Below are 57,671 nucleotides of genomic sequence, written 5' to 3' on the forward strand. Positions count from 1 at the left end.
TATACGCCACCCATCAAGGCAAAGGCTTTGTTCGTTTGCTTAAAGATTCACGTATTGAGTTACGTCGAGTCACTTGGCCTACTAAACAGGAAACTGTAACAACGTCATGGCATGTATTGATTGTTGTTGTAGTCACTTCAATTGTATTGTGGTGTTTTGACTATTTGTTAGGCTGGGCAATCAAGTTAATTATCGGGTAAAAGAGCTATGAAACGTTGGTACATTATTCATGCCTACTCAGGTTATGAAAAACAAGTGATGCGTTCGCTTAATGATCGAATCCAGCGTAGCGCTGTTGCCGATAGCTTTGGTGAAGTCCTTGTTCCTACCGAAGAAGTGGTAGAAATGAAGGATGGTAAGAAACGTAAGTCAGAGCGTAAGTTCTTTCCAGGCTATGTATTGGTTGAAATGGAAATGAACGATGAAACTTGGCACATTGTTAAAGAGTGTCCAAAAGTTTTAGGTTTTATTGGTGGTACAGCAGAAAAGCCTGCCCCAATTACGCAAAAAGAAGCTGACGCGATTCTTGCACGTGTACGCAATACTGGTGAAGCACCTCGTCCGAAGACGATGTTTGAACCAGGCGAAGAATTACTTGTGATTGATGGTCCATTCACCGACTTTAAAGGCGTGGTGGAAGAAGTTCAATACGAGAAGTCACGTTTAACGTTGACAATTAATGTATTTAATCGACCTACTCAGGTTGAGCTGGAATTTCGTCAAGTCGAAAAATCCGTTTAAGTTTGAGTGGTTGGAAAACGCCCGATTTATGATGAATCGGGCATTGTTGTTGTAACGGTATCGTTACTTAAAATATTGGGGAGCCTAGCGGCGTTTGTACCCAGAGGTAATTTGAAATGGCTAAGAAGATTGACGGCTATATCAAGCTGCAAGTTCCAGCTGGTAAAGCGAATCCATCTCCACCAATTGGTCCTGCATTAGGTCAACGTGGTGTTAACATCATGGCATTCTGTAAAGAATTCAATGCTGCTACACAAAAAGTTGAACCGGGTTTGCCAATTCCTGTAGTGATCACTGTGTACAACGACAAGTCGTTCACATTCATCATGAAAACTCCTCCTGCTGCAATTCTTCTTAAGAAAGCTGCAGGCATTCAAAAGGGTTCAGCTGTACCTAACAAAAACAAAGTTGGTAAGTTGACTCGTGCTCAATTAGAAGAAATCGCGACTACTAAAGAACCAGATTTAACTGGTGCTGATTTAGAAGCACGTGTGCGTACCATTGCTGGTTCTGCACGTTCTATGGGCTTGGATGTGGAGCTATAAGACATGGCAAAGTTAACTAAACGTCAAAAAGCCATTGCTGCTGCTGTAGAAGCAAACAAAGTTTACACTTTGGAAGAAGCAGTTGAAGTTCTAAACAACCTTCCTGCTGCTAAATTCAAAGAATCTTTGGATGTTGCGGTAAACCTAGGTGTTGACCCACGTAAATCTGATCAGGTTGTTCGTGGTGCGACTACACTTCCTGCAGGTACTGGTAAAACTGTACGTGTAGCTGTTTTCGCTCAAGGTGCTGCTGCAGAAGCTGCTAAAGCTGAAGGCGCAGACGTAGTTGGTTTCGACGACTTAGCTGAAAGCATTCAAGCGGGTAACCTTGACTTTGACGTTGTGATTGCAGCTCCGGATGCAATGCGCGTAGTAGGTAAGTTGGGTACGATTCTTGGTCCACGTGGCTTAATGCCAAACCCTAAAGTGGGTACTGTAACTCCTGACGTTGCGACTGCAGTTAAAAATGCAAAAGCAGGTCAAGCGCGTTACCGTGTAGACAAAGCGGGTATTATCCACGCTGCGATTGGTCAAGTTGGCTTTACTGCTGAAGCAGTTCGTTCAAACGTTGAAACCTTAGTTGCTGACTTGAAAAAGTTAAAGCCTGCAACTTCTAAAGGCGTATACATCAAAAAGATCACTTTGAGCTCTACTATGGGTCCTGGTCTTGTTATTGATGTACAGAACGTTTCTAACTAAGTCTGACTTAGAAAGAATTTTAAAGTCCTGAAAAGTCTCCTTCTCCCTCTGGGAGAAGGTCGGGATGAGGGTTAACCCTCTCCCTAACCCTCTCCTAGCAGGAGAGGGGGACATTCAGGCGGACTTTGAATTGGTAAATGAGAATTTATCAGCGTCAAAGACCTCAGGCGAGAGTAGTTTTATGCTGCTTTCTTAATCTTCCAGCCTGGGTAGACGCGGTGGTGTGATTTATTCCTCCTCCGCGTGTAAGTTCAGCAATGAATTTACGAATTGGGAGTGTGCTTCACGTAAGCACATAAATCACCGTTAGGAGGTTTTACAATGGCTCTTCTTATCGAAGACAAAAAACAGATCGTAGCAGAAGTTAACGAAGTTGCTTCTAAAGCGTTCTCTGCTGTTGTTGCTGACTATCAAGGTATGAGCGTTGAGCAATTAACGGCTCTACGTGTTGAAGCGCGTAAATTAGGTGTTACTACACGTGTTGTACGTAATACTTTGGCTAAACGTGCTTTTCAAGATACGCAATTCACGATCTTGAACGACAACCTTGTTGGCCCAACAATTTTAGCTTTCTCAACTTCTGAAGACGACATGGGTGCAGCTGCACGCTTGTTCGAAGAATTCGCTAAAACGAATAAAGCATTTGAACTTAAAGCTGCTGCATTTGACGGCAAACTTTATCAAGGTGCTGAAGTTAGCGTAATTGCGAATCTTCCGAACCAAGAAAAAGCGCTTACTATGCTTGCAAACGTTCTTCAAGCTCCTATTTCGAAATTGGGTCGCCTTATTACTGCGCTCAAAGAGAAAAACGAGTCAGAAGCTGCATAAGCTTAAATTTATTTCCACACCATTCAATTTCCATTTGGAGTTATTCTCATGGCTTTAACTAACGAAGAAATCTTAAACGCAGTTGCTGAAAAAACTGTTCTTGAACTTGTTGAACTTATCTCTGCTTTTGAAGAGAAATTCAATGTATCAGCTGCTGCTGTTGCTGTTGCTGCTGCTCCAGGCGCTGGCGCTGCTGCTGCAGAAGAGCAATCTGAATTCAACGTTGAGTTGACTTCTTTCGGTGCGAACAAAGTTGCTGTAATTAAAGCAGTTCGTGAAGCTACTGGCCTTGGTCTTAAAGAAGCTAAAGACATCGTTGAAGGCGCTCCTTCAGTGATCAAAGAAGCTGTTTCTAAAGAAGAAGGTGAAGAGCTTAAGAAGAAACTTGAAGAAGCTGGTGCTACAGTTACACTTAAGTAATCTTAAGGGGAGTCGATTTTTTTATAATCGACTCCAAAAAATGGCTGATGGCTCTTGGGTCATCAGCCTTTTTGCGTTACAATTATCGGCTCGATTTTTGTTTGAATGATGGGAAAACCATCGAAAACAATATAAATCAATAAAATCAAACGCTTACCAATATTTTTCCACATTTAAAAATATTGTTAAGCGTTTTAATACCACTAAAAATTGCAGCATTTGTAAAGAGTGGTGGCCATATCGGCCTGCGTAATTCCTTCTAAACCCGTTCTGCAGGCGGGTTTAGTTTACTTTCCGAGGACTCCAGATGGCATACTCATATACCGAAAAGAAACGGATCCGTAAGAATTTTGGTAAATTGCCCCAAGTAATGGATGCACCGTACTTGCTTTCGATTCAAGTCGACTCGTACCGTACTTTCCTTCAAGATGGCAAAACTCCAAAAAGCCGCGAAGATATCGGTCTCCAAGCCGCATTTCGTTCAGTTTTTCCTATAGAAAGTTATTCTGGCAATGCTGCTTTAGAATTTGTTGAGTATAGTCTTGGTAAGCCAGAGTTTGATGTACGTGAGTGTATTCTTCGCGGCTCAACTTATGCGGCACCAATGCGCGTAAAAATTCGTTTGATCATTAAAGATCGTGAAACGAAATCAATCAAAGATGTGCGTGAGCAAGAAGTCTACATGGGCGAAATGCCATTGATGACGGATAACGGTACCTTTGTGATTAACGGTACTGAGCGTGTAATTGTTTCTCAATTACACCGTTCACCAGGCGTGTTCTTTGACCATGATAAAGGTAAGACCCACTCGAGCGGTAAAGTGTTGTATTCAGCACGCATTATTCCTTACCGTGGCTCATGGTTAGACTTTGAATTCGATGCCAAAGACCTCGTTTATGTGCGTATTGACCGTCGTCGTAAATTGCTTGCGACTGTAGTGTTGCGTGCATTGGGCTATAGCAATGAACAAATCCTAGACTTGTTCTTTGAGAAAGTACCTGTCTATTTAGACATGGGTAGCTACCAAATTGACCTTGTCCCAGAACGCTTACGTGGCGAAATGGCACAATTTGACATCACTGATACTGACGGCAAAGTGATTGTTGAGCAAGGTAAACGCATTAATGCGCGTCACGTACGTCAAATGGAAGCAGCTGGTCTTGAGAAGCTTTCAGTTCCTGATGAGTACTTGTACGAACGTATTACTGCAGAAGACATCCAGCTAAAAGATGGCGATGTGATTGCTGCAAACACCTTGTTAAGCCATGAAATCATGGTGAAACTTGCAGAAGGTGGTGTTAAACAATTTAACATCCTATTCACCAATGACATCGACCGTGGTTCGTTCATTGCGGACACCTTACGTGCAGATACAACTGTTGGTCGTGAAGATGCTTTGGTAGAAATCTACAAAGTGATGCGTCCAGGTGAGCCACCGACGAAAGAAGCCGCTGAAAATCTGTTCAATAACTTGTTCTTCTCTTCTGAGCGTTATGATTTATCGCCAGTAGGTCGTATGAAGTTCAACCGTCGTTTGGGTCGTCCTTACGAAGTGGGTACAGATCAGAAATCACGTGAAGTTGAAGGTATTTTGTCTAACGAAGACATTACCGATGTACTTAAAACATTGATCGAAATCCGTAACGGTAAAGGTGAAGTCGACGATATCGACCACTTGGGTAACCGTCGCGTACGTTCAGTGGGCGAGATGACTGAAAACCAATTCCGTGTTGGTTTGGTACGTGTTGAGCGTGCTGTAAAAGAGCGTTTGTCACAAGCTGAAACAGACAACCTGTCTCCGCAAGATTTAATCAATGCGAAGCCAGTGGCTGCTGCAATCAAAGAATTCTTTGGTTCAAGCCAATTGTCTCAGTTCATGGACCAAAACAACCCGTTGTCTGAAATTACCCACAAGCGTCGCGTATCTGCGCTTGGTCCAGGTGGTTTGACACGTGAACGTGCAGGCTTTGAGGTACGTGACGTACACCAAACTCACTATGGTCGTGTGTGTCCAATTGAAACGCCTGAAGGTCCAAACATTGGTTTGATCAACTCGCTTTCTGTTTATGCAAAATGTAATAATTTTGGCTTCTTGGAAACGCCATACCGTAAAGTGGTTGATGGTCGTGTAACCGATGAGGTTGAGTATTTATCTGCAATTGAAGAAGTGGGCACGATCATTGCGCAAGCGGACTCAAGCGTAGACCAAGATGGCAATTTAACAGAAGAATTCGTATCTGTACGTCACCAAGGTGACTTCGTGCGTATGCCGCCAGAGCGCGTGACGCACATGGACGTTTCTGCACAGCAGGTTGTATCTGTAGCAGCATCACTGATTCCATTCCTTGAGCACGATGACGCCAACCGTGCCTTGATGGGATCGAACATGCAACGTCAGGCTGTTCCGACGCTTATCGCTGATAAACCACTTGTGGGTACAGGGATGGAAGCGAACGTAGCACATGACTCAGGTGTATGTGTGATTGCAAACCGTGGTGGTCGTATTGAATATGTCGATGCTTCACGTGTAGTCATTCGTGTGAACGAAGAAGAAATGATCGCGGGTGAAGCAGGTGTAGATATCTACAACCTGATCAAATACACACGTTCAAACCAAAACACTTGTATTAACCAAAAAGTTTTGGTGAAGATGGGTGATAAGGTAGGTCGTGGTGATGTATTGGCTGACGGTCCATCTACAGATGGCGGTGAGCTTGCACTCGGTCAGAACATGCGTGTCGCGTTCATGACTTGGAATGGCTATAACTACGAAGACTCGATCTTGCTTTCTGAGCGTGTACTTCAAGAAGACCGTTTAACTTCGATTCACATTCAAGAATTGTCATGTGTTGCACGTGATACCAAATTGGGTGCGGAAGAAATCACAGCTGATATTCCAAACGTGGGCGAAGCTGCACTGTCTAAACTAGACGAGTCTGGTATCGTTTACATTGGTGCTGAAGTGACTGCAGGCGACATTCTTGTTGGTAAAGTAACGCCTAAGGGTGAAACTCAGTTAACGCCTGAAGAAAAATTGCTTCGTGCAATCTTCGGTGAAAAAGCCGCAGATGTGAAAGATTCATCATTGCGCGTTCCATCAGGTACTAAAGGTACTGTGATTGACGTTCAAGTCTTTACCCGTGATGGTCTAGAAAAAGACGAACGTGCACAAGCGATTGAAAAAGCACAACTTGATGCATACCGCAAAGACTTGAAAGAAGAATACAAAATCTTTGAAGAAGCAGCGCGTGAACGTATTATCCGCTTATTAAAAGGTCAAGAGTCTAACGGTGGCGGTACAACCAAACGTGGCGACAAGCTTTCTGAAGATATGTTGTCAGGCTTGGCTTTAGTGGATTTACTTGAAATTCAACCAAGTGATGAAGCGATTGCTGAACGCTTAACGCAAATTCAAACCTTCTTGAAAGAGAAGAGCTTTGAAATTGATGAGAAATTTGCTGAGAAGAAACGTAAACTTTCTACAGGCGATGAGCTCACTACAGGCGTGTTGAAAGTTGTTAAAGTTTATCTTGCTGTTAAGCGTCGCATCCAACCGGGTGACAAGATGGCGGGTCGTCACGGTAACAAAGGTGTTGTATCAAACATCTTGCCTGTAGAAGACATGCCGCACGATGCTAACGGTGTACCAGTAGATATCGTATTGAACCCACTAGGCGTACCATCGCGTATGAACGTGGGTCAGATTCTTGAAACACACTTGGGTATGGCAGCCAAAGGTTTGGGTGAGCAAATTGATAAAATGCTCAAACAACAACGTGAAATTGCTGAACTACGTGAGTTCCTAGACAAGATTTATAACAAAGTTGGTGGCGAGCAAGAAGATCTTGACAGCTTAACTGATGATGAAATCTTGGTATTGGCTGGCAACTTACGTGCAGGTGTTCCGTTGGCTACTCCAGTATTTGATGGTGCTGAAGAAGGTCAAATCAAAGAATTGCTTGAACTTGCTGAATTACCACGTTCTGGTCAGACCGTATTGTATGATGGACGTACAGGCGAGAAATTCGACCGTCCTGTGACTGTAGGTTATATGTACATGCTCAAACTCAACCACTTGGTGGATGACAAGATGCACGCACGTTCTACAGGTTCTTACTCACTTGTAACGCAACAGCCGTTAGGTGGTAAGGCACAATTCGGTGGTCAGCGTTTCGGTGAGATGGAAGTCTGGGCACTTGAAGCATACGGTGCTGCTTATACGCTGCAAGAAATGCTCACTGTGAAGTCGGATGACGTTGAAGGTCGTACCCGCATCTATAAGAACATTGTAGATGGCAACCATTATATGGATCCGGGCATGCCTGAATCATTTAACGTATTGACCAAAGAGATCCGTTCTTTAGGTATCAACATTGAACTGAAAAATGGTGACTAAGTAACCATTGCATCCCCCTTGCGAAGCCAAGCTTCTCACCGTTTTAAATGGGCAAGGGTGGATGATTCAGTTAAAAAACAATATTTGTGACCCAGTTGGGCTGTGAAAACCAAGCGCCCAGCACACGGAGAAAAAAATTGAAAGACTTGCTCGATATCATGCGCAAAAAGACGGATTCAGACGGTCATGCTCCAGTAGAGTTTGATCGCATCCGTATTGGTCTTGCGTCACCAGAAATGATTAAGTCATGGTCTCACGGTGAAGTTAAAAAGCCAGAAACCATTAACTATCGTACGTTCAAACCAGAACGTGATGGTTTATTCTGTGCCAAAATTTTTGGTCCAGTAAAAGATTACGAATGCTTGTGTGGTAAATACAAGCGTATGAAATACAAAGGCGTCATTTGTGAAAAATGTGGCGTAGAAGTAACGACTGCAAAAGTTCGTCGTGAGCGTATGGGTCACATCGAACTAGCTTCTCCAGTTGCACACATTTGGTTCTTGAAATCATTACCAAGCCGTATTGGTTTATTACTTGATATGACTTTACGTGATATCGAGCGCGTATTGTATTTCGAATCTTATGTGGTTACTGACCCAGGTATGACGCCATTTGAGAAATATCAACTTCTCAATGACGAAGAATACTTCAATGCTCTAGAAGAGCATGGTGATGAATTCACTGCGAAAATGGGTGCTGAAGCAGTTCAAGACTTGTTAAAAGACATCGATCTTGAAGCTGAAATTGCTCGTTTACGTGAAGAAATTCCACAAACAACTTCAGAAACTAAGCTGAAAAAAGCCTCTAAGCGTTTGAAGTTGATGGAAGCGTTCAAAGAGTCGAACAACAAGCCTGAATGGATGGTGATGAATGTACTGCCTGTACTTCCACCAGATCTTCGCCCGTTGGTTCCACTTGAAGGTGGTCGTTTTGCGACTTCTGACTTGAACGATCTTTATCGTCGTGTGATTAACCGTAACAACCGTTTGAAGCGTCTTCTTGACCTTGCAGCGCCAGACATCATCGTACGTAACGAAAAACGTATGTTACAAGAGTCTGTTGATGCCTTGTTAGATAACGGTCGTCGTGGTCGTGCAATCACAGGTTCAAACAAGCGTCCGCTTAAATCTTTGGCAGATATGATCAAAGGTAAGCAAGGTCGTTTCCGTCAAAACTTACTTGGTAAGCGTGTTGACTATTCAGGTCGTTCGGTGATTACCGTTGGTCCAAACCTACGTTTACACCAGTGTGGTCTTCCGAAGAAAATGGCACTTGAACTGTTCAAGCCATTCATCTTTGCAAAATTACAAGCTTCAGGTCAAGCAACCACCATTAAAGCTGCGAAGAAAATGGTTGAGCGTGAAACGCCAGAAGTTTGGGACGTTCTTGCATCTGTCATTCGTCAACACCCAGTGATGTTGAACCGTGCGCCTACACTTCACCGTTTAGGTCTTCAAGCATTTGAACCGATCCTGATTGAAGGTAAAGCCATCCGTTTACACCCACTCGTTTGTGCTGCGTTCAACGCTGACTTCGACGGTGACCAAATGGCGGTACACGTACCATTAACACTTGAAGCGCAATTAGAAGCGCGTGCGTTAATGATGTCGACCAACAACATCTTGTCTCCTGCGAACGGTGAGCCAATCATCGTACCATCTCAGGACGTTGTCTTGGGCTTGTATTACATCACGCGTGATGCAATCAATGCCAAAGGTGAAGACATGGTGTTTGCAGATACGCACGAAGTAAACCGTGCACTTGCAACGGGTCAAGTTGACTTACACGCTCGCGTAAAAGCACGTGTACACCAAACCGTAATCAATGAAAATGGTGAGCGTGAGCAACAAACTATTGTTGTAGATACGACACCAGGTCGCTGCTTGCTTTGGGAAGTTGTGCCTGAAGGTTTAAGCTTCGAGCAAATTAACCTAGAGATGAACAAAAAGAACATCTCAAAGTTAATCAACTCTTGCTACCGTAAATTAGGTCTAAAAGACACGGTTATTTTTGCAGACCAATTGATGTACTTGGGCTTCCGTCAAGCGACACGTTCAGGTGTTTCTGTGGGTATGGAAGACATGGTTATTCCACCACAAAAACAAGCAATTATTGAAAAAGCAGAAACTGAAGTTCGTGAAATTGAACAACAGTTCGAGCAAGGCTTCGTAACTGCGGGTGAGCGTTATAACAAAGTGGTCGATATTTGGGCACGTACCAACGACCAAGTTGCTAAAGCGATGATGGACAACTTGTCATTTACCACTGTTAAAAACAAACAGGGTGAAGACGAGAAGCAAAAATCATTCAACTCGATCTACATGATGTCGGATTCAGGTGCGCGTGGTAGTGCGGCACAGATTCGTCAGTTGGCGGGTATGCGTGGTTTGATGGCGAAACCAGATGGTTCGATCATTGAAACGCCAATTAAAGCGAACTTCCGTGAAGGTTTGACGGTACTTCAGTACTTCATTTCAACTCACGGTGCGCGTAAAGGTTTGGCCGATACCGCATTGAAAACAGCGAACTCAGGTTACTTGACACGTCGTTTGGTTGACGTTGCACAAGACTTGGTAATTACTGAGCCAGATTGCGGTACTTATGGCGGTTTAGTGATGACACCATTCATTCAAGGTGGTGATGTCATTGAAAACCTTGGTACGCGTGTATTAGGTCGTGTAACTGCAGAAGATGTGAAGAAAGCGGGTTCAGACGAAGTTATTCTGCCACGTAACACACTCATTGATGAAAAACTTGCTAACTTCTTAGAAGAGCAAGGTGTCGATGAAGTAAAAGTACGTTCAGTGGTATCTTGTGAATCGACCTTTGGTGTATGTGCGAAGTGTTATGGTCGTGACCTAGCACGTGGTCACTTGGTGAATCCAGGTGAATCGGTGGGTGTAATGGCTGCTCAATCGATTGGTGAGCCAGGTACACAGTTAACCATGCGTACATTCCACGTGGGTGGTGCGGCAAGCCGAACTTCTGCAGCCAATAGCGTACAAGTGCGTAACAAAGGTTCAGTACGTTTCCATAACGTGAAAACTGTACAACACGCTAAAGGTCACTTGGTATCTGTTTCACGTTCAGGTGAAATTGGTATTGCCGATGAGTTAGGTCGTGAGCGTGAGCGTTATAAACTGCCATACGGTGCGTCAATCTTGCTCAAAGATGGCGAAGCGGTAGAAGCTGGCGGTATTGTGGCGACTTGGGATCCACACACGCATCCACTTGTGACCGAAGTTGCGGGTAAAATCCGTTTCAGCCAAATTGCTGATGGCGTGACTGCAACCTCGAAAACTGATGATGCAACAGGTATGACCACAGTTGAAATCTTGCCAGTGACTTCACGTCCTGCGTCAGGTAAAGACTTACGTCCTGCTGTGGTATTAGACACTGTGGATGGTGGCGAACAGTTCTACTTCTTGCCACAGAACACGATTCTTTCTGTCCGTGATGGCGAAAATATCGGTGTGGGTGACGTTATTGGTCGTGTACCACAAGAATCTTCACGTACTCGTGATATTACCGGTGGTTTACCACGCGTTGCAGACTTATTTGAAGCACGTAAACCAAAAGAGCATGCGATTCTTGCAGAAGTGTCAGGTATCGTGAGCTTTGGTAAAGAAACCAAAGGTAAGAACCGTTTAGTGATTACACCAGATGATGGCTCTGAGATTTACGAAGAGTTGATTCCAAAATGGCGTAACATCAACGTGTTTGAAGGTGAGCATGTGAACCGTGGTGAAACCATTTCTGATGGTCCACAAAACCCACATGACATCTTACGCTTGAAAGGTGAAGTGGCATTAACCAACTACATCGTGAACGAAGTTCAAGACGTTTACCGCTTACAAGGTGTAAAAATTAACGATAAGCACATTGAAGTCATCGTGCGTCAAATGTTGCGTAAAGTTGAAATCACTGATGGTGGCGATACGAGCTTCATCAAAGGCGAACAAGTGGATTACATTCGCGTGGTACAAGAAAACCAAGCTGTACTTGCACAAAACAAGTTCCCAGCGAAGTTTGAACGTCAATTGATGGGTATCACCAAAGCATCGCTTTCAACAGACTCGTTCATTTCTGCTGCATCGTTCCAGGAAACTACACGTGTGTTAACTGAAGCGGCTGTAACAGGTAAAGAAGATGATTTACGTGGCTTGAAAGAGAACGTTGTTGTGGGTCGTTTGATCCCAGCAGGTACGGGTCTTGCTTACCACTTAGAGCGTCGTCGTCAAGAAGCTGAAGCTGCTGAATTGGCATTAGTGAATGATTTCTCTGATGTAGATCAAGCATTAAGCCAAGCATTTAGCGATGAATTTAACGATCTCTAATTCGTTTTAAAGCATCATTTAAAGACGCCTTTCGAGGCGTCTTTTTTTTGCCAACGTTTTAGTTGCATATTTTGCTTTAATAAAGCCGCAATATTGCATATAGTGAATTAAGAACAATTTAAAAATATCAAGAAAACTAAGGGGATAGCTTATGCAATTTAGAGGACTGACACTGTGTTTATCGACAATGCTACTGAGTGTGTCTGTTTCGGCTGCACCAATGCCAAACAGCATTGTGGTGAAAGACAAAGCCATTGTGCCTATTCTAAAAACTGAAGTGATTCGTACAGTGACAGGTGAAAAGCCTATACGCCATGTAGAAGCCACGATTTTTGAAGTGAGCAATCAGGGTAAAGATATTGTGGCAAAGGAAGTTGTTTTTGATGATGATCAAGCACAGTTTTCAGAGAAACAATTGGGTATTCCTGTGATTCAAAAAGGTGGGGTGATTGTACCAACCTCAAAAATTGAGTTGAATAAAACCCTAAAGCAGGATGGTAAAGTCATTTCTGAAGTGAAAACGATTGATGCAGAAGGCATGGAATATAAGCAGGGGCAGGCGCCAATTCATCGCACATTAAAACTGGATCGGGTCAAAACGCCTGAAAGCAAAGAAACAGTTTCTCATGCTGTGTTTACTGAAGATGGTAAAACCACACGTGATGTGGTGGTACTTGAAGAAGAGGGTACAGAATCCTTTATGATGCCTTAAGCATTTTACAGAAATACTCATATCTTACTGTGCTTGGTAACAGATTTTTCAAAGTTGATGCCGCAAGATGCACTACACTTAAAATCAACAACAGCGGGGAGACATCGCGATGAAAAAAGTATTTAGCGTATTGGCAGTTGCAACTGTATCGACCATGTTAATGGCGGGTTGTGAGAGCATGAGTTCAAATGACCAACGTATTGGTGCAGCAGCATTAGGCGGTGCCGTTGGTGGCGCAGCGGGTAACAGCGTAGGTGGTAGTGTTGGTGCAGCAGCAGGCGCAGGTGCAGGTGCAGCAGTTGGAAGTAAAACCCAAGATGGTTCTAACCGTAACGCAACCTATAGTGGAATTGGCGGTGCGATTGGTTCAATTTTAGGTAAAGAAGTGATAGGTGGTAATGCAGGCGCTGCAATCGGTGGTGCTGTTGGTGGTGGTGCTGGTGCAGCCATCGAGCAAAAGCGTTAATCTGAATACGAACAGCCATGCCATCCTACTGAAGTATTTATATTTCAGTACATCCAACGCAGAGTCTTATGATTCTGCGTTTTTTATGCGCTAGCTGAAAAATTAATGCGTTTGGATAAATTGATTGACTGCTTGAGTATAAGCATTATTTTGTCCCAATGACTTGTTGATTTCAGCATGTGAAAGTCGGACAGGCAATAACTGGGTTTGAGTTCCGAATTTCTGTGCTTGTTGAATAAATTGTCGAGCTTGAGTACAGGGTTGATCTGCACGGATGGTTGAGCACACCGCGAGAAATGCAGGTAAAGCTTGATGTAGCTGAGCTATCGGAGAAAGGGCTTTCCAGTTGGAAGGTTGATCACCAAAGGCTTGATCATAAAAACGTGCATGACGTGTTTGCATTATCTTTTCTATATCATAAGTCGCGCTATCTAAAGCAACTGTAGCACGCCAAGGCTGTGGCTGGGGTGCCAGCCAATGGGGGCGAACGGTTAATAGACTGACCAGGTGTGCGCCCGCAGAATGTCCCATCAGCACCAAGCGTTTTGAGTCAGCATGCCAATGCGGTGCCTGATTTTGGATATAAATAAGCGCTTGGGCGATATCCTGAGTTTGCTGCTGTACGGTCACATCCGGAACTAATCTATAGTTGATAGACACAAAAATCCAGTTTTGCTTGGTCCAGTAACTCAGCTTATTTTTGACCACAGCAGCATGATTTTTATCACCCATTTTCCAAGCACCGCCATGGACCATCATCATGAGCGGGGCTGGTGTTTGATCTGTGAGTACTTTGGCAGGGAAATAGACATCCATCACTTGTTGAGGATGAGATCCATAAGCCACATTTTTCAAAGTCTGCACTTTGGTAAATGTATTCGGCTCCAAAGCATGGAGCGATGTCGATGAATAGAAACAAAGTAGGGAAAAGATTGGCACAAGATTTTTTTTCATTTTAATAATCCTTTAATTTTAAATATTATCAATGTTTATAATTTTTATGATCCACTGATGTATCAACAGTAATACGTTAATTGATTCATACCTGCTTAAAAAGAGTAGAGAAGTTTGTCGGTGACATTGATCTTTTTGTCTTTTGATTAAAATAATATTACCAACAATGCAGAATCATTAGATTCTGCGTTTTTATGTGAGCTAAAAATTACGTTGCTACGGCTTTGGGCTTTTTACGTCGGATATATAACGTTTTATGCACTTCTGCAATTCGTACACCTGATTCATCGACAATATTGAGCGTATATTGACGTGTCAGAGGCGCATAGTCTTCTGCGATCTGTTTGATTTCCTCGACTTCAGCGGCACTCAGGCGAATATCGGCATACACCGTACTGCGTCCTGGGGCGAGGAAATGAATCGTTGCCGCTTTATCCCAAACAATATATGTTGAACCCAAGTGATGCATCAGAATGAGCATATAGAAAGGATCGACCATGGAATAGAGGCTGCCGCCAAAATGTACGCCGACAATATTTTGATTTTTGCGGGTGAGTGGCATTTTGACACGGACATGGTGGTTGGCTAAATCGATTTGATCAATTTCAATACCTGCACCGCGATAGGGTGCATAACGATTTAAAAAATATTTAGAAATAAGTGGAATACTTTGTAGTTTTTTAAGCAGATTCATATGATTTTAACTATATCTTTCAAGTCTGGATGCCTTATATTAGTCTAAAATTTAGGCATCAATATGGCATGTTTTGTTATGCTGAGTGCAACAAAGGTGAATAAAAATAAAAAAGATGTTTATGCAAGCGCAAACGCTATGGGTTGAAACCTCTGATCGTCAACAGCTCTATGTCAAAACTTGGGGGGAAAAAACGGCACCTGCATTGATTTTGCTGCATGGCTATCCAGATAACCAAGAAGTCTGGAAACGCGTGATTGCCGTGTTGGTACAAGATTTTTATGTGGTGAGTTACGATGTACGTGGTGCGGGACAATCCTCCATTCCCAAATCCATTCGTGCCTATAGCTTGGCTCAATTGGCTGCAGATTTAATGGCTGTTGCTAATGCCGTTTTGGGGCAGCGTGCATTTCACTTGGCAGCTCATGACTGGGGTTCAATTCAGTCTTGGGAAGCTGTAACTGATCCAGATTTAAAAGGACGAATTTTATCTTACAGTACTATTTCAGGCCCATGTTTGGATCATGCAGCGTTTTGGATGCGTAAGCAGTTTTCTGAAAATAAAATTAAATTTTTCAAACAAATGCGTAAATCTTGGTATATTGCTGCTTTCCAACTTCCTGCACTTGCGCCTGCAGTTTGGCAGTTCTTTCAACCAAAGCAGTGGCGTCAGGTAGTGATGCGTTTAGAACGTGATCAAGATATTCCGGTCAATCCTAATATCAGTAAAGATGGGCGATATGGCGTCAATTTATATCGCGCTAATTTTATGCCACGTTTATTGAAGCCGCGGCAGCGTTACGCAATTTGCCCTGTGCAGGCTATTGTCTTGAAATATGATCAATTTGTAGGTGCTGAATTGATTGATGAAATGTCGCATTGGGTAGATGATTTTCAACGTGTGGAGTTGGCTGCTAATCACTGGGCGATTCTTAGTCAGCCGCAAGCGGTTGCTACTGCCATCCGTGATTTTGCTTTAGGTCATGCAAATTCACATGCTGCAGCAATTTAAATCAGAAACGCTTGTCGGAGTTGAATGTTTGGTCAACTCCAATCTGCATAATCTCTGATAAAATAGCTTCTTTTTTGAATTTTCATCTCTTATGTTCGCAATTCTTGCTGCCATTGCAATCATGTTCGGATTGTCGTTGGCTCGTGTGCCTGTGGTTTTTGCCTTGGTTATTGGTGCAGTTTCAGGTGGTTTACTGGCTGGTTTAGGCTTACAAGGCACTTTAGATGCGTTTAATAATGGCTTAGGTGGTGGCGCTAAAATTGCCCTTGCTTACGGTATTTTAGGTGCATTTGCTTTGGCTTTGGCACGTTCAGGTTTGCCTGACTTATTGGCCTACAAACTGATTCGCACTTTAACAGGTAGCAGTAATACTAAGGTACAGAACCGCGTTAAATATCTGATTTATTTTACTGTGGCTTTGGCAGCGGTCTTCTCACAAAACTTAATCCCTGTACATATTGCATTTATTCCTGTATTGATTCCACCTTTATTAAGTGTTTTCAATCATTTAAACCTAGACCGTCGTGCAGTGGTTTGTTTGCTGACTTTTGGTTTGGTTGCCACTTATATGTTTGTTCCTGTGGGTTTCGGTGCAATCTTTCTGAATGATATTTTGGCGCACAATATCAACACCTTTGGTGCTCCGTATGGTTTTGCCATTCAAAATGAAGATATTCCTGCTGCCATGTTTATTCCTGTGTTTGGGATGTTTATTGGTCTATTGTTTGCGTTATTTGTGAGCTATCGTAAGCCTCGACATTATCAAGATGTGCAAATAGAGCGTACCCAAAGCATTTCGAGTGAGCTCAATGCAAATACCACCGCGCCAACCCTACAAGCGCCTCAGATTGCAAAATTTACCTTGTGGATGGCAGTGTTTGCGATTATTGCAACCTTGGCGGTGCAATTGTATTCAGATTCGATGATTCTGGCAGGTTTGGTGGGTGTTGCCATTTTAAGCTGTGCGGGAATTTTCAAATGGAAAGAAGCAGATGATGTGATCATTACAGGTATGCGTATGATGGCACTCATCGGCTTTATTATGATTGCTGCACAAGGTTTCGCTTCAGTGATTGAAGCGACTAATCAAGTGCCTGCTTTGGTAGAAGCGTCGGTGGAATGGATTGGCAATAGCAAAGCTTTGGCTGCATTTTTAATGTTATTGATTGGTTTGTTAATCACCTTGGGGATTGGCTCATCTTTCTCTACCGTGCCTATTTTAGCAATTATTTATGTGCCTTTATGTTTGCAGTTCGGTTTTAGTCCTGCAGCGACCATTGCAATTATTGGCACAGCAGCAGCCTTGGGAGATGCGGGTTCTCCAGCATCGGATTCAACATTAGGGCCAACTTCGGGCTTAAATATGGATGGGCAGCACGACCACATGAAGGACAGTGTAGTACCGACTTTTATTCACTTTAATATCCCATTGATCATTTTTGGTTGGATTGCTGCGATGGTGCTGTAAATCATCACCAAAATGTGTAAGCGCACGTGTTCAGAATAGGTTGGGCACGTTGCAGCATCGTGCTAAAACGACAAGAAGAATCTTTCTCAAATTCATCCTTGCATCTGCCGATTGAATCTCAATACACGATTTAAAATCTTCAAACAGAATGATTCATTTTCGTTGTAATTAACTTCTAATATTAGAATGAAGATGATTTTAATTCTCTTTATTTAATTTAAATAATTTTTATTGGTTTTTTGTTTTTTGAAAATATAAAAACCGAGTGAATTAATCTATTTAAAATAAATTTGTTTTAATTTTTAAATAAATATAAGATGTATTTTAAATAAACCTTTTAATATATTTTTTAAATAAAATTGAGTAATATAGTCGGGAAATAATAATATAAACTCTATTAATTAACTCGGGTTTTAAAACCAAGTAATTTAGTCTATTTAAAATAAATTTATATAATAATGAATAGCTTATAAAATAATTTAAATATTGTGTTTAATATGTGTTGCATATTAATAGTGGTCGTGTTTAATATTAATTAAGCGTTAAGATTTTTATTCTAAAGGTGGTTTTGAAATGTTAAAGCAAGTTGCTCTAATAGCATTAATGGGAATATCTGCTTCTGCTATGGCAGGTCAATGGCAAGTTAAAGTTGGTGGCTCGGTTATTTCTCCAACTCAAGATACAGATATTCTAAATGGCGCAGTGAATGTAGAAGCTGATCATGAATATGCATTTACACCATCGGTAGAATATTTCTTTAATGACAATATCTCTGCAGAACTATTGTTGGCTACACCAATTAGTCATGATGTACTCGTGAATGGTGAAAATGGTGCGAAGATTAAGCATTTGCCGCCAACGTTAACTGCTAAATACCACTTTAAAAATTCAACTGGTTTTACACCATACATTGGTGTAGGTGGTACGGCATTTGTTGCTTGGGATGAAGAAGGTGTTGTTAAAGATGTAAAAGAAGACTTTGGTTTTGCAGGTCAAATCGGTTTTAACTTCCAACCTGCCGATGCGAAAAATTGGGGTGTATTCTTTGATGCACGTTATGCACAATTAAGTCCTGAAGTTACGTTAACTGATGATACTGCTGCAGCATTAGGAATTAAAAAGTTTGATTTAGACATCGACCCAATGGTGTACACCATCGGTTATAGCTACAAATTCTAATTATAAAATGTAGCTCTTTATAATAATAAAAATCAGCGCAACCCCATCTTTAGGGTGGGGTTTTTTTTATTGCAAAAAATAACAAATGTAGTGAACGAAAAAATTGAGAGCATATGCCATGTTCATTTACAGTCTGAAAGATAAAGTAAAGAACAATAAATAAGGAATTCATTCATGTCGATCAAATATGGTTGGTTAGTGTGTCTTGGTTTAATGCTGAGTGTCGCGGGGCATGCGGCGAGTTTTTCTTGTGAGAAAGCCAGAACACCAACAGAACATGCCATTTGTGAACATCGTGCGGTCAATGATGCCGATGTGAAAATGGCAACCACCTATCGTATTGTTAGCCGTTTGGTCGCTATGGGGACGCGTTCACAAATTCGTGATGAACAATTTCGTTGGTTAGAATTGCGTGATCGTTGTGGCGCTTCCGTCGATTGTTTAACCCAAGTGTATAATTTGCGTCAGCAGAAATTAGAGGATCATTTAAATCAGGTCTATCAACGTGCACCTTTTTAAATTTTTCTGGGTTTAGGCTTGAAAAATTAGGCAATCACTCCAATTCATAAACACATCCAACAATAACCATGTTTATGAATTTAAGGAGTGATGAATGAGCGAGCACAGCCAAAAACACAGTTTCCAAGCCGAAGTGGCGCAGTTATTACATTTGGTGACCCATTCTCTTTATTCCAACCCTGAAATTTTCTTGCGTGAACTGATTTCTAACGCATCGGATGCCTGCGACAAATTACGTTTTGAAGGCATCAACCATCCTGAATATTATGAAAATGATCCAGATTTACGTGTGCGTATCCGCTTAGATCAAGACAAGAAAACCCTGACCATTTCAGACAATGGCATTGGTTTAAGTCAGCAGGATGCGATTGAGCATTTGGGTACCATTGCCAAATCGGGCACCAAAGACTTTATGTCAAAATTGACGGGCGATCAAAAAGCCGATGCGCAATTGATTGGTCAATTTGGTGTGGGTTTCTATTCAGGTTTTATCGTGGCAGATAAAATTACTGTGGAATCACGCCGTGCAGGATTGGCTGCAGATGAAGCCGTGCGTTGGAGCAGTGCGGGTACTGGCGAGTTTGATGTCGAGCAAATTCACAAAGCAGAACGGGGTACCGATATTATTCTGCACTTGCGTGAAGATGCGCTGGATTATTTAGAAAGCTACAAAGTTAAGCAGATCATCAATAAATACTCTGATCACATCAGTTTGCCAATTCAAATGCAGAAAGAAGTATGGCAGCAAGAAGAAGCAGCTGAAGGTGAAACACCGAAAGCAGGTCAGTATGTGAAAACTGATGAGTGGGAAGCAATTAACTCGGCCAGTGCGTTGTGGACGCGCAATAAAAACGAAATTAGTGCAGAACAGTACATTGAGTTTTATAAAAACCTTAGCCACGATTTTGACGCACCATTGGCATGGGCGCATAACCGTGTTGAAGGCAGTACTGAATACACTCAGTTGTTGTATGTGCCAAGTAAAGCACCGCACAACATTTTTACTCGTGAAGCCAAAGCGGGGATTAAATTGTATGTGAAGCGCGTATTTATTATGGATGAGGCAGACAACCTGATCCCGAACTATCTACGTTTTGTACAAGGTGTGGTGGATAGCGCCGATTTGCCATTGAACGTGAGCCGTGAGTTATTGCAAGAAAGCCGTGATGTGAAAACCATCCGCGAAGGCAATACCCGTCGTGTGTTGACCATGTTGGACAATTTAGCCAAGTCTGAAGATGAAAAAGACCAAGAAAAATTTAAGCAATTCTATCAAGAATTTGGTTCAGTTTTAAAAGAAGGCTTAGGCGAAGACTTTGGCAACCGTGAACGTATCCTGAAATTATTACGCTACGCTACTTCAAGTAATGATGACATCAGTACCTCATTGGCGGACTATAAAGCGCGAATGAAAGAAGGTCAGAAAGCCATTTACTACGTTACGGCAGACAACTTGAACGCAGCAAAGCATTCTCCACAGTTGGAGTTGTTTAAGAAAAAAGGCATTGAAGTGTTGTTGATGGCAGAACGCGTAGACGAGTGGGCGATGAACTTTGTGCAGGAGTTTGATGGCACGCGAATGCAAAACGTATCTAAAGGTGCGGTTGATTTAGGCGATCTACAAGATGCTGAAGAGAAGAAAGCTTTAGACGCGGCTGCAGAACAATTTAAACCTGTGGTTGAGCAATTGTCTGCATCTTTAAGCGGTAAAACCAAAGAAGTGCGTGTGACTACACGTTTGGTTGATTCCCCTGCTTGTTTGGTAACAGGTGAAGGTGAACTGTCACCACAATTGATTCGTATGTTGAAGGATGCAGGGCAAGCTGTACCTGATATGAAGCCAATTTTGGAAATCAACCCAGAGCATCCTTTGGTGAAAAAATTACAGGACTCCAATCAATTTGATGATTTGGCGCATGTGATTTTTGATCAAGCTGTGATTGCTGAAGGTGGCTTGCCTGAAGACCCAGCGGAATATGTGAAACGTATTAATAGCTTACTGTTAAAGTAAGTCTGCTTTCGCATGAACATGATCGATGATGCGTTGTACAAATAATGCATCGTCATCTTGCAAGATCATCTTGCAAAAAAACCAAGTCCTGTTCGCAAGACTTGGTTTTTTAATTTGGCTTGATTGTAGATGTTACCTGTTTAGAAAATGGCTTCTAAACGCACTAAAGCACCGAGATAATGATTACGATCTGCGCGATCATCATTTAAATAATTGACATCGCCCTGAATAAAGAACCATTCACGTAAAAATGGTTGACGCCAAGAGACAAATGGCCCCCAACGATTTAAACGTAAGTCATCATCGTGATAATAACCGCCTGTATAAATGCCATAGTTAAAGCGGTTGCCTGCAAAGAATTGATGTTGTCTAAAGGTGTAGTTGTCCCAAACCAAATCATCATCTTGTTCATCGGCATAGGTCAGGCTAAATTGATTGGACAAGAAAGCCTGATTGGGGCGTGCGTGCGTGAGCTCCAAGTTGGTTCTGAGATAATTTTCACTGTCGATGCCATAACGATAAATTTGTTCGGCATGAAAAGAGAAATCATTTTCCAAAGTCCAGTCTTTAGAGGCTTTTAAACGCAGATAAATATCATCGCCAGAACGTACCCCTAAATCGACATCTGTTTCAAAAGGTAGACGCTCGGCAAAGTTCGACCAACGTAATGCCAGAGAACTGTTGTCTTCACGGCTACGTTTGCTGTCTACAGTTTTGTCTGCATCATGCGCTGGGTTTTCGTTGGTAATGGCGACGTTATTTTGCAATTCGTTATCGAGCGAGTCATCACCAAAGACCACACTGAGTTTATTTTCAAGCGTAGGCAGTTTGATTTTCCCGCGAATACGAGGTTTGACTTCATATTCATTATGCTTATCCCAACTGCTATCGACCAAAACCCGCAAAGTGGCTGAGGCAGGCTGTTCAGGACTTGGTTCACCAAACCAGTTATCCAGTTTATGTGCTGTTTTATCTGCCCAGTTGCGAATATTTTTTTGACGTTGATCGAACCAAGTTAAATGTTCCGTTTCTGCGGTGGCAGGTACAATGGGTTCATTGGATTGTTCGGGTAACACCGTCGGTGTGGCATCAATCCAACGTGGAATCGTGTAATAAAAACTGCTTTTATCTACTGCACTTGGCGGAGCGACAGGCAATTCATAAGGTGGCAGTGACGTATGGGCTTGATCCACTGCTTGAGTTGATTCTTGTGCAAAAGTGATGCCTGCGACCCCACTTAAGAGACAGCTTAATATAAAAGGCGATGTGTGCTTTATTCTTGACATTATTTACTGATCTTTAAGCCATTTTTGTTAGTGTTGAAAATCTATGAGATAAAAGCAAGACTTGGCTACAAAATCATAATATAAACGGCAGTTTTTAGGCAGAAACCTCTTTTTCTTGATACATTTGAAGTGCTTGGCATAACTGCAAAGCATCAATCGGTTGCTGTAATTGGGAGATGACTTTTTGAATCATTTGCCAACTAATACCTTGTTGTCGATCTAATAAAATGTGCGGTACAGCTTGTTCAGTACGGGACAGTTGTAAGCGCTTTTGACCATGAATCACACGAATTTTTTGTCGTTCTTTCAGTAAAATCAAAGGGGTATGACTCTGTGCTTCACTTTCTTCAAACTGAATAAACTTAGTAGTTTGAATGTGCTGTATTGGAATGAAAGGAAAATAATGCTCTTGCTGCCACACGATTTGAGCATCATGACTATAGCATTGAAAAAGCTGATCGAAATCAAATAAATGTTCTTGTAATTTTTCCCAAGAAATTTCACGTATTGCTGCAATTTCATGTTCAAACTGTTGGCAAAAGTTTTGAGTCAAACGAATCGCTTGCATTTGATCTAATGCGCCAAGCAGTACCACATATTTAATAAAGCGTCCTTGCGTATTGGTTTGTTCTGCCAAATATACCGCACGCGCCAACACCTGTTGCTGATCTTCTTCGGGATCAGACAAATGCACCAATACATCGGCATATTGCGTGACTTCTGGCGCTTCAGGCAAAAAGACCCGATACAACTGTGCTGACTCATTTTGGCTAAGATTGAGCGCAGAAATGGGGCAACTATATTGGCTTAACAATAGATTATAAGCTGGGTTGACGCTTGGTTTTTGCGTGCCAGCCGTCATCTGGGCAGTATCTATTGTCGTTGCATCAGGCTGAGTTATATCCAATGTTGCATTGGAAATGATCGTTTGGTCTGCTGTCGGTTCAATTGTAAGTTCATCTTTAGCCACGTCCAAAACTTGAGTATCAGACGAGGCAACTTCTTCTGTAGCGATGTGGTCTCTAATAAAGTCAAATTGAATTGGCGGATCTGCAGCTTTATTTTCTTCTGGGTCTACAGTGGCAAAAATTGGTTGAGTTTGTGCTGCTTCTATCGTTACAGTTTGAGCAGCTTCTAGCACAGCAGCTTGCTTGAGTTCTGCATCGGTTTGAAGGCAGTGATATTGTTGCTGCTGTTCCAACATCCAGCGATAGACCTGCTCTAAATCTTGAAACTCACTTAGTAAAGCAGTGCGGTCAGCAGCAGGAATTAACCAAATTTGCCAACCTGCTCTCGGTTGATACAAAATCGCCCAACCTGCTTCAGGCTGTTGATAAAGTACTGTTTCAAGTGCTTCAAGTTGTGTAAATAAGCCACGAAAAGATTGTGCATATAAACTTTGTTCTGCAAAAGTTACCGCAGTTTGAATTGGATTTTGTGAGGCTTTAAATGTGAGCAACTGTTTTTGAAAAATCGGTTTATCGCACAGCATAAAAATTTCTTTAATGCGTGCTTTGGCTTTGGCTGTTTCATACAGACTGAGTCTTTTATGCGTTAAAGCATCAATCAAGTCGTGTAATTCTTTAATCAACAGTGATTTTTCTAGTGTATTCATTGATGCATACTTAAATATGTTGTTGTGCTTTTTCCAAATAATCTGCCAAGACAATATTCAGAGCCAATTCAATCAATTTATATTCTGCCGATTGTGGTTGAGGATAGTGTTTGGCTAATTCTATTAAATGGTTGACCTCAATCGCTTGAGGTGGAATTTTTCTTTGTATAAGTGCTTGAAGTTGTTGCATAGGCATCTGCTATAGCAATGAAAAAAATCACTTTAATTATATGGGTTTAATTAAAAAATACATGCTAAAAATTGTCAGCTTTTGTGCTTTTTTAGACATTATTGACAAAAAATGCGCTTTTTATATGAAAAATAATCAAAAAAATTTAAATCGCAGTGCCAAAAAAGTATTAGCAATTGGGTAGAACACAGTTTTTAGATGTTGCATGGACGATTTAAAGCAAATTTAGCATTAGAAAAACAAACAGCAGCCTGCTTTAGACTGCTGTTTGGGGAGAGAAATGGGAGAGATTAATACAGCTAAAATTAGTGGATAAAACGAGAAACTTAGGCGGCTTTTTGCGAAGTTGGTTCATTTACAACAGCTTCAGATGCAGCCGATTCTGTATTCACTTTTTGAGTTGGAAAATCAGGTACATGCACAATTTGAGCAGATACATTTGCAGCAATTGCTAAAAGTGAAACCATCAAAACAGATTTAAACATATTCATGGGAATATCCATCCAAAGTGTTAATGTCTAGGCAGAAGAATAGACATCGTAGGGAGATCAAACGAAATAAAAAATTCACATGAATCATAACAAAGTTTAAAATTTACAAAATGATCATTTCGGCAATTATTTTAAAAATAGCAATATAAAACAATATATTAGAGTTTTAGCTCTAGTTTTTTGTGTAGGCTTAAATGGTTGAGATGTCTGCAAAATTTGTATTTAGATAAGTCTGAAATGCGGGTGAATGGTGACAGTTTTTGACAGTGTGAAATCATGTAATGTTTAGGCTGTGATTGGTTAAACAGTCTAAAAATGCGGTTTTTTTAATCTATGATGGAATTCCAATAACGATAAAGGACAGTGAGAAAATCATGGCAATTGCAAAAGTAGTTGAAGTTAATTCAAGCAGTACAAAAAGTTTTGAAGACGCGATTCAGACTGGAATCGCTAAAGTGACAGAAACAATTAAAAATGTCCAAGGGGCGTGGATTAACGAACAAAAAGTGGTGGTTAAAGACAATCAAATCACGGAGTATCGGGTCAATTTAAAAATCAGTTTCTTGGTTGAATAACACCTCGCTTCGTTAACGAAGCATAGTAAGATGACAACTAACCGAAGCATGGTTGCGGGCCAAAGCTGGAACTTTGACCCATTTTAAAAGCACAAAAAATCCCGTAATGGGATTTTTTTGTGCGTCTAATCAGCTGGAAGAACACTATTCAGCCTTGTCTGTATTTCAATCTTAAGCTTTGGTTCAGACACATCGCATTGTTCTGCATCGCAGCTTGCTGCATCTTCAAGCTCTAGCTCGCTTGCTGTTTCAAGGGCTTTTTGCAGAACTTGCACAAAAACTTCGCGTGGCTGCGCACCTGCTAAAGCAATACGCTGATCAAATACGAAGAACGGTACGCCAGTGACGTTTAATTGTTCACGTGCAACTTCTTGGTCAAATTTTACAAAGTCGGCATATTCGTCAGAATCCAAAACATCATCCACTTCTACAGGGTTCAGCCCAATACGTGATGCAACATCTTCTAGTGTTTCACGCTCGCCAATTGCCAAACCTTGAGTCATATAGCTATAGAAAAAAGCTTCTTTGGCTTCGCTGCCCAAGCCTTTACTTTGCGCCAAATGCACCAAACGATGGGCATTAAAGGTATTGCCTGAATTGGCATTTTCCCATTGAAAGTCAATGCCTTCAGCTTTTGCCATTTCGGCAATATTACGCTGCATGTCTTCTACTTCGGCAAGGCTGCGCCCATATTTTTGTGCCAAACGCTCTGAATTGGACACTTCCTGACGCGGTGGCGCATCTGGATCGAGTTCAAAACTGTGCCAATGCACTTCTAATTCTACACCTGCTTCTTCAGCAGCAGCCTCTAAACGTTTTTTGCCGATATAGCAAAACGGGCAAACAATATCTGACCAAATATCAACGCGCATGAACAATCTCAAATTCTGTTTTTTACTAAGATGGGGATGTTACATAAAATTTAAAGCATAAAGCGATGCTAAACTTATTTTTGAGCATCTGGTCAAATAGCGTCATGGATACAGAATCATATAAAGGCATAAATGAATTGATTTATTTCACTATATTCTAATGGCTGCATTAGAAAATAAGCATAAAATGCTATACAAATGTGACAGGCTTCACGCTAAGATATTGCAAATACTAAAAATAAGAGGGCACGCATGCGACGTATAGTGCTAATTATAGGATGTGCAACGCTGCTGATTTTTGGCGGGATGTTTTATCAATATCAACAGCAGCAAAAACAAGTCACTCAATTGCATGCTTATCAAAATGTGATTTATGAAAAAGCCGAACAAATTTTTGTACAGGCACAGGATTGGTCTAAGCCGATTCAAATTGACTTAAAAGATAATCGTTTAGATGGCGACTATCAAATTATGGCGAGTTTTGTCTTGAGTCACATGGTGCAAAGTGCCGAAGCGCGCAATAGCTATTTACGTGAATTAAAAGCCTTGAATTGGGATCAGTTTTTAGATCCTCAACGACTTGCTGCAGATAAAAAACAAGACTATGCCGATACCGAAGCCATGTTGGTGCAAGTACGTGCCATGGTAGAGCTGTATCAGGAACATTTAGAACAGCATGAAGCGATGGCTTTGGAGCAGATTGAGAATCTTGAAATCAATCATAATTTGCGCCGTCATTTAGCAGAATCTTTGCTAGAAAGCCGCCATAATGACCAAGGACACGCATTATTTGAATTGGAAAAGAAAAATTTGGGTAAGGCGTATGTGTTGTTTGCAATTTTAAAAAACAATAAATGGGAGCTCAAAAACAATACCTTCATGTTCTATGAAGATGCAGCCTTGAAAGAATTTAATGCGGTATATCAAGAGATGGTGCAGCTCAATACGCAAATGCAAGAGATCACTCAGCAGCATCAGCGGGCACTGGAAAGCAAGTTGTAAGGTCTGGCAAATCCTTACATCAAATTGTCAAAAGAATGTCATCTGCCGTTCAAATCTCTTGCCTAAACTGTGCCTGTTGATTTAATTGCTCAGCTAGGCAGGTCCAATATGAACAGCATTCAAGTCTTTGATGATATTCAACAACTGTATTTGCAATTCTTAGAAAATAAAAACTACCCGAAACTCGAAAATTTAAATAATTGGGGCAAGAGCCGTTACTTCTTTAATCAGCACTTTCGTTTGGTTGAAGATTGGCATCAGACTGAACAAATTGTGATTGAATTTAATCAACAATATTATTGCTTGGATACAGGCAGCGCCCCAGACTTTATGGATAAAGAACGCTATATGACATGGTTGATGGGGGAGTTGTTGGTTTAAGCCGTGCAGGTAAATCACAACTGATCAGCCATCTAGTCTTCAAGATAACAATGCAAAAGAATAAAATTTAAAAATTAGAACAGCTCAAAACAACAAAATAAAAAATCCCCGCATGATGCGAGGATTTTTTTATTACGAAGACTTTTTACACACGCTCAATAATTGTCGCGATACCTTGACCAAGACCGATACACATGGTCGCAAGACCAATTTGCGTGTCTTGTTGTTCCATCACGTTCAACAACGTGGTGGTGATACGCGCACCTGAACAACCCAATGGGTGACCGAGTGCAATTGCACCACCGTTCAAGTTCACACGATCTTGCTGATCATAAATGCCTAAGCCTTTTAGAACAGATAGACCTTGTGCAGCAAACGCTTCGTTTAATTCAAAGGTTTGAATGTCTGCAATTGACAAGCCCGCACGTTTAAGTGCTTTTTGCGTTGCAGGTACTGGGCCATAACCCATGATTGCTGCATCACAGCCTGCAACGGCCATAGAGCGAATCACCGCACGTGGTTTCAAACCTAATGCTTGTGCACGTTCAGCAGACATAAGCAACATAGCAGAAGCACCATCAGACAATGCTGAAGATGTCGCCGCAGTTACGGTACCGCCTTTCGGATCAAATACAGGACGTAAAGCTTGGAATGCTTCAAGGTTAGCATCTGGACGAATCACTTCGTCGATGTCGCATAGTTGTTTAAAGCCGTTTGCATCATGACCTTCAATGCCAATGATTTCGTTTTTAAAACGGCCTTCTTGCGTTGCAGCCCATGCACGACGGTGTGATTCCACACCAAAGGCATCTTGCTCTTCACGAGAAATACCGTTCATGCGACCCAACATTTCAGCAGTTAAGCCCATCATGTTTGAGGCTTTGGCATAGTGCTTCGATGCAGCAGGGTTGATGTCGATACCGTGCATCATGCCCACGTGGCCCATGTGCTCTACACCACCAATGATGAAAATATCACCCTGATTGGTTGCAATTTGTGCCGCAGCGGTGTGGATCGCTTGCATTGAAGAACCACACAGACGGTTTACAGTTTGACCCGCTACTGTTTTTGGAAGATCAGCCAATAAAGCAATATTACGACCAATGTTCATACCTTGTTCTAGGGTTTGGTTAACACAGCCCCAGATCACATCTTCAACTTCGTTGACATCAAACTGGTTACGAGCAACTAAAGCACGAACCAATTCAGCCGATAGACTGTCAGCACGTACATTGCGGAACATACCGTTTTTGGTTTTACCCATTGCAGAACGTACGCCATCAACGATGACAACGTCACGTGGATTTAAAGTAGCCATTCACGTTGCTCCTTAACCGTAGAATTTTTTGTTGTTAGCAGCCATGTCACGCAACATTTGTGGCGCTTCATAAGCTTTTCCTAAGTGTGCATACTTGTCGCAAAGCGCAACATATTCAGCAACACCTGTTTGGTCGATGTAACGGCATGGACCACCACGGAATGGAGGGAAACCTACGCCCATAATCATCGCCATATCTGCTTCAGATGGTGTCGCCACGATGTTGTCTTCTAAGCAACGTACTGTTTCATTACAGAAAGCCAACATCATACGGTCAATGATTTCTTGTGCACCAAATTCGTGCTTTTCAGATGTTGCGACAGATGCTACAAGCTCATACGCAGTTGGGTCGACCACTTTGGCTTTCTTGCCTTTACGATCCAATTCATATTTGTAGAAACCTACGTCATTCTTTTGACCAAGACGTTTGTTTTCGTACATGACTTGGATTGAGCCTTTATAGTCTGGCTTCATGCGGTCTGGGAAACCTTCTGCCATGACTTCTGCACCGTGAACGCCCGTGTCGATACCAACAACGTCCATCAGGTAAGCAGGGCCCATTGGCCAGCCGAATTTTTCCATGACTTTGTCAACTTGCTGGAAGTCTGCGCCATCTTTAAGTAACAAGTCGAATGCACCAAAGTAAGGGAACAATACGCGGTTCACCAAGAAGCCTGGGCAGTCATTCACTACGATTGGTGTTTTACCCATTTTCTGAGCAAGCACCACAGTAGTCGCAATCGCTTCAGGTGAAGTTTTTTCACCACGAATCACTTCTACCAATGGCATCATGTGCACTGGGTTAAAGAAGTGCATGCCGACAAAGTTTTCTGGACGTTGTAGGTTTTCTGCCAAACGTGTAATCGAAATGGTTGATGTGTTTGACGCGATAATGGTGTTTTCACGTACTGATTTTTCAGTTTCAGCCAACACAATGCCTTTGACTTTCGGATTCTCAGTCACGGCTTCAATCACGATATCTACTTCTTTAAACTCGTCATAGCTTAAAGTTGGGCGGATACGTGCCAAAGTTTCACCCATTTTGGCAGGTGTCATTTTTTTACGTTCAACTTGTTTGGTCAGCAATTTGTTTGCTTCAGACATCCCCAATGCCAATTGTGGATTGCCAATGTCTTTCATGATAATTGGTGTGCCTTTGCTTGCCGCTTGGTAAGCAATACCGCCACCCATGATACCCGCGCCGAGTACAGCCGCTTGGTTAACAGGATGCGCACCTTTTTCATATTTTTTCGAGGTCTTCTTCACCACTTGGTCGTTGATGAACAAGCCAATCAACGCGCCTGCTTGTGGCGTTACCGCAGCTTTAGCAAAGCCTTCCGCTTCCGCTTTGAGTGCGTCATTACGTGGCAAGCTTGCACCTGCTTGTAAAGAATCAAGCATGAGTTTTGGTGCAGGGTATTGTGCAGGATTCGCTTTGGCTAATACCGCACCTTTTGCAGTGTTGAACGCCATCATTTGTTCAAGTGGGTTCAATTTCACTGGGTCTAATTTTTCTTGGCGTTTTGCTTTCCAGTCCAAACGACCTGCAATGGCTTGTTTAACCAAATCAAGCGCAGCCGCTTGTAATTGATCTGCAGCAACTACAGCATCTACAGCACCGTCTTTAAGTGCAGCATCAGGACGTTTAGGGTTGGCCATTGCCATCCATTCAACCGCATTGTCGATACCAATAACGCGGCTTAAACGAACCGTACCACCAAAGCCTGGGAAAATACCGAGTTTGATTTCTGGTAAGCCCACTTGTGCTTGGTCTGACATGACACGGTAGTCACATACCAAACACATTTCAAAGCCACCGCCCAATGCCATACCATTGATTGCAGCAACTTTAGGAATTTCTAAATCTTCAAAAGCATTGAAGATGTCGTGAACAGGCAATGCCCAATCCACAATGGCTTGTTCGCCTTGAGCGAAGTTTGCGCCAAATTCGGTGATGTCTGCACCCACGATAAAGGTTGATTTCGCAGAAGTGACGATTAAACCTTTCACTTCATTGTTTGCTTTAACAGCCTCAATCGCAGCTTTAAAGTCTTCAATCGTTGCACGGTTAAATTTGTTGACCGACTCACCTTGTAAGTCAAAGCGGAATTCTGCAATTCCGTCCGAAAGCATTTGGACGGTAATGGCATTGCCAGCGTGGATCATGCCTGATCTCCTTTATTTTGGAGGACTTCTAAGTTGATGTTATGAAGCGTGTGCGATAGTCCTGCACACATATATGCCTCGCTAATCTTACGATAACTATATCGAAAAAAAATATAGCAAGTTGTATCAAGCCGTGACGCAAGGGTCATGATTTTTCTCATAGCTCGGAATTGCTTTTTGACCCGATTTTAAAATCCTATGTTTAAAGAAAGATGAAAGTGATTGTTTTCTCTTTTATTTTTAATCAGGTTGTATTGTTTTATGATTTAGAAAAGCTTGATAAATAGATGTTATCAGTGGGTTGTTTGGGACAGAAAAGTAAATCCATCGTTTGGATGGTGATGTTTTAAAGCGTGAAGCTGGATAGGGGGGATAGCGATTTGCAATGCTGTGTTCTATTTTCTGCTATGACCTCATGCGCTGAAATTGAGTAGAATATGCGACATTTTGAATTTTAGCTGTTTTCAGCAATTTAGGTTGTTCTATGTTGAAGTGGATTATTTTGGCGATTTTTATCGCTTCAGCGCTGTATATTCAACAGCGCGGCAAGGTGCGTCATAGTTTTTATCGTCAGTTTTTTGACCACTCTACCATCCTCACACCGATCAACTATTTAATGTATTTGTTCTCTAAAGTACCAAATCAACCGTATATCGACACCCAGCACTTTCAAGATTTAAAGGTTTTGGATGACAATTGGGAAATGATTCGTGATGAAGCCAAAGCTTTATATGAACAGGGTGGTATTAAAGCTTCAAGTACTTACGATGATTTGGGTTTTAACTCATTCTTTAAAACAGGCTGGAAGCGCTTTTACTTAAAATGGTATGACTCCGCGCATCCATCAGCAGCAGAATTATGTCCAAAAACCACAGCATTATTAAAAACTTTGCCTAGCATTAAGGCGGCGATGTTTACTGAACTAGCGCCCGACAGTCGTTTAGTGCGTCATCGCGACCCGTATGCAGGTTCATTGCGTTACCACTTGGGATTGATGACACCAAATGATGACCGTTGTTTTATTGATGTCGATGGTGAGCGGTATTCATGGCGTGATGGTGAAAGTGTGGTGTTTGATGAAACCTATATTCACTATGCTGAAAATGGCACTTCTCAAAACCGTATTATTTTCTTTGCCGATGTCGAGCGTCCGTTAAAATCTCGCTGGATGCAAAAGTTTAATCACTGGTTTGGCAAAAATGTGATGACCGCAGCAAGCTCTCCGAATGAAGCAGGCGATCAGACGGGTGGCTTAAATAAAGTCTTTGGCTATGTCTATCAAGTGCGTTTAAAAGCCAAGGCTTTAAAAGCTAAAAATAGTCGTGTGTACTATTTCTTAAAATGGTTTTTAATGCTCGGGATTTTCTTCTTAATTTTTATTCGCCCTTATGTGTTTTAGAGTATCACAACGCCTTTCGGGGCGTTTTTTTATGACATTTTTGAGCAATTTCAGCAACGAGCTTTAATCCAGACCTACTTTTATGTATAGAATGAAGTAAATAGGGGAATTTTTATGCAAACGTTTCGTTCTAAAAAAGATTGGTGGGTTTTGGCTTTTGTGATTTGTATGTCTGGTCTATTGATTCAGTTATTGCTGACCATGTACGCCAAAGGCACGATGCCAGCATTTCCTTTGCACACAGGGGTGTATTTCATTACCATTTTTGTGTTGTGGTGGCCTGTGTTCAATACGCGTTATCAGGTCGATGCAGAACGCTTGCAGATCCGTTGCATGTTTTTAAAATGGGACATTCCACGCGACAGTATTCAAAAAATATCTAAAACCAATAATTCGGTAGCGTCACCTGCTTTGTCGCTGAAGCGTTTAAAAATTGATTATCTTCTAGCGGGGCAGCCAAAATTTGTATTGGTTTCACCTAAAGATCAGACCAAATTTAGTCAAGCCTTGGGAATGGAAATTACCGACTAATCCCTAGGGTCTGTTGACATTTCATAAATGGCTTGCGCTGTAGGCTAAAACTGAGCAGATCAGGCATGAAACGCAGGGAATAGCGAGACTATTGCCAAGTTTCATAACGCAATCTGAGAAAGTTTTAGCCACATGAGCGAGAACAAAGCATTGCTTTGTTTGCTGCGCAAGGGGACGAGCATATTTTTTGCTGCTATTGCGTTATGAGTCAGTCATTTAGAATGACTAAATTTCCTGCCTCATGCCTTATATCAGCTAAAAAACCTTGCGAGATATATCTCTCACGTCGCAAACATAGACGAATTGTCAACAGACCCTAGGCTTTTTAAGCAAAAATAAGCATCAAAACTTTGAGGATGAGCAGAGTGGCATTCTCAAGATTCACGCAGTATAAGTCGCGGGTTTATTCTATTTTGAGGTGCAATTGATTTGCACTGCAATCTACCCATATTTCCGATTTTTCGGGATGACTTAAAAAATACAAAGCTAAAATAGGCTCAAGTTCGGTACGAATTTTACGCCCCAAATGCCGCGCGCCGTAACGAATATCATGCCCCTGATAAAAATAGGCTTTAGCTGCTGCAGTCAGTTGGACTTGGCGTTGTTGATGCTGCAGGCGATGGTTTAACTTTTCCAATTCAATTTCAACCAATTGCGGCAGGGCATCAGCAGATACCGCTTGATAATGCAAACTACGGTCAATCCGATTTAAAAATTCAGGGTCAAATTTACGCTGCATGACTTTTTCAATGATCCGTTGTGTGGGCATGCGTTTTAAGCACAGTTGTTGTACTTTTTGCGGCAACAGATTCAATTTATCTAAGTATTGTTGTGCGGCTTGAGCACCCACATTGCTGGTCATAAAAATCATGCAATTGCGAAAGTCGATGGTTTTGGTGCCTGCAGTCAGGGTCAGTTTGCCTGTATCTAGCACATTCATTAAGCCACGTATCACTTCGCTTGAGGCTTTTTCCAGTTCATCAAACAGCATAATGCCTGGGCGGGTGTGCGAACCTGCAATCGCAGTTTCATCAAATAAACTATGGCCTTCTTTAGAGCCGACATAGCCAGGAGGCGCGCCTGTGAGTGCAGCCGCATAGTGTTCCTGCGCCAAGGTATTCATATCAATGCGGCTGAAGGCATCGGGGCGACCATAAATCGCTTCGGCAATCAGGCGCACCGTTTCGGTCTTGCCAACACCTGTCGGGCCAAGCATTAAAGTCACTGAAAGTGGTCGCTCTGTGCTGGAGAAATCGGCCTTGACCACATACAGCATTTTTTCGATTTCATTCAGCGCTGCATCTTGTCCAATAATCCGTTGACGTAACAATTGCATGACTTGTGTAGGTTCAAAATGAAAGCGCGGCTTGCCAATCAAACGGTCTTTGGCGGATACATACTGATGTGTACTGATCGGCTGGGACGTTGCGGATTGAATGGTCGGTATGCCGTGTGGTGCGGTCGTCATCCTTCACTTTCCTTCTGCTGACAAGATGCCTGAGCATAGCAAATCTTGTGTTGCCGACTGATCGTTTTTAGCACTGAGCTGATCGTTTTAGTGGATAGATCATGCGCTATGCCACAGGATAAAGCTTGAAAAAATCAGATAAAGCAGCACATCATGTAAAGAATGTAGCAAGAATAGGATGACTCGTGAACCCAAACGCAGGTGAGCATATCGAGAAAATTTTGGCAAATATGACCCAATTGCCAGGGGTTTACCGTATGTTGGGTAAAGACGGGGAGTTGTTATATGTCGGCAAAGCCAAAAAATTAAAAAACCGAGTGTCGAGTTATTTTGTCAAAACCATCGAGCATCCTAAAACGCAGGCTTTAGTGGCGCGTATTTATGATATTGAAACTTTGGTGGTGCGTTCCGAAACTGAAGCGTTATTGCTTGAACAAAATCTGATTAAGCTGCATCGTCCACCGTACAATATTATGCTGCGCGATGATAAGTCCTATGTTTATATTTTTGTGTCGGCAGATCAGCCTTATCCGCGTATTGCCAGTGGACGCGGCAAAGGCAAGCATCAGATAGGCAAGTTTTTTGGGCCTTATCCGAGTGCGTACAATGCCCGCGATACTTTGGTGGTGTTACAAAAACTGTTTAATGTGCGGCAGTGTGAAAACAGTTATTTTGCTCAACGGCAGCGTCCGTGTTTGCAATATCAGATCAAACGCTGTTCGGCACCGTGTGTAGGATTGATTTCGCCCGAAGAATATAAAGAAGATGTTAATAATTCGATTCGATTTTTACAGGGCGATAGTAAAGAACTGAATCAGCAATTGATTGCTAAAATGGAAGCTGCAGCCGAAGCGTTGGAATTTGAAAAAGCAGTCTTTTACCGTGACCGTATGGCTTTGTTGCGTGATGTGCAGGCACAGCAAGCCATTTATAAACTCAAAGGCGAAGCCGATATTATCGCAATTGCTTATCAGGCAGGTGTGACCTGTGTGCAAATTATGCATGTGCGCAATGGCAAAATGCTGGGCGGTAAAAGCTATTTTCCTGATATGTTGGGCGATGATTTGGGGCAAATGTTGGCCGATTTTATTGCCAACTTTTACTTTCAGGTGGCCGATGAAATTCCAGCGGAATTGATTGTTAATGTGGAAGTGGCAGATTGCAAAGAGTTGGAACAAGCCTTACAGCAACACTTCGATAAAAAAATTCAAATTAAACATAAAGTGCGTGAAACCCGTGCCGAGTGGCAAGAATTGGCACAAATGAATGTGCAGCATGCCATTAAAGGTAAACTCGCCAATCACTTTGAATTAAATGAGCGTTTTCATCAGTTAGAGCAAGTGGTTGGACGCCCGATTGATCGGATTGAATGTTTTGATATTTCGCACACTATGGGCGAAGACACTGTGGCATCTTGCGTGGTATTTGACAGTGGTGGTATTCGCAAACGTGATTATCGACAATTTTCAATTCAGGATATTCAGGCTGGAGATGACTATGCTGCCATGCGCCAAGCTTTAACGCGCCGTTATAAAAAAGCCATGCTGCCCGATTTATTGCTGATTGATGGCGGTAAAGGGCAGTTGAATATGGCGATGGAGGTCATGCAGGAGTTAGGATTGGATGCCTTTATGATTGGGGTGTCCAAAGGCGAAGGACGCAAACCTGGTCTAGAAACGCTACATTTTACCGATGGCAGCAAAATTCAGCTGCCTGAAGATCATAAGGCGCTGCATTTGATTCAGCAGGTACGTGATGAAGCACACCGATTTGCAATTACCAAGCACCGTGCCAAGCGCGATAAAAAACGTGGCTCATCAATACTTGAAGTGATTCCGGGCTTAGGGCCAAAACGTCGTCGTGATTTACTCACCCATTTTGGTGGCATACAAGGTGTCCTGAAAGCTTCTGAAAAAGAGTTGACTTTAGTACCCGGACTGGGTGAAGTAATGGCGCGTACGATTTATAAAGTGCTGCATGAATGACTAAATTTCCTGCCTCATGCCTTATATTAGCTAAAAATCTTGCGAGATATATCTCTCACGTCGCAAACATAGACGAATTGTCAACAGACCCTATTTACTGCATAAAAAGCAGTATTTTCTACAAAGGTAAATAGCAAAAAAGTGCATTGACTCTGTCGTCATTGAACATTCACATCAGATCGAAACCCTGTAATATCAACCACAACATTGTTTAAGGAAAAGCTATGTCGTTGCTACAGACCTATCAAGCCATTGCCGAGCAAGAATGGATAGACATCCCGCTTGGGTGGTTACAGGGGCGCACTATTTATGGTGGATTGGTGGCAGGTTTGATGATGCAAAAAGCCCAGCTTTGTATTGCCGATCCGAAAAAGCGCTTGCTAAGCAGCAGTGTCACGTTTGTCGGACCTGTGCAACAAGGTCGGGCACGGCTCACGGCGGAAATTCTGCGTGAAGGCAAATCTGTGACCAGTGTCGAAGTTCGTTTATGGCAGGATGATGCAGTACAAAGCATTTTAATTGCCAGTTTTGGTGCGGCACGTGAATCCAGCATTGTGGTGCAACAAGAACGTACTGCGCCCAATTTTCCACCTGCAACGGAATTGCCTGTTACACAGCATCATCCTTTAGCACCTGAATGTTTTCAGCAGATGGATTTGGTTTGGTCTGAAGGACAATATCCGTTTACTGCTAGTCATAAACCTGATTTTGCAGGCTGGATGCGTTTTAACCCAAAACAGCATACGAATCGTGCCATGACCATTGCCGATTTGATGGTGGCTTTTGATATGTGGCCGCCTGGAGTACTGCCGATGTTTGAGCAGCTCGCTCCTGCCAGTTCACTGACTTGGCATGTGACCTACGTCAATCCTTTGCAAAATCAGCTGCAAGATTGGATGAAATATAAAGTTTTTACCGATCATGCTAGCGGTGGTTATGCCACAGAATATGCGCACTTATGGGATGATCAGGATCGGCTAATAGCGATTGCCCGACAGACCATCACCGTGTTTGCCTAGTGACACCTACTAGCATTTCGTATAAAGTGAAGCCTATTCACAATGACAAATCCTCAAAAAACTTGTGAATATGCAGCGTAAAGAGGGGAAACATTGGCGGTGTCTATGACAACAGGTCGTATCCTGAACATTCCAAATATATTAACTTTGGCTCGAATCGCCTTGATTCCTGTTTTTTTGTTGGTGGCGTATTGGCCGCCTGCAATGGGCGTAAATGGTTATGATGGTGGCATGACGCGTCATATTATTTTGACGTCTATTTTTGTGATTGCTGCTGTGACCGACTGGTTTGATGGCTATTTGGCACGTACTTTGAATCAGACCTCTGCATTTGGGCGCTTTTTAGACCCTGTGGCCGATAAACTTATGGTCGCTGCGGCATTGATTGTTTTAGTGCAATGGCAACCGACTATTTCTATGGCTTTTGCCGCGATTGTAATTATTTCCCGTGAAATTACCGTATCTGCCTTACGAGAGTGGATGGCTGAACTCGGCGCACGTACCAGTGTGGCGGTGTCTACAGTGGGGAAATATAAAACAGCATTCCAAATGATTGCGATTTCAGTGTTCTTATTGAACTGGCAACCATTGGAAATGGTGGCTTATTTGTTGCTCTATACTGCTGTAATTCTAACGCTTTGGTCGATGTTTATTTATTTAAAAGCGGCATGGCCATATTTGAAACAACCTTAAATATCGTGATTCTTCATTAAAAAGTGCTTCTGATTGAAGCACTTTTTGATTAACTATGGGTTTCTTCCTCGGCATCATCCTCATAAGTTTTGGCAATTTTTTCAATATTTAAACTTTTTGCCATCGCATCAAAAATTTCTTTATAAACCCCATTTTGATGATAAAGCGCATCATGTTCGCCATGTTCCGCAATCCTGCCATCTTTCATGACATAGGTGTAATCGGCATCAATAATTTGCGATAAGCTATGTGAAATGATGATGACCGTACGCCCTTGTTTAATTTCATCGAGGCTTTGTTTGATTTGTTCGGTTGCAATGGCATCCAGACTAGCAGTCGGTTCATCTAAAAAAATAATAGGTGGATTTTTCAGGAACATACGTGCAAGGGCAATCCGTTGTTGTTGACCGCCTGAAAGCATGAGGGCATCTGCGTCATAAGCCTGAGGCAATTGCAAAATTTGTTCGTGTATACAGGCTTTTTGGGCTGCCAGAATCACATCTTCCAAGCTAGCATCAGTTTTGCCATAACGAATATTTTCAAAAATAGAGCCTTGGAAAATATGATTTTTTTGCAAAACTAAGCCGATATGGTCACGTAAATATTGGGTGTCGATGTGGTTAATATCAATCCCATCGAGCTGAATTGTTCCCTGTTGTGGTTCATAGAATTTATCTAATAAACTGATCAGGGTAGATTTTCCTGCTCCCGATAATCCCACCAATGCGGTAATTTTATTAGGCTGAATCTGCATTTGAATGTCTTTGAGTGCATGATGTCCATTCGGATAAAAAAAGTTTACCTGTTGCAGATCAAACTGCCCTCGAATAACTGGTTTAAGCGTACCACTTGGCTCAATTTCATGCTCGGCTTCCAAAATTTGAAAGAAGCTTTCTGAATAGATCATTGCATCATTGACTTCATCATAAATACGATGCAATGAGCGAATTGGGGCAGAAACATTGCCAAACAGCAACACGTGATACATGATCATGCCGATGCTCATTTGTCTATCTAACACAAAATAAGCAGTTAAAATAATAATCAGCACCACGCCAATTTGTTCAATAAAGCTTTTTAAACCATCAAATAAAAAACTGGTTTGGCGGGTCTGCATTTGATTGTGGGTCAGTTTTTTCTGCAGGGTGAGTTGTTTTTCTGCTTCGATGCTTTCTCTGTTAAATGATTTAATCACGGTAATTGAGTTGATGATGCTGAGAATCCCTTGGCTTTTTTTCTCACGTCCATCACGTAAATTACGTCGCCAGCTTCCTAGTTTTTGTGCCTGCTGATAGGTCAGCCAAAAATAAATAGGCACAATGAGTGTCGCGACCAAGCCCACATAAAAATTGGCATAATACATTAAGCCCAAAGCCACAATTGCACTGGTAAAGAGTGGCAAAATATCAATAAAGAAAATTTGCACTAAGCGGGTGAGCGAACCAATGCCACGATCTATACGTGTTTGTAATTTACCTGCTTGGTTGTTGTCCTGATTAAAAAAGGCCAGTCGATAACGCAAAAATTTCTCAATAATGCCCTGTGCCAAATCTTGTGACACAAAAATGCGTAGTTTTTCACCATAAAACTTCTGTCCAAACTGCACAAAGGCATTGATGATTTCTTTACCCAGCAAAATGGCTGAAATGGTGATTAAAATGTGCCAGCCTGCAGACAGACCTTGTCCTGCCTCAATTAAGGCGTTAATACGGTCAACAGCGTATTGTAAAGTTAGTGCATTGACTTGAGCTGTTAATGAGCCGATGAGCGTTAAAACTAAGGTAGCAATCACCAAGAGCTGATAAGGTCGAACGAAGGGACGCAATTTTTGAAATAAATGCCATAAATTCATAAGCTATTATTGTTATAAGAACGATGATTTTAAGTCTAAGGATGAACTTCACGACTCACAAGCCAAAAAGCTGTGTCATTTTGTGAGCAGTCCTGATCCTTGTTTTAGATTAAACAATAAGCTATTCAGCATAGGAATGACCATGAATCTAGAATTGTTTGCACCTGAGCGTTGTGACAACGTACTGCCTTATGACGGCATTGTGCAGGACTATGGTTTGGTGCTGAGTGCGGAGCATAGTGAGCGTTATTTGCAGTATTTTCTGCAACATTTGGCATGGCAGCCTGATGAAGGTCTGCTCTTTGGTCAGTATTATCGGACACAGCGCCAAGTGGTATGGTATGGCGATGAGCAGTATCAATATCGTTATTCGGGAGCAGTTAAGCAGGCACAGCTATGGCGGCCTGCTTTGTGGCGACTGAAACAGCAAATTGAACAATGGGTCGGGCATCCCTTTAATTCATGTTTGGCCAATTTATATCAAGATGGTACGCAGGGCTTGGGTTGGCACAGTGATGATGAGCCGAATTTAGGCAGACACGCTGTCATTGCATCTTTGAGTTTGGGGGCAACCCGTAAATTTTGTTTTCAGCATAAACACCGCGCCAACAAGGTTGAGCTACTGTTGCACAGCGGTCAGTTGTTGGTCATGCGTGGCACGACACAACACTATTGGAAACATGCCTTAATGAAGTCCAATAAAATTATACAACCCAGAATTAATCTGACCTTTCGCTATTTTCACACGGCTATTGAATAAAACTTGATTTAGCACTCTAAATCCTTATTCAGGAATAAATTTTAATTGTATTTAAATTCAGTGCTTTAAGGTATCAACAACCTAAATCTTTAAGTGAGTTCTATACTAAAACTGGTATTCAGTACTTCCACCTGTTTTTCAATTTGTTCTGCATTGTCCTGCAAAATTTCAATCAGTTTTTGCAAATTGACAAATTCAAAACGGTTTTTAGATGCCAACAGCGTCAAGGCATAAGGCGCATCTTTCGATGAAAAACGAATCAGTACAGATAAGCCTGCAATTTCTGCATCGAGTTCGCCGTTAGAAAAATAATAGCCTTGTTTTTTGATTTTGCGCATTTGCTGCAAAAAGTCATCTTCATCTTGTGCAAAATTGACTTGTGCCAATTCGGTAGAAAAACGCTGGTAATAGTCTAAAATTTTAGCTTTAGGCAGATGCGCCATAATAATTTTTGGCGATGAGCCGACATAAACAGGACGTGGGCAGCCGCGACCATAAGACAGCAAAGGCGTATCTTTAAAGATTTCGTGATGCACATCAATGCAGGAATCTTGATTGAGTTGGGTCAATAAACAGCAAAATTCTGTACGTTCCGCAATTTTTTTCATAAACGGAATACTGATGGTGACCAAAGGATCGGTCGTGCGAGAGATAAAATCCAATACCGCAATTTTTGGCCCAAGGGTGTAATCTCCCGATGTGCCACTCATGCGCTGCAACAACTCTGCTGAAACCAACTCTTTTAAATAGCGGTAACTGGTAGGCTTAGATAAACCAAGTTCCTCACTAATGGTATCTACATTAATGACAGGACGTGCGGTTGAAAATAAGTCTAAGACTGTGAGAATCTTGCCAAAGCTAGACAGTGCCATGCGGATTTACCCATTCACACCAAAAGGATGGTGTCACTTTATATCAAAAAATCGCCAGACCAATAGACTTTTTAAAGATGGTCTTAGGCATTCTAACGATCAATATCCCAATTCTTTCGTTTGTCGTTGTTATCTATTCAGAAACAGGATTTAAGGCTGAATGCCGTGAGGCTCACGATACCAGCTTTCAATCAATAGTGCTGCGGCAAGACTGTCGGCTGCGAGCTTTTTGCCACGCCCTTGAGCTTGATAATGATCAAGCTCATCACGTGCTTCACGTGTGGTTAGGCGCTCATCGACCATTAGGGTGTTGATATTGCTTTGATGGCGTAAGCGTCTGGCAAACTTACGTGCACGGGTAGACAGTTCCGACTCGCTATCATCCATATTTAAAGGTAAGCCCACTAGAAATAATTGTGGCTGATGTTGCTTGATGATTTTCAGCAAGTTTTCCCATTGTGGAATGCCATCTTTCATGGGGAAGAGGGCGAGTGGGGTCGCACTTTCAATTAGTGCCTGCCCCACAGCCATGCCCATTTTTTGCGTACCGAAGTCAAATGCCATAATGGTTTGGGCTTGTGTTGTTTCAGGCATGACCAATCTCTGAAGATAACCATGTTGGATCTACGCCCATTTTACGATAAGCGGCATCCCAACGATCGTCATAAGGTAAATTGAAAATCAAGTCCATGTCCGATTCACAAATGAGCCAATCGCCACGGGCAATTTCTTGTTCCAGTTGCTGTTTGCCCCAACTGGCATAGCCCAAGGCAATTTGGTAACGTCCAACGCCTTCGTTGTGGGCAATCGCATCTAAAATATCTTTAGAGGTGGTGATACAGACATTTTCACCAACAGCGATAGATGAATGCCAAGTTGGCTGCCCTGTGTGTAAAACAAAACCTGCCTCAGGTCGTAATGGACCACCTTGTAGAACTTCGTGAGGATGCACATTATCTGCGTCTATATCTAAATCATTGAGTAATTCTTTGATTTGGATACCCGATGGACGGTTGATAATAATGCCTTGCGCACCGTCTTCATCATGACGTGCCAAATAGATGACGGTGTTTGCAAAAAACTCATCATTCATATCGGGCGGGGCTATGAGACAGCGATGCGTCAGATATTGTTTAGTCACCTAAGCAATTCTCCTTAATCTGAGGTGGTGGCAAACAGAACTGTAAACCGACTTGGAAACGTAAACGAGTTACAGCCAAATCATGCAAATATACATTTCTTAGCTGTACTTATCCCATAAAACCACTCTGATGACAACTTTGCTTTGGTAAAAGTGAGACAAAGAATAAATAAAAGAATAAATCTAAAATTTAGAAAAAATGATGTCATTAAATTTATCTATTTAGTTACAAAGTTGAAGATATAGGAACATAATAATTGATTGCTTTATTATCTTTGTGAGGTGGGTTTGTTAAATGTTTCAGTGTATATTTTTTAATCTACTTTTTTAATTTTAACTAATGTGATTTCTGTTTTTTAATTGCAAAATAGGCGGTTTTACTACATTTAGATTCTCTTTTATTAAATATTAAGTTTGTCTAATGAGTAGTGGTTTTTTAATATAAAAAATCTATAAGTTTGTTTATCTCTTTTGTAAGTTTTGTACTTTAGTGTAAAATTTGTGTTTTTTATAGCTTGATATGTTTCAATAAATATACATAAAATACATATTGAAACAAAAAATGATTGTTTGTAAGATGGTGAAATTTTCATCTTTCATAGCTTTTTTTGATGGTTTAATATGAATTATTTAATAAAGGGAAGTTTGTTTGCTGCTGTTTTTTCAGCTTCAGTTTTTTCTCAAGCAGCAATTTTTGGAACTTATAATGATGAAGGTAATTTATTTCGCAGTCATTTGAATAATCATTTATCTGAAGATTTAGTTGCTAAATTTAAAGATAAAGTAGATTCAAAAGACGGCGTACTATATTTACTGGAGCAGGCACGTCTATTACAAGTCAATCATCAGTATGAAGAAAGTTTGAATCATTATAAGCAGGCTTTTGAATTGCTAGATAAACAAAAAAGTCGTGCAAAAATTAGTCTGAGTCGGGTCGGATTTAAAGCACTTTCTATGGTGAGTAATGATTCGGTGGTGCCTTATTTGGTACCACCTCATGAACAGGTATTGGCACATATTTCTCAAGCCAAAAATTATATTTTTCTAAAAAACCTTGAGGCTGCTGCAGTAGAAATGCGTGTTGCACAGGGTATTCAGCGTGAAATTGAACTGGCACATCAGGCTGAGTTTGAAAAGAAAAAAGAGAAAAATACAAAAGCAAATGCATCTTCAAATGCCGCATTGCATGTTTTAGATGAGGCATTTGTTGGCTTAGATCCAATTGCGGGCAAGATTAAGAATACTTATCAAAATGCCTATGCTTTTTATATGGCAGCTAACTTGTGGGAAACCTTAGGCGAATATAACGATGCTTTGGTGGATTACAAAAAAGCTTATGAGTTACAGCCTGATGAGCAGATTGCTAAGGATGTAAAGCGTTTAGATCAATTGGTTGCAAAACAAAGTAATAGTAGTGTGCCTGTTATTGTATTTATTGAACAAGGTATCGTTCCACAGAAAATTGAAAATAAGTTAGATATTCCGACTCCGGGCGGCATTATCAACATTGCTTTTGCGACTTATGAACCTAGCACTTATGTTGCACCCAAAAGCCTGAAAGTGAAGCTGAATAACCGAGTTTTGCAAGATAGTTATGTGATTAGTGATATTGGTGCATTGGCTGTTAAAGACTTAAAAGAAAAAGTCGTTGGAACTTTAACAACCCAAGTGATTCGTGCCACAGCCAAATATGCTGCTCAAAAAGAGCTTGGTAACCAATTTGGTGTTTTAGGGCAATTGGCAGGTAACGTGCTCAATATGGCAACCGAGCGAGCAGATTTACGAGCTTGGACAACTTTGCCAAGTAATACGCAAATTGCACGTCTGAACTTAACGCCAGGGATACACAACTTACAGTTATCGTCAGGTAATTTGTCAAGCTCCTCTGTGAAGTTAGATGTAAAAGCCAATGAGACAGTATTTGTTTATGCACATCATGTAAATGACAAAATTACAGCAAGTGTAAGTAGTATTCCACGCCAATAATTTTGAAGAGAACTTTATGAAAAATCAGTTAAAACTCGCATTACTCGGTCTTAGTGCTGCGGCGATGGTTGGATGTACAGCCCCTAATGCTTTGTCTACACAGACAGATGCGAATAACGAAGTAAGTATTCGCACCATTACCAATAACCCAGTCTTAACCACTGAGGTATTTGTTGAGCGTGTGGGAATGTCTATGGCAGGCGACTTAAAAAAGGCATCAATTGCCATTAAAAACCGCCGTTTCAATAACAAAGATTTTAGCTACAAAATCGTATGGGTCGATGCACATGGGGCAGAAGTGAACCCTGAAGGTGCGATTTGGAAACCAATTCAGTTAACGGGTCGAGAGGTGAAGGGCGTGCAATCTTTAGCACCAAATCCATCGGCTGTAGATGTTGTTGTGTATTTAAAGAAATAAGCGAGATAGAGCAATGAATGCAAAGTTAATCATGGCTGTGGTAGCAACTTCTGTTTTGGCAACAGGTTGTGCAACAACGGGTAGTGCAGTGAGTTATGGTGATGCTCAAGCTGTAGAAACTTTAACGAAAGATTTTGGATCGACAGATCTACAAATGATTGCTGCAAAGATGGTGGATGATATGCTGACCTTCCCACCTGTGGTGCAAATGACGCAAACTCGTCGTCCAGTCATTGTGCTTGATCGTATTCATAACAAGACACAAGAACATATCGATACAGAATCTATTACAGATACGATTCAGAACAAATTAATTAATTCAGGAAAGTTTCGTTTTGTAGATATGAAATCTGTCAATGCGATGGCGCAGCAACTTGCCTATCAAAAGCAAAGCGGCATGGTCAATCAAGCGACTGCAGTGCGTACTGGTGGACATATCGGTGCTGAATATATGCTCAATGGCAATCTATCTAGTATTGTAAAAAATGCAGGTGGTAAGAGCGATGTGTATTACAAGTTCACATTTAAATTGCAGAACTTACAAACTGGCATTGTAGAGTGGACAGGCGAAAAAGAAATCCGTAAGGCAGCAAAGCGCTCAACTTTTGGTCTTTAATTTAATCTGAAAGCAACTGCGCTGTGATAAGCGCAGTTGCTGTTGAAGAATAGAACATGAAAAAAATATTATTTGCAGGCTTATTATCTGGATTACTGTGCAGTCCTGCTTTTGCTGCGATTAAAGAAGTGATTAAAGAGGCAACGGGTAGTGGTCCAACACAACACCAAGCTATTTCTGAAGCATTATTGATTGCAGTTCAATCGGTGAATGGTGCTTCGGTATCGTCACAAATGAATTATGAAGAAACAGTTTCTTTATCTGTAAATAATCAGGGCTGGACATATACGGGTAAAGTTTCACCTGTATTTAGTGTAGCCAATCAAGGTTCGGGTTCTGTCACCAAGTTTCAGGTCTTGAGTGTTTCTGGTGCTAAAAATAATTATCGCGCTAAAGTTCGCGCACATGTGGTGAAGTTTGAATCTACTGTACAAGATCAACACATGCGCCGTATTGCAGTCTTGCCATTTCAAATGGCAGAAAAAAATAACCGCTTAGCCAGCGGTGCTTCTGCTTCTGAGTTTAGTCAAGAATTATCAGATACTTTAGGTACTTATTTGGCACAGTCAGGGCAGTTAAGTGTTGTTGATCGTCATTACATAGATGAAATGCAATTTGAAAATGACTTCCTGTATTGGGATGGTGCACCGCATGAGTTAGCGCGTATTGGTCAAAAAGTAGGTGCTGATTATTTACTCGTGGGGCGTATTAACGATTTGTCAGTTGCTAGCGGTCAACAAATGTATGGGTTAAATGCTGGTGCAGAGCAGGTGCGTTTAACGTGGCGAGTGATTGAAGCGAATACCAGTAAGGTAGTTGCGGCAGGGACTTTTAATCGTACCTTATCGAACTTGATGACACAGAATCTTTTAAATAATAGTTTAAATGATAGTACTGCAGATAAGATTGCGCAAAGTTTAAATCCTGAAATTTTACAGGGTCTTAAACTACAACCTGTGCAATCTTCTAGCAGTCAATTTTATGATACCTCTCCAGGTTATGAAATGACACCTGGTTCAAGTGACCAACCTGTGAAATGGTAAATAATGATTAAGCTTGTTTTAGACCTAAATAAATCCCCCTGAAAATCAGGGGATTTATTTTTTAAGCCTGTTGAAACTTCAATTGGCGTAATTGTTTGGCGTGTTGCAAGGTAGTGTCATTAATTTCAACACCGCCTGTCATGCGTGCCAATTCTAAAATACGCGCATCTTCTTCTAATTCAACAATGGTACTGCTGGCAGGATCGGTCTGACGCTTTTTCACCAAAAGGTGCTGATCAGACTGTGCAGCTACTTGTGCTTGGTGGGTAATACATAAAATTTGAACGTGTTGCGCCAAACCTGCGAGCAAACGCCCCACAATTTCAGCAGTACCACCACTAATCCCGACATCAATTTCATCAAAAACCAAAACTTCAGCTTCGGTTTTTTCGGCATTCATGACTTGCATGACCAAGGCAATCCGCGATAATTCGCCACCAGAAGCCACACGTGCTAATGGCTGAGCAGGAATACCTTTGTTGGCAGTAAACAGTAGTTGAATAAAACTTAACCCCTCCGCAGAAACCTGCTCTAAAGGTTCAAACTTAAATTCAAAATGTGCCTCAGGCAGTGCCAACTGTTTGACTTGCTCGGTCAGTTGTTTGGCAAGTGGTGCGGCTGCTTCACGACGGATGTCATCTAAATGTTGTGCTTTGGCTAAAAAGTCCTGATGTGCCACTTCGACTTGTTCTGCCAAAGTTTCAGGGTCTTCAAGTTCATGTAAAGCAGTGAGCTCAGTTTGCCAAGTATCAAATTCTTGTTTTAATAATTCAGGTTGTGTGCGGTATTTACGCGCTAAACGATGAAAGACTTCTAATTTTTGATTCAGTTCTTCCATGCGTTCAGGGTCAAAGCTTTGACGATCAATAAACTGACGTAAATTGGCTGTCGCATCATCTAATTCACTTTGCGCATTTAACAATGAGTTATAAATTTCTGATAATTGTTCACTTCGTCCCGCATGCGATTCCAAGCGGCGAATAATCGAAGCAATTTCCTGAGTGATGTTTTGCTCGGCTTCGTCTAAGGCATTTAAGCTATAACTGCAATCCTGCATGATATGTTCATGATGGCTTAGGCGATCAAACTCTTGTTCAATCTCCTTATAATCGATTTGTACCAGTTCTTCGAGTTCTTCGAGCTGTAAGTTCAGGGTTTCGATGCGTTGCTTGCGGGTTGCCTGTGCATCCAGCGCTGCCTGATGCTGTCGGATATTTTTTTGCCAGGTACTGTAAGCATCACGTACTGCTTGGGCAGGGGCATAAAAATTATAATAACGATCAAGCCAGTGTTTTGGATAAGGCGGTTCGAGCAATTGTTGCTGACTGTGCTGACTGTATAACTGCACCAGTAAGCGTCCAATTTCTTTCAGCTCTGCCAAACTGCTTGGACGACCATTAATCCATGCTTTGCTGCGCCCTGTGGCAAAAATTACCCGACGTAAATGGATTTCACCAGACTCATCATCTAATTCATGTTCTTTTAGCCATTGTGCTTCAGGGCTATTGTCCTGATAACTGAAACTCGCGGTCACATCGGCTTTATCTGAGCCAAAACGTACATAATTGGTATCGGTACGTTCACCTAAACAGGCAGAGAGCGCATCTAAAAGTAAGGATTTACCTGCACCTGTTTCCCCTGTCAGAACGTTAAAACCTGTTTCAATATCCAGTGCTAAGTGGTCGGCAAGAGCAAAGTTAATCAGTGTTAAATGAGTCAGCATAAACGCATCCAAGCTGCGAAAAGTGTCAGTGAAAGAGAGTCAAGTTTTGGAAATGCCATAACAAGGCTGTTATTTTCTTCTATTTAATTCTAGCTTAAATTGCAGCGCAAACAACAAAAAATGTACCCGATAAGCATCATATATAAAACACATGATCATTTGATCATTTCATTGGATGGTCATTAAATTGCAGTATATTCACTTGGGGAGTTTTCGGTGCTGCTTGATATGGTGGAACTTAAACGATATAGATACTATTCGTGATCTGTTTCACATTCAGATTTAGCACTTTAGTGGGGAAGAATCTAGAGCAGAGTACTTTGCATGCCTCTGGCATTGGCTTAGACTGTGCTGTCAGCGTGTTGCATGCTGCGTATTGAAACATTGTTCAATTTACGCAAAGCCCACTGTAAACACAGATTGATTAGTTCTGAGGACAGAATTAAACTACATCAGTCAAAAATATAAAAACGCGTTACCTGGAGAATACGCATGTCAGCTCAGTTTGATCATGTATCAGTTGTGAAAAAGTCGAATGTCTATTTTGGTGGGCAATGCATCAGTCACACGGTGCAATTTGAAGACGGTACCAAAAAAACCTTAGGGGTAATTTTACCGACTGAACAAGCCTTGACTTTCGAAACGCATGTACCTGAACGTATGGAAATTATTTCAGGTGAATGTCGTGTCAAAATTGCCGATAGCGAAGAAAGTGAATTATTCCGCGCGGGTCAATCGTTCTATGTGCCTGGCAATAGCCGTTTCAGCATCGAAACCGATGAAGTGCTCGATTACGTGTGCCACTTAGAAGGCTAATCAGCCGATAATAGGGTATTGAATTAAGATTTCATTTTTCTCCTGCTTGAGCACCCAATCAAGCGGAATTGAATCAAGAAATTTTCACCCGAATCGGTTAAACTAGATCTTATTGAAATCCTGTAAAGTCAGCTTTGCAGGATTTTTCGTTTTCGCTGGTTTATTGGTGCATTAATTAGAGGTCGTTCATGGCAAAACCTGAATATTATTATGGCGTTCACTCGGTGGAGTCATTATTGGAGCTTGAGCCAGAGCGCGTCTTAACTCTTTTTACCTTAAAAGGGCGTGATGATCAGCGTTTACAAAAGATTTTAGAACTTGCCGAACCATTTGGCATTAGTGTGCAAAAAGCCAGCCGTGACAGCTTGGAAAAACTGGCAGGTTTGCCTTTTCACCAAGGAGTGGTGGCTGCAGTACGCCCACATCCAACTCTGAATGAAAAAGACTTGGATGCCTTGTTGCAGGCTGATAGCAAGCCTTTACTTTTGGCGCTCGACCAAGTCACCGACCCGCATAACTTGGGTGCGTGTATCCGTACTGCCGCTGCGATGGGGGTTACTGCCGTGATTGTGCCGCGTGATCGTTCAGCAAGTTTGACCCCAACTGCACGCAAAGTAGCTGCAGGTGGTGCAGAAAAAGTCAAATTTATCCAAGTGACCAATTTGGCACGTACTTTGGCGCATTTGAAACAAGAGTTTAATGTGCGTGTGGTGGGTACGATGCTGGATGAAAAAGCTTTGCCAATTCAGCAATTTGACTTTACAGGCACAGCAGTATGCGTGGTGATGGGCGCAGAAGATACAGGTTTACGCCCAATTACCCAGTCACAATGTGATCAAACCGTATTTATTCCAATGGCAGGAAATCTGCAAAGTCTGAATGTCAGTGTTGCAACAGGTATGGCCTTGTATGAAGCTTGTCGTCAGCGTCAGGCTTAATTGCTGATTTTGTATTTGCTATTTTATTGATGCTTTCAACACCGTGATTCGTCTATCTCCCCAAAAGCAAGGTTATGCTTTGGTGCTTGTTACCATGTGCATTTGGGGTGGTTTTACCCTAACTGCTCGGCTGAATGCACAATGGCAGATCAGTGCTTGGGATATTACCGCCTTACGCTTTGCTTTGGCTTTTTGTATTTTAATGCCGATTCTTATCTGGAAAAAAGATACGGCATTTTTATGGAAAAAAGAGCCTTTTATTTTGGCAATGATTGGTGGAGTGGGCTATTGCCTGACTGCGTATAGTGCTTTTCATTATGTACCTGCTGCGCATGCTGCCATTTTTTTGAATGGCTGTATTCCTGTTTGTACCGCCATTGCTGCTTGGATGTTATTTCGAGTGCCTTTTGACCGCCATACATGGATCAGTATTGTAATTATGCTGACCGCCATTGCGGGTATGAGTGCGCTGATGTATCAAGAAACAGGTGTTGCCTTTGGACTTGGGGATGGACTGTTTTTTATCAGCGCTATTTGGTGGGGTGTGTTTACGGTTTTATTAAGACAATGGAAGCTTTCCGCTTGGCATGCTATGGCGGGTGTCGCAATTTGGTCGGCAATCGTCTATGTCCCGATTTACGTACTGTTTTTCCCGAAACAACTCAGCACACCTGAACCGATTCATTTATTGCTGCAAACTATTTTTCATGGAGTGTTTGTGGTGATCATCGCAACACTTAGCTATGTCGAGGCAATTAAGCGTTTGGGAGCATTCAAAACTGGCAGTATTGTGACCTTGGCGCCGTTTATCGCTGCGATTCTTGCTGTCCCTTTATTGGGTGAACCTTTGAGTTTAGCAATTTTATGTGGCTTGGTGGGTATGGGGATTGGTGCTTTGCAACCTTGGCGTTGGTGGGCCCGACCTGACAGCTTAAAAGCTCAACTTGAACAGCAAAAACAACAGTCAGATTAATTTGCTTACTGCATCGCTCGCTTTAAATACTGCTGATGCAATACTTCAAGTTTGCTATACAAATGATCTAAATGCCCATCATTTAGCACAATGTCATCGGCTAGGCGTTGTTTTTCAGCACGTGGCATTTGTGCTTGAATAATTTTATGAATTTGCTCAACCGTTTGACCATCACGTTGTGAAGCACGGTGAATTTGTAGGGCTTCAGTAGCATCAATCAATAATGTATGTCGGGTCAATTGATGTTGATTGGTTTCAAACAAGAGTGGTGAAACCAAAACCACATAGGGACTGTCGGCAGTATCTAATTGTTGAATAATCGATTCACGAATTGCAGGGTGGGTGATTTTTTCAAGTGCTTGTCGTGCACTTGGTTCTTTGAAAATGTGTTCACGTAATGCGCGACGATCTAGTTCGCCATTTTCAAGTAAAACCCAATCGCCAAAGTGTTGTTGAATTTGCTTTAAGGTAGGCTGTCCTTTTTCAACCACTTCACGTGCAACAACATCCGCATCGACCACAACAATGCCTTGGGTCTCGAACCACGCACTGGCTGCAGACTTGCCACTGCCAATTCCTCCTGTTAGACCCAAAACAAAACGCATGTGCTGTCCTTATTGTCCCAAATATACTTTCATGATTTGCTCGCCCCATAAAAAGGCAATCCAGCCCGCAATGGCGATATACGGACCAAATGCAAAGGGTTGGTTTTCTTTACGCACTTTTAACAGAATAATGCCAATAATCGCCCCAACTAAGGACGATAGTAGCACAATCAGGGGTAACATCATCGGCCCCATCCATGCACCTAAAGCGGCAAGGAGCTTGAAGTCACCATAGCCCATGCCTTCTTTGCCTGTGACGATTTTAAACAGGTAATACACCACCCATAGACATAGGAAGCCAATTACATAACCCCAAATTGCCGAGGTTGGTGAGGTATAGATGGCATAGCTGTTGACTGCCAAACCCAGTGCAGCCAAAGGCAGGGTGTAACGGTCTGGCAAGAGTTGTGTATCAAAATCAATGAAGGTGAGTGCAATCAAGGTATAAGTGAGCAGCAAACCAAACAGCATTTGTACAGTTGGGCCAAATACCGCAAGCACAATCAGGGCGCAAACAGCGGTTAATACTTCAATCATTGGATAACGTACGCTGATCAGGTTTTGGCAGTTGCCACATTTACCGCGTAATACCAACCAACTCAGCACAGGAATATTTTGATACCAACGAATTGGGTTGTGACATTTGGGGCAGGTCGATGCAGGTTTGCTCAGGGTGATTTTACTTTCATCAATAATGGCTTGTTCAGGATGTAATAACATTTGGCAGTCATTACGCCACTCCTGTTCCATCATTTTTGGGGTGCGGTAAATCACCACATTCACAAAACTGCCAATACATAAACTAAAAAGTCCAACTGCGATATAAAGCGCAGTTGGATTTTGGATAAAGTACGCGATTAATTCTTGCATTAAACCACAGAACCCATTTGGAAGATTGGAAGGTACATGGCGACAACTAAACCACCCACTAAAATACCCAAGACAGACATAATCAACGGCTCCATCATTGAGGTTAAGCCATCTACTGCGTTGTCGACTTCGTTTTCATAGTGGGTTGCGACTTTATCTAGCATGGCATCTAGCGCACCTGATTCTTCACCAATGGCGACCATTTGCACTGCCATAGACGGGAATTTATTGGTGACACGCATGGCGAATTGTAGCTGTTGACCTGTCGCAACATCATCACGAATTTTCATCACGGCTTCTTCATAGACCACATTATTGGTTGCCCCAGCGGTAGATTCCAAGGCATCAATTAAGGGTACACCAGCAGCAAAAGTAGTGGCTAAAGTACGGCTATAACGTGCAATAATCGCTTTATAGACCAAGTCACCAAAAATAGGCGCTTTCAGTGCCGCTTTGTCTAAGAAGTCACGGAATTTTTTACTGCGTTTTTTAGTTTCCAAGAAACCTGCAATGATGACCCCAATCACAATAATCAGAATAAACCAGTATTTCTGCATCCATTGTGACATGTTCACCACCATTTTAGTGAAGGCAGGCAAGTCCGCACCAAAAGAGCTAAACAACTCTTCAAACACAGGTACGACTTTCACCATCAAAATAATGGTCACAATCACGGCCACCACAATGACCGTTGCAGGGTATTTCATGGCTTTTTTAATTTTTTGTTTGAGTAACTCACTCTTTTCTTTATAGATCGCGACACGATCTAGCATGGTTTCTAGGGCACCCGATTGTTCACCAGATTCGACCAAAGAACAAAATAGGTTGTCAAAATATTGAGGATATTTACGCAATGCGCCAGCAAAGGTATTCCCGCCTTCCACTTCACCTTTAATGCCTAAAACCACTTCACGCATGGCGGGGTTTTCAAGACCTTCGGCAACAATCTCAAAGCTTTGTACCAAAGGCACACCTGCTTTCATCATAGTGGCAAGCTGACGCGTGAAAATAGTGATGTCTAAGGTCGACACCCGTTTTTTCATTAAGCCTTCAAGAATATTCTTTTTCTTTTGGCGAATCGTCTTGATGGTAATCCCTTGTTTACGCAATGTGACCTTTGCCAAGGCCATATTACGCGCTGGAATTTCCCCTTTTAACTTAGCCCCTTTGCGGTCAATCCCTTCATAAACGAAGGTGGGCATCATCTGTGCTTTTTTGACAGCCATGCGTATTTATCCTTATTTTAAATTTTACAACTATTCACTGGTCACACGATTGACTTCTTGCAATGAAGTCACCCCCTGCATGACCTTAAGTAACCCCGAACGACGCAGATTGTTAAACCCCGATTTTGCTGACGCATCAGCAATTTGGATGGCATTACCATCCTCCATAATAATTCTAGAAATTTCTGGTGTGACTTTCATCACTTCATAAACACCAACACGTCCTTTATAACCTTCACGGCATTCAGAACAGCCTACAGGTTGATAGACCTGAAATTCTGGATTGCTCAAATCGGCTTCAGTAAAGCCCATTTCCAATAAGCTTTGTTTTGGAATATCGGAAGGAGCTTTGCAATGCGGGCATAGGCGTCGTGCCAAACGCTGTGCAATGACGAGGTTTACCGAAGTTGCGATGTTAAAGGAAGGAACGCCCATATTGCGTAAACGCGTTAAAGTTTCTGGCGCACTGTTGGTGTGGAGGGTAGATAAAACCATGTGACCTGTTTGGGCTGCTTTAATTGCAATTTCTGCAGTTTCAAGGTCACGAATCTCACCCACCATGACAATATCAGGGTCTTGACGTAAGAAAGATTTCAGAGCGGCAGCGAAGGTTAAGCCCACTTTATTGTTGACGTTAACCTGGTTGATGCCTTCTAAGTTAATTTCCACAGGGTCTTCGGCGGTGGAAATGTTGGTATCTTCTCTGTTTAAGATATTTAAGCCTGTATATAGCGATACCGTTTTACCCGAACCCGTTGGACCTGTAATCAGTAACATGCCTTGCGGTTTTTCTAAGGCTTCCATGAACAATTCTTTTTGTTCTGGTTCATAGCCCAAAGCGTCAATTCCTAGCATCGCGCTAGATGGGTCAAGAATACGCAGTACAATTTTTTCACCGAACAAGGTTGGCAACGAGTTCACACGGAAGTCGATGGACTTGTTTTTAGATAGTTTTAATTTAATACGACCATCTTGCGGGACACGCTTTTCAGAAATGTCCATTTGGGACATCACTTTTAAACGTGATGCCAAGCGGTTAGCTAACTGTAAGGGTGGGGTGGCAATTTGACGTAATACACCATCGACACGGTAACGCACTCGATAGGTTTTTTCATACGGTTCAAAGTGTAAGTCCGAAGCACCCATGCGAATTGCATCAATCAGTAATTTGTTGATGTATTTAACAATTGGGGATTCATCACCCTGCGGTTCATCTTCTGCAGCTTGTTCTGGTTCGCTGTTACCATCTTCAAAGTTGAGATCGAAGTCATCATCTTCAAATTCAAAAGCAGACTCACTCGCAAAGTTTTGTTCAATCAGTTTTACCAATTTATCGTGTTCGACCACAATGGCTTCAATATTCATTTTACTGTTGAAACGAATGGCATCCATTGCTTCGATATTGGTCGGGTTACTGGTTGCAACATAAAGCAGATGATTGCGTTTAAAAATAGGCAATATGCAATATTTGCTGAACAGTTTTTCATCAATGCCTTCACGCACGATGAGCGCAGAGTCATACACGCTTAAATCAAAAATAGGTTCGCCAAACTCATTAGAAATTTTTTCAGCAATGATTAAAGGCGCGATATTTAGGTTTTGAATGAGATAGGGAACAATATCAACATTATCTTTTTGTGCGGCTTTAATGGCAGTTTGCATATTTTCAGCAGAAACGAGCCCATCTTCGACCAAACGTCGAATAAAACCTGTAAATCTAGGTGTAGCTTGTTGTACTGACATTCCCCAACGTCCTCAAAATCAAGATTGTTTATAATTGGTATCTTAAAATTATACTTTTGTTGCACAAAAATACCATATCTGAAAGTGCTGTCACCACCTAAGTATCGCCTAAAAGCATGAACCAGTTACATTAATCTGCTAAAAAAATTGTAAGTCCTGCCATGAAAAGATACTTCATGCAGCAGTTTGATGCAAAGCTTGTACAAAAAACTCAGCAGAAATGTGATTTGCGTGTAGAATGTGCGCGATTAAATGAATTGTTTTTGCAGGTTATTCTATGTCGGCTACGACGATTAAGCCTTGGGTGGTTGGCAATTGGAAGATGAATCCGATACATGCCGATGCTCAGCAACTTATTTCTGAATTTAAAACATTATTACAAGACAGCCCTGTAGAGGCTGAAAAGTGTCATTTGGGGATTGCACCTGTCACTTTGGCTTTAACTCAAATTCAAGCTGCATTGAGCGAAGCAGTACGTCCTGTCTATACCGTTGCACAAGACCTTTCCCGTATTGCGGGTTTGGGTGCATATACAGGCGAAGTCAGTGCAGAATTGCTAAAAGACAGTCAAATTGATTATGTATTGGTTGGGCATTCAGAACGTCGTGAACTTTTTGCAGACACACCAAGCATTTTGAATGAAAAAGTTAAAAATGCCTTGCAGGCAGGTTTGACAGTTATTTATTGTGTGGGTGAAAGTCTGCAACAACGTGAAAGCGGTCAGGCAGAGCAAGTTGTTTTGCAACAAATTTGTGATATTGCTGCTGTGGTTGACGCTGAGCAATGGCAACAGATAGTGATTGCGTATGAACCTATTTGGGCAATTGGTACAGGCAAGACCGCATCACCTGAAGATGCGCAAACCATGCATGCAAAAATCCGTGAAGGTTTAAGCCAAATCACCGCTTATGCGGTGACTCTACCGATTTTATATGGTGGTAGTGTAAAACCAGAAAATGCCGTAGAGTTAGCAGCCTGCCCAGACATTAATGGTGCTTTGGTCGGTGGTGCATCCTTAAATGCGGCATCGTTCCATCAAATTGCGCAAGCCTTTGCAAATACACAATAATGAGGAGTTCAGCATGCAAACATTTGTGCTGGTAGTACATATTATCTTAGCCATTTTAATGATTGGACTAATTTTGGTTCAGCATGGTAAAGGTGCAGATGCAGGCGCTTCTTTTGGTGGCGGTGGTGCGGCAACCGTATTTGGTGCGTCAGGCTCAGGTAACTTTTTAACCCGTTTAACGGCAATTTTAACAGCATTGTTTTTTGCAACCAGTTTAACTTTAGCGGTGTTTGCCAAGAAACAAACCACAGGTGCATATAGTTTGCAGACTGTACAAACGACTGCACCTGCACAGCCAGTATCGCCTGAAACTTCACCAACTGCGCCTAAAAGCGCTGAATAATTTTATTTAGCACTTTCTTTTTTCGCATGATGCGACTAGAATGCGTCACAGCTGCGGTGGTGGTGGAATTGGTAGACACGCTACCTTGAGGTGGTAGTGCTTTCGGGCGTGGGGGTTCAAGTCCCCCCTTCCGCACCAACTTATAATCCAGAAAACATAAGTTGGTGTTAAGCAGCAAATCTGTTGATGCGGGATGGAGCAGTCTGGTAGCTCGTCGGGCTCATAACCCGAAGGTCGTTGGTTCAAATCCAGCTCCCGCTACCAATCAATCCTAAGCTTATCGTGAATTAAGCGTAGGCAACTTAAATTATTTTAGGTTGAGATAAGTATTTACATGTTGTTGCGGGATGGAGCAGTCTGGTAGCTCGTCGGGCTCATAACCCGAAGGTCGTTGGTTCAAATCCAGCTCCCGCTACCAATATTTTAAAAGTGTGATTATGCTCTAATATGAGTTTTACGCTTTATACTGACTAAGGTGCAACTTAAGTCAGGCAAAAATGCTAAGTTTGATTGAAAACTTATTCATATTTGTATATAATTTTTGCACGTTGATGCGGGATGGAGCAGTCTGGTAGCTCGTCGGGCTCATAACCCGAAGGTCGTTGGTTCAAATCCAGCTCCCGCTACCAAGTTTCTAATGGTGTGGTACGTTAGTTTTAGTTGATTGAATTCAGCATAATAAACTAGCAAAGATGGTTAGATTTA

General features: G+C 41.9%; 52 protein-coding genes and 4 tRNA genes (1 of these 56 only partly in view). 37 read left to right on the forward strand and 19 right to left on the reverse strand.

Going from position 1 to position 57,671, the window contains the following annotated elements:
• From secE to C3Y93_RS11150, 10 genes are all read left to right on the forward strand, one after another.
• A protein-coding gene (gene secE, locus C3Y93_RS11105; protein WP_004975769.1) for a preprotein translocase subunit SecE crosses the window boundary here: on the forward strand, positions 1-200 show its 3' portion. It extends 241 nt beyond the left edge of the window; only the last 200 of its 441 coding nucleotides appear in the window; its start codon lies beyond the left edge, outside the window; its stop codon occupies positions 198-200.
• A 7-nt stretch (positions 201-207) separates the two neighbouring features.
• Entirely contained in the window at positions 208-741 is a 534-nt protein-coding gene (nusG, locus tag C3Y93_RS11110; RefSeq protein WP_004975770.1) for a transcription termination/antitermination protein NusG, read from the forward strand.
• Between the two features lie 116 nt (positions 742-857).
• A complete protein-coding gene (rplK, locus tag C3Y93_RS11115) occupies positions 858-1,286 on the forward strand; it encodes a 50S ribosomal protein L11 (protein WP_004975771.1) in 429 nt (142 codons plus the stop codon).
• Between the two features lie 3 nt (positions 1,287-1,289).
• The gene (rplA, locus tag C3Y93_RS11120) at positions 1,290-1,985 is read left to right on the forward strand and encodes a 50S ribosomal protein L1 (RefSeq protein ID WP_004975774.1); all 696 of its coding nucleotides are present in this window, start codon (positions 1,290-1,292) and stop codon (positions 1,983-1,985) included.
• Between the two features lie 321 nt (positions 1,986-2,306).
• On the forward strand, positions 2,307-2,813 hold the full coding sequence (gene rplJ, locus C3Y93_RS11125; RefSeq protein WP_096902333.1) for a 50S ribosomal protein L10: 507 nt from the start codon (positions 2,307-2,309) through the stop codon (positions 2,811-2,813).
• A 48-nt stretch (positions 2,814-2,861) separates the two neighbouring features.
• Positions 2,862-3,233, forward strand: coding sequence for a 50S ribosomal protein L7/L12 (gene rplL, locus C3Y93_RS11130; RefSeq protein WP_004975779.1), 372 nt, complete (start codon positions 2,862-2,864; stop codon positions 3,231-3,233).
• Positions 3,234-3,540: 307 nt separating this feature from the next.
• Complete coding sequence (gene rpoB / locus C3Y93_RS11135; protein WP_104852932.1) at positions 3,541-7,629, forward strand: DNA-directed RNA polymerase subunit beta; 4,089 nt, start codon at positions 3,541-3,543, stop codon at positions 7,627-7,629.
• Between the two features lie 137 nt (positions 7,630-7,766).
• Positions 7,767-11,966, forward strand: coding sequence for a DNA-directed RNA polymerase subunit beta' (gene rpoC / locus C3Y93_RS11140; RefSeq protein WP_104853284.1), 4,200 nt, complete (start codon positions 7,767-7,769; stop codon positions 11,964-11,966).
• 151 nt (positions 11,967-12,117) lie between these two features.
• The gene (locus C3Y93_RS11145; RefSeq protein ID WP_096902330.1) at positions 12,118-12,678 is read left to right on the forward strand and encodes a hypothetical protein; all 561 of its coding nucleotides are present in this window, start codon (positions 12,118-12,120) and stop codon (positions 12,676-12,678) included.
• A gap of 109 nt (positions 12,679-12,787) precedes the next feature.
• Positions 12,788-13,144: a DNA transfer protein p32 gene (locus tag C3Y93_RS11150; RefSeq protein ID WP_096902329.1), complete on the forward strand. Its 357-nt coding sequence runs from the start codon at positions 12,788-12,790 to the stop codon at positions 13,142-13,144.
• Between the two features lie 102 nt (positions 13,145-13,246).
• On the opposite strand, the gene C3Y93_RS11155 is transcribed toward C3Y93_RS11150, so the two are convergent.
• Together C3Y93_RS11155 and C3Y93_RS11160 are read right to left on the reverse strand one after the other, a co-directional pair.
• Positions 13,247-14,098 (reverse strand): alpha/beta hydrolase, encoded by an 852-nt coding sequence (locus C3Y93_RS11155; RefSeq protein ID WP_104852933.1) that lies wholly within the window; start codon positions 14,096-14,098, stop codon positions 13,247-13,249.
• A 208-nt stretch (positions 14,099-14,306) separates the two neighbouring features.
• The gene (locus C3Y93_RS11160) at positions 14,307-14,792 is read right to left on the reverse strand and encodes a DUF4442 domain-containing protein (protein WP_096902327.1); all 486 of its coding nucleotides are present in this window, start codon (positions 14,790-14,792) and stop codon (positions 14,307-14,309) included.
• Positions 14,793-14,913: 121 nt separating this feature from the next.
• Between C3Y93_RS11160 and C3Y93_RS11165 the strand changes: the two genes are divergently transcribed.
• The 5 genes from C3Y93_RS11165 to htpG all read left to right on the forward strand — a co-directional run bounded on the left by C3Y93_RS11165 (position 14,914) and on the right by htpG (position 20,981).
• A complete protein-coding gene (locus C3Y93_RS11165; protein WP_104853285.1) occupies positions 14,914-15,804 on the forward strand; it encodes an alpha/beta fold hydrolase in 891 nt (296 codons plus the stop codon).
• A 91-nt stretch (positions 15,805-15,895) separates the two neighbouring features.
• The gene (locus C3Y93_RS11170) at positions 15,896-17,272 is read left to right on the forward strand and encodes a Na+/H+ antiporter family protein (protein WP_104852934.1); all 1,377 of its coding nucleotides are present in this window, start codon (positions 15,896-15,898) and stop codon (positions 17,270-17,272) included.
• 573 nt (positions 17,273-17,845) lie between these two features.
• The gene (locus tag C3Y93_RS11175; RefSeq protein ID WP_104852935.1) at positions 17,846-18,451 is read left to right on the forward strand and encodes an OmpW/AlkL family protein; all 606 of its coding nucleotides are present in this window, start codon (positions 17,846-17,848) and stop codon (positions 18,449-18,451) included.
• 174 nt (positions 18,452-18,625) lie between these two features.
• Entirely contained in the window at positions 18,626-18,970 is a 345-nt protein-coding gene (locus C3Y93_RS11180; protein WP_104852936.1) for a lysozyme inhibitor LprI family protein, read from the forward strand.
• A 94-nt stretch (positions 18,971-19,064) separates the two neighbouring features.
• The gene (gene htpG, locus C3Y93_RS11185; protein ID WP_104852937.1) at positions 19,065-20,981 is read left to right on the forward strand and encodes a molecular chaperone HtpG; all 1,917 of its coding nucleotides are present in this window, start codon (positions 19,065-19,067) and stop codon (positions 20,979-20,981) included.
• Positions 20,982-21,121: 140 nt separating this feature from the next.
• Here htpG and C3Y93_RS11190 read toward each other — a convergent pair whose 3' ends face one another.
• The 4 genes from C3Y93_RS11190 to C3Y93_RS14380 form a co-directional block, all read right to left on the reverse strand.
• The gene (locus C3Y93_RS11190; RefSeq protein WP_104852938.1) at positions 21,122-22,267 is read right to left on the reverse strand and encodes a hypothetical protein; all 1,146 of its coding nucleotides are present in this window, start codon (positions 22,265-22,267) and stop codon (positions 21,122-21,124) included.
• Positions 22,268-22,361: 94 nt separating this feature from the next.
• Positions 22,362-23,882: a hypothetical protein gene (locus C3Y93_RS11195; protein ID WP_104852939.1), complete on the reverse strand. Its 1,521-nt coding sequence runs from the start codon at positions 23,880-23,882 to the stop codon at positions 22,362-22,364.
• A 10-nt stretch (positions 23,883-23,892) separates the two neighbouring features.
• A complete protein-coding gene (locus tag C3Y93_RS11200) occupies positions 23,893-24,072 on the reverse strand; it encodes a hypothetical protein (RefSeq protein WP_104852940.1) in 180 nt (59 codons plus the stop codon).
• A gap of 326 nt (positions 24,073-24,398) precedes the next feature.
• The gene (locus C3Y93_RS14380; RefSeq protein WP_019836107.1) at positions 24,399-24,563 is read right to left on the reverse strand and encodes a hypothetical protein; all 165 of its coding nucleotides are present in this window, start codon (positions 24,561-24,563) and stop codon (positions 24,399-24,401) included.
• Positions 24,564-24,937: 374 nt separating this feature from the next.
• Here C3Y93_RS14380 and C3Y93_RS11205 point away from each other — a divergent pair, with 374 nt between their 5' ends.
• Complete coding sequence (locus C3Y93_RS11205) at positions 24,938-25,138, forward strand: dodecin family protein (RefSeq protein ID WP_004975809.1); 201 nt, start codon at positions 24,938-24,940, stop codon at positions 25,136-25,138.
• 125 nt (positions 25,139-25,263) lie between these two features.
• Here the strand turns inward: C3Y93_RS11205 and C3Y93_RS11210 are convergent, their stop codons facing one another.
• Positions 25,264-26,010, reverse strand: coding sequence for a DsbA family oxidoreductase (locus tag C3Y93_RS11210; RefSeq protein WP_104852941.1), 747 nt, complete (start codon positions 26,008-26,010; stop codon positions 25,264-25,266).
• Positions 26,011-26,262: 252 nt separating this feature from the next.
• Between C3Y93_RS11210 and C3Y93_RS11215 the strand changes: the two genes are divergently transcribed.
• Together C3Y93_RS11215 and C3Y93_RS11220 are read left to right on the forward strand one after the other, a co-directional pair.
• Positions 26,263-27,012, forward strand: a complete 750-nt coding sequence (locus C3Y93_RS11215; RefSeq protein WP_104852942.1) for a hypothetical protein — start codon at positions 26,263-26,265, stop codon at positions 27,010-27,012.
• A gap of 108 nt (positions 27,013-27,120) precedes the next feature.
• On the forward strand, positions 27,121-27,393 hold the full coding sequence (locus C3Y93_RS11220) for a hypothetical protein (RefSeq protein WP_104852943.1): 273 nt from the start codon (positions 27,121-27,123) through the stop codon (positions 27,391-27,393).
• 145 nt (positions 27,394-27,538) lie between these two features.
• Here the strand turns inward: C3Y93_RS11220 and fadA are convergent, their stop codons facing one another.
• Together fadA and fadB are read right to left on the reverse strand one after the other, a co-directional pair.
• The gene (gene fadA / locus C3Y93_RS11225) at positions 27,539-28,711 is read right to left on the reverse strand and encodes an acetyl-CoA C-acyltransferase FadA (protein WP_004975824.1); all 1,173 of its coding nucleotides are present in this window, start codon (positions 28,709-28,711) and stop codon (positions 27,539-27,541) included.
• Between the two features lie 12 nt (positions 28,712-28,723).
• Complete coding sequence (gene fadB / locus C3Y93_RS11230; protein ID WP_104852944.1) at positions 28,724-30,877, reverse strand: fatty acid oxidation complex subunit alpha FadB; 2,154 nt, start codon at positions 30,875-30,877, stop codon at positions 28,724-28,726.
• Between the two features lie 484 nt (positions 30,878-31,361).
• Here fadB and lpxO point away from each other — a divergent pair, with 484 nt between their 5' ends.
• Positions 31,362-32,276, forward strand: a complete 915-nt coding sequence (gene lpxO, locus C3Y93_RS11235) for a lipid A hydroxylase LpxO (RefSeq protein WP_104852945.1) — start codon at positions 31,362-31,364, stop codon at positions 32,274-32,276.
• Positions 32,277-32,390: 114 nt separating this feature from the next.
• Positions 32,391-32,807, forward strand: a complete 417-nt coding sequence (locus tag C3Y93_RS11240) for a PH domain-containing protein (protein ID WP_104852946.1) — start codon at positions 32,391-32,393, stop codon at positions 32,805-32,807.
• Positions 32,808-33,210: 403 nt separating this feature from the next.
• Here C3Y93_RS11240 and C3Y93_RS11245 read toward each other — a convergent pair whose 3' ends face one another.
• The gene (locus C3Y93_RS11245; RefSeq protein WP_104852947.1) at positions 33,211-34,275 is read right to left on the reverse strand and encodes an AAA family ATPase; all 1,065 of its coding nucleotides are present in this window, start codon (positions 34,273-34,275) and stop codon (positions 33,211-33,213) included.
• Positions 34,276-34,460: 185 nt separating this feature from the next.
• Between C3Y93_RS11245 and uvrC the strand changes: the two genes are divergently transcribed.
• The 3 genes from uvrC to pgsA all read left to right on the forward strand — a co-directional run bounded on the left by uvrC (position 34,461) and on the right by pgsA (position 37,972).
• Positions 34,461-36,260 (forward strand): excinuclease ABC subunit UvrC, encoded by a 1,800-nt coding sequence (uvrC, locus tag C3Y93_RS11250; RefSeq protein WP_104852948.1) that lies wholly within the window; start codon positions 34,461-34,463, stop codon positions 36,258-36,260.
• 224 nt (positions 36,261-36,484) lie between these two features.
• Positions 36,485-37,279 carry a thioesterase family protein gene (locus C3Y93_RS11255; protein ID WP_096901351.1) on the forward strand — a complete coding sequence of 265 codons (795 nt, stop codon included), beginning with the start codon at positions 36,485-36,487 and terminating at the stop codon, positions 37,277-37,279.
• Positions 37,280-37,384: 105 nt separating this feature from the next.
• Positions 37,385-37,972 (forward strand): CDP-diacylglycerol--glycerol-3-phosphate 3-phosphatidyltransferase, encoded by a 588-nt coding sequence (gene pgsA / locus C3Y93_RS11260; protein WP_004975835.1) that lies wholly within the window; start codon positions 37,385-37,387, stop codon positions 37,970-37,972.
• A 49-nt stretch (positions 37,973-38,021) separates the two neighbouring features.
• Here the strand turns inward: pgsA and C3Y93_RS11265 are convergent, their stop codons facing one another.
• Positions 38,022-39,824 (reverse strand): ABC transporter ATP-binding protein, encoded by a 1,803-nt coding sequence (locus tag C3Y93_RS11265; RefSeq protein WP_104852949.1) that lies wholly within the window; start codon positions 39,822-39,824, stop codon positions 38,022-38,024.
• Between the two features lie 142 nt (positions 39,825-39,966).
• On the opposite strand from C3Y93_RS11265, the gene C3Y93_RS11270 reads away from it, so the two are divergent.
• Complete coding sequence (locus C3Y93_RS11270) at positions 39,967-40,584, forward strand: alpha-ketoglutarate-dependent dioxygenase AlkB family protein (RefSeq protein ID WP_104852950.1); 618 nt, start codon at positions 39,967-39,969, stop codon at positions 40,582-40,584.
• 89 nt (positions 40,585-40,673) lie between these two features.
• Here the strand turns inward: C3Y93_RS11270 and C3Y93_RS11275 are convergent, their stop codons facing one another.
• From C3Y93_RS11275 to C3Y93_RS11285, 3 genes are all read right to left on the reverse strand, one after another.
• Positions 40,674-41,456 (reverse strand): IclR family transcriptional regulator, encoded by a 783-nt coding sequence (locus tag C3Y93_RS11275; RefSeq protein WP_104852951.1) that lies wholly within the window; start codon positions 41,454-41,456, stop codon positions 40,674-40,676.
• A gap of 150 nt (positions 41,457-41,606) precedes the next feature.
• Positions 41,607-42,050 (reverse strand): Holliday junction resolvase RuvX, encoded by a 444-nt coding sequence (gene ruvX, locus C3Y93_RS11280; RefSeq protein ID WP_104852952.1) that lies wholly within the window; start codon positions 42,048-42,050, stop codon positions 41,607-41,609.
• Complete coding sequence (locus tag C3Y93_RS11285) at positions 42,043-42,597, reverse strand: YqgE/AlgH family protein (protein WP_004975844.1); 555 nt, start codon at positions 42,595-42,597, stop codon at positions 42,043-42,045. Before C3Y93_RS11285 ends, ruvX begins: the two co-directional genes overlap by 8 nt.
• A gap of 621 nt (positions 42,598-43,218) precedes the next feature.
• On the opposite strand from C3Y93_RS11285, the gene C3Y93_RS11290 reads away from it, so the two are divergent.
• The 4 genes from C3Y93_RS11290 to C3Y93_RS11305 are packed head-to-tail and all read left to right on the forward strand — an operon-like array spanning position 43,219 to position 46,660.
• Positions 43,219-44,583: a COG3014 family protein gene (locus C3Y93_RS11290; protein ID WP_104852953.1), complete on the forward strand. Its 1,365-nt coding sequence runs from the start codon at positions 43,219-43,221 to the stop codon at positions 44,581-44,583.
• A 16-nt stretch (positions 44,584-44,599) separates the two neighbouring features.
• Positions 44,600-45,001, forward strand: coding sequence for a DUF1425 domain-containing protein (locus C3Y93_RS11295; RefSeq protein ID WP_004975847.1), 402 nt, complete (start codon positions 44,600-44,602; stop codon positions 44,999-45,001).
• A gap of 13 nt (positions 45,002-45,014) precedes the next feature.
• On the forward strand, positions 45,015-45,617 hold the full coding sequence (lpoB, locus tag C3Y93_RS11300) for a penicillin-binding protein activator LpoB (RefSeq protein ID WP_004975849.1): 603 nt from the start codon (positions 45,015-45,017) through the stop codon (positions 45,615-45,617).
• Between the two features lie 56 nt (positions 45,618-45,673).
• Entirely contained in the window at positions 45,674-46,660 is a 987-nt protein-coding gene (locus tag C3Y93_RS11305) for a CsgG/HfaB family protein (RefSeq protein ID WP_004975851.1), read from the forward strand.
• Between the two features lie 61 nt (positions 46,661-46,721).
• On the opposite strand, the gene recN is transcribed toward C3Y93_RS11305, so the two are convergent.
• On the reverse strand, positions 46,722-48,383 hold the full coding sequence (gene recN, locus C3Y93_RS11310; protein WP_004975853.1) for a DNA repair protein RecN: 1,662 nt from the start codon (positions 48,381-48,383) through the stop codon (positions 46,722-46,724).
• 492 nt (positions 48,384-48,875) lie between these two features.
• Here recN and C3Y93_RS11315 point away from each other — a divergent pair, with 492 nt between their 5' ends.
• The 3 genes from C3Y93_RS11315 (at position 48,876) to C3Y93_RS11325 (ending at position 51,110) form a co-directional block, all read left to right on the forward strand.
• Positions 48,876-49,199, forward strand: coding sequence for a pyrimidine/purine nucleoside phosphorylase (locus C3Y93_RS11315; protein WP_004975854.1), 324 nt, complete (start codon positions 48,876-48,878; stop codon positions 49,197-49,199).
• Positions 49,200-49,387: 188 nt separating this feature from the next.
• Positions 49,388-50,137: a 23S rRNA (guanosine(2251)-2'-O)-methyltransferase RlmB gene (gene rlmB / locus C3Y93_RS11320; protein ID WP_004975856.1), complete on the forward strand. Its 750-nt coding sequence runs from the start codon at positions 49,388-49,390 to the stop codon at positions 50,135-50,137.
• A gap of 94 nt (positions 50,138-50,231) precedes the next feature.
• On the forward strand, positions 50,232-51,110 hold the full coding sequence (locus C3Y93_RS11325; RefSeq protein ID WP_042068576.1) for a DMT family transporter: 879 nt from the start codon (positions 50,232-50,234) through the stop codon (positions 51,108-51,110).
• 5 nt (positions 51,111-51,115) lie between these two features.
• Here the strand turns inward: C3Y93_RS11325 and coaE are convergent, their stop codons facing one another.
• The 4 genes from coaE to pilB are packed head-to-tail and all read right to left on the reverse strand — an operon-like array spanning position 51,116 to position 55,554.
• Entirely contained in the window at positions 51,116-51,715 is a 600-nt protein-coding gene (gene coaE / locus C3Y93_RS11330; protein ID WP_004975860.1) for a dephospho-CoA kinase, read from the reverse strand.
• Between the two features lie 9 nt (positions 51,716-51,724).
• On the reverse strand, positions 51,725-52,585 hold the full coding sequence (locus C3Y93_RS14520) for a prepilin peptidase (protein ID WP_104852954.1): 861 nt from the start codon (positions 52,583-52,585) through the stop codon (positions 51,725-51,727).
• Complete coding sequence (locus C3Y93_RS11340; protein ID WP_004975864.1) at positions 52,585-53,811, reverse strand: type II secretion system F family protein; 1,227 nt, start codon at positions 53,809-53,811, stop codon at positions 52,585-52,587. Before C3Y93_RS11340 ends, C3Y93_RS14520 begins: the two co-directional genes overlap by 1 nt.
• 30 nt (positions 53,812-53,841) lie before the next feature.
• Complete coding sequence (pilB, locus tag C3Y93_RS11345) at positions 53,842-55,554, reverse strand: type IV-A pilus assembly ATPase PilB (RefSeq protein WP_004975865.1); 1,713 nt, start codon at positions 55,552-55,554, stop codon at positions 53,842-53,844.
• A 277-nt stretch (positions 55,555-55,831) separates the two neighbouring features.
• Here pilB and tpiA point away from each other — a divergent pair, with 277 nt between their 5' ends.
• From tpiA to C3Y93_RS11375, 6 genes are all read left to right on the forward strand, one after another.
• Positions 55,832-56,623 (forward strand): triose-phosphate isomerase, encoded by a 792-nt coding sequence (gene tpiA, locus C3Y93_RS11350; RefSeq protein WP_019836081.1) that lies wholly within the window; start codon positions 55,832-55,834, stop codon positions 56,621-56,623.
• Between the two features lie 13 nt (positions 56,624-56,636).
• Complete coding sequence (gene secG / locus C3Y93_RS11355) at positions 56,637-56,966, forward strand: preprotein translocase subunit SecG (protein ID WP_004975868.1); 330 nt, start codon at positions 56,637-56,639, stop codon at positions 56,964-56,966.
• Between the two features lie 53 nt (positions 56,967-57,019).
• A tRNA-Leu gene (locus C3Y93_RS11360) sits at positions 57,020-57,104 on the forward strand.
• A 49-nt stretch (positions 57,105-57,153) separates the two neighbouring features.
• Positions 57,154-57,230, forward strand: a tRNA-Met gene (locus C3Y93_RS11365).
• A 77-nt stretch (positions 57,231-57,307) separates the two neighbouring features.
• Positions 57,308-57,384 (forward strand) — tRNA-Met (locus C3Y93_RS11370).
• A 134-nt stretch (positions 57,385-57,518) separates the two neighbouring features.
• Positions 57,519-57,595: transfer RNA gene (locus C3Y93_RS11375), tRNA-Met, on the forward strand.
• The last annotated feature ends 76 nt before the right edge of the window (positions 57,596-57,671 follow it).

The organism is Acinetobacter sp. SWBY1 (assembly GCF_002946595.1).
Taxonomy (GTDB): Bacteria; Pseudomonadota; Gammaproteobacteria; order Pseudomonadales; family Moraxellaceae; genus Acinetobacter; species Acinetobacter towneri.

What these genes read in the sequence shown, in the direction of transcription:
- C3Y93_RS11175 (WP_104852935.1), top strand. Translation starts at nt 17,846, where the DNA reads ATGTTAAAGCAAGTTGCTCTAATAGCATTAATGGGAATATCTGCTTCT.
- nusG (WP_004975770.1), top strand. Translation starts at nt 208, where the DNA reads ATGAAACGTTGGTACATTATTCATGCCTACTCAGGTTATGAAAAACAA.
- C3Y93_RS11255 (WP_096901351.1), top strand. Translation starts at nt 36,485, where the DNA reads ATGTCGTTGCTACAGACCTATCAAGCCATTGCCGAGCAAGAATGGATA.
- lpoB (WP_004975849.1), top strand. Translation starts at nt 45,015, where the DNA reads ATGAATGCAAAGTTAATCATGGCTGTGGTAGCAACTTCTGTTTTGGCA.
- C3Y93_RS11325 (WP_042068576.1), top strand. Translation starts at nt 50,232, where the DNA reads ATGTGCATTTGGGGTGGTTTTACCCTAACTGCTCGGCTGAATGCACAA.
- C3Y93_RS11340 (WP_004975864.1), bottom strand. Translation starts at nt 53,811, where the DNA reads ATGGCTGTCAAAAAAGCACAGATGATGCCCACCTTCGTTTATGAAGGG.
- C3Y93_RS11165 (WP_104853285.1), top strand. Translation starts at nt 14,914, where the DNA reads ATGCAAGCGCAAACGCTATGGGTTGAAACCTCTGATCGTCAACAGCTC.
- C3Y93_RS11245 (WP_104852947.1), bottom strand. Translation starts at nt 34,275, where the DNA reads ATGACGACCGCACCACACGGCATACCGACCATTCAATCCGCAACGTCC.
- C3Y93_RS14380 (WP_019836107.1), bottom strand. Translation starts at nt 24,563, where the DNA reads ATGAATATGTTTAAATCTGTTTTGATGGTTTCACTTTTAGCAATTGCT.
- C3Y93_RS11155 (WP_104852933.1), bottom strand. Translation starts at nt 14,098, where the DNA reads ATGAAAAAAAATCTTGTGCCAATCTTTTCCCTACTTTGTTTCTATTCA.
- C3Y93_RS11195 (WP_104852939.1), bottom strand. Translation starts at nt 23,882, where the DNA reads ATGAATACACTAGAAAAATCACTGTTGATTAAAGAATTACACGACTTG.
- fadB (WP_104852944.1), bottom strand. Translation starts at nt 30,877, where the DNA reads ATGATCCACGCTGGCAATGCCATTACCGTCCAAATGCTTTCGGACGGA.
- rplJ (WP_096902333.1), top strand. Translation starts at nt 2,307, where the DNA reads ATGGCTCTTCTTATCGAAGACAAAAAACAGATCGTAGCAGAAGTTAAC.
- C3Y93_RS11315 (WP_004975854.1), top strand. Translation starts at nt 48,876, where the DNA reads ATGTCAGCTCAGTTTGATCATGTATCAGTTGTGAAAAAGTCGAATGTC.
- pilB (WP_004975865.1), bottom strand. Translation starts at nt 55,554, where the DNA reads ATGTCAGTACAACAAGCTACACCTAGATTTACAGGTTTTATTCGACGT.
- C3Y93_RS11215 (WP_104852942.1), top strand. Translation starts at nt 26,263, where the DNA reads ATGCGACGTATAGTGCTAATTATAGGATGTGCAACGCTGCTGATTTTT.
- lpxO (WP_104852945.1), top strand. Translation starts at nt 31,362, where the DNA reads ATGTTGAAGTGGATTATTTTGGCGATTTTTATCGCTTCAGCGCTGTAT.
- recN (WP_004975853.1), bottom strand. Translation starts at nt 48,383, where the DNA reads ATGCTGACTCATTTAACACTGATTAACTTTGCTCTTGCCGACCACTTA.
- rplK (WP_004975771.1), top strand. Translation starts at nt 858, where the DNA reads ATGGCTAAGAAGATTGACGGCTATATCAAGCTGCAAGTTCCAGCTGGT.
- htpG (WP_104852937.1), top strand. Translation starts at nt 19,065, where the DNA reads ATGAGCGAGCACAGCCAAAAACACAGTTTCCAAGCCGAAGTGGCGCAG.
- C3Y93_RS11265 (WP_104852949.1), bottom strand. Translation starts at nt 39,824, where the DNA reads ATGAATTTATGGCATTTATTTCAAAAATTGCGTCCCTTCGTTCGACCT.
- fadA (WP_004975824.1), bottom strand. Translation starts at nt 28,711, where the DNA reads ATGGCTACTTTAAATCCACGTGACGTTGTCATCGTTGATGGCGTACGT.
- pgsA (WP_004975835.1), top strand. Translation starts at nt 37,385, where the DNA reads ATGACAACAGGTCGTATCCTGAACATTCCAAATATATTAACTTTGGCT.
- secG (WP_004975868.1), top strand. Translation starts at nt 56,637, where the DNA reads ATGCAAACATTTGTGCTGGTAGTACATATTATCTTAGCCATTTTAATG.
- C3Y93_RS11240 (WP_104852946.1), top strand. Translation starts at nt 32,391, where the DNA reads ATGCAAACGTTTCGTTCTAAAAAAGATTGGTGGGTTTTGGCTTTTGTG.
- C3Y93_RS11200 (WP_104852940.1), bottom strand. Translation starts at nt 24,072, where the DNA reads ATGCAACAACTTCAAGCACTTATACAAAGAAAAATTCCACCTCAAGCG.
- C3Y93_RS11180 (WP_104852936.1), top strand. Translation starts at nt 18,626, where the DNA reads ATGTCGATCAAATATGGTTGGTTAGTGTGTCTTGGTTTAATGCTGAGT.
- rplA (WP_004975774.1), top strand. Translation starts at nt 1,290, where the DNA reads ATGGCAAAGTTAACTAAACGTCAAAAAGCCATTGCTGCTGCTGTAGAA.
- C3Y93_RS11205 (WP_004975809.1), top strand. Translation starts at nt 24,938, where the DNA reads ATGGCAATTGCAAAAGTAGTTGAAGTTAATTCAAGCAGTACAAAAAGT.
- ruvX (WP_104852952.1), bottom strand. Translation starts at nt 42,050, where the DNA reads ATGCCTGAAACAACACAAGCCCAAACCATTATGGCATTTGACTTCGGT.
- rpoB (WP_104852932.1), top strand. Translation starts at nt 3,541, where the DNA reads ATGGCATACTCATATACCGAAAAGAAACGGATCCGTAAGAATTTTGGT.
- C3Y93_RS11170 (WP_104852934.1), top strand. Translation starts at nt 15,896, where the DNA reads ATGTTCGCAATTCTTGCTGCCATTGCAATCATGTTCGGATTGTCGTTG.
- rplL (WP_004975779.1), top strand. Translation starts at nt 2,862, where the DNA reads ATGGCTTTAACTAACGAAGAAATCTTAAACGCAGTTGCTGAAAAAACT.
- C3Y93_RS14520 (WP_104852954.1), bottom strand. Translation starts at nt 52,585, where the DNA reads ATGCAAGAATTAATCGCGTACTTTATCCAAAATCCAACTGCGCTTTAT.
- C3Y93_RS11305 (WP_004975851.1), top strand. Translation starts at nt 45,674, where the DNA reads ATGAAAAAAATATTATTTGCAGGCTTATTATCTGGATTACTGTGCAGT.
- rlmB (WP_004975856.1), top strand. Translation starts at nt 49,388, where the DNA reads ATGGCAAAACCTGAATATTATTATGGCGTTCACTCGGTGGAGTCATTA.
- C3Y93_RS11210 (WP_104852941.1), bottom strand. Translation starts at nt 26,010, where the DNA reads ATGCGCGTTGATATTTGGTCAGATATTGTTTGCCCGTTTTGCTATATC.
- C3Y93_RS11295 (WP_004975847.1), top strand. Translation starts at nt 44,600, where the DNA reads ATGAAAAATCAGTTAAAACTCGCATTACTCGGTCTTAGTGCTGCGGCG.
- C3Y93_RS11275 (WP_104852951.1), bottom strand. Translation starts at nt 41,456, where the DNA reads ATGGCACTGTCTAGCTTTGGCAAGATTCTCACAGTCTTAGACTTATTT.
- C3Y93_RS11160 (WP_096902327.1), bottom strand. Translation starts at nt 14,792, where the DNA reads ATGAATCTGCTTAAAAAACTACAAAGTATTCCACTTATTTCTAAATAT.
- C3Y93_RS11290 (WP_104852953.1), top strand. Translation starts at nt 43,219, where the DNA reads ATGAATTATTTAATAAAGGGAAGTTTGTTTGCTGCTGTTTTTTCAGCT.
- C3Y93_RS11150 (WP_096902329.1), top strand. Translation starts at nt 12,788, where the DNA reads ATGAAAAAAGTATTTAGCGTATTGGCAGTTGCAACTGTATCGACCATG.
- C3Y93_RS11270 (WP_104852950.1), top strand. Translation starts at nt 39,967, where the DNA reads ATGAATCTAGAATTGTTTGCACCTGAGCGTTGTGACAACGTACTGCCT.
- C3Y93_RS11220 (WP_104852943.1), top strand. Translation starts at nt 27,121, where the DNA reads ATGAACAGCATTCAAGTCTTTGATGATATTCAACAACTGTATTTGCAA.
- coaE (WP_004975860.1), bottom strand. Translation starts at nt 51,715, where the DNA reads ATGCGTTTTGTTTTGGGTCTAACAGGAGGAATTGGCAGTGGCAAGTCT.
- tpiA (WP_019836081.1), top strand. Translation starts at nt 55,832, where the DNA reads ATGTCGGCTACGACGATTAAGCCTTGGGTGGTTGGCAATTGGAAGATG.
- C3Y93_RS11190 (WP_104852938.1), bottom strand. Translation starts at nt 22,267, where the DNA reads ATGTCAAGAATAAAGCACACATCGCCTTTTATATTAAGCTGTCTCTTA.
- C3Y93_RS11145 (WP_096902330.1), top strand. Translation starts at nt 12,118, where the DNA reads ATGCAATTTAGAGGACTGACACTGTGTTTATCGACAATGCTACTGAGT.